The sequence below is a fragment of the Oleiagrimonas sp. MCCC 1A03011 genome (assembly GCF_003267965.1).
In the GTDB taxonomy this organism is placed as follows: Bacteria; Pseudomonadota; Gammaproteobacteria; order Xanthomonadales; family Rhodanobacteraceae; genus Oleiagrimonas; species Oleiagrimonas citrea.
On sequence record NZ_MSPY01000007.1, the window covers coordinates 1 to 56,215 of the forward strand.

At 64.8% G+C, this 56,215-nt stretch carries 51 protein-coding genes, 2 tRNA genes and 1 riboswitch (1 of these 54 cut by a window edge); of the genes, 35 read left to right on the forward strand and 18 right to left on the reverse strand.

The features are described 5' to 3' along the window. Positions 1–446: 446 nt before the first annotated feature. From BTJ49_RS12815 to BTJ49_RS12850, 8 genes are all read left to right on the forward strand, one after another. The gene (locus tag BTJ49_RS12815) at positions 447–1,100 is read left to right on the forward strand and encodes a GspH/FimT family pseudopilin (RefSeq protein ID WP_240601832.1); all 654 of its coding nucleotides are present in this window, start codon (positions 447–449) and stop codon (positions 1,098–1,100) included. Next, complete coding sequence (gene pilV, locus BTJ49_RS12820; protein WP_113065823.1) at positions 1,100–1,591, forward strand: type IV pilus modification protein PilV; 492 nt, start codon at positions 1,100–1,102, stop codon at positions 1,589–1,591. The genes BTJ49_RS12815 and pilV overlap by 1 nt, the downstream gene beginning before the upstream one ends. Positions 1,592–1,593: 2 nt before the next feature. Then, a complete protein-coding gene (locus BTJ49_RS12825; RefSeq protein ID WP_113065959.1) occupies positions 1,594–2,655 on the forward strand; it encodes a prepilin-type N-terminal cleavage/methylation domain-containing protein in 1,062 nt (353 codons plus the stop codon). A 1-nt stretch (position 2,656) separates the two neighbouring features. Beyond that, positions 2,657–3,310, forward strand: a complete 654-nt coding sequence (locus tag BTJ49_RS12830) for a PilX N-terminal domain-containing pilus assembly protein (protein WP_240601833.1) — start codon at positions 2,657–2,659, stop codon at positions 3,308–3,310. Between the two features lie 54 nt (positions 3,311–3,364). Further along, positions 3,365–7,129 carry a PilC/PilY family type IV pilus protein gene (locus tag BTJ49_RS12835; protein WP_113065960.1) on the forward strand — a complete coding sequence of 1,255 codons (3,765 nt, stop codon included), beginning with the start codon at positions 3,365–3,367 and terminating at the stop codon, positions 7,127–7,129. Between the two features lie 10 nt (positions 7,130–7,139). Continuing rightward, a complete protein-coding gene (locus BTJ49_RS12840; RefSeq protein WP_304598395.1) occupies positions 7,140–7,631 on the forward strand; it encodes a type IV pilin protein in 492 nt (163 codons plus the stop codon). Positions 7,632–7,806: 175 nt separating this feature from the next. Beyond that, positions 7,807–10,017 (forward strand): sulfatase-like hydrolase/transferase, encoded by a 2,211-nt coding sequence (locus BTJ49_RS12845; protein ID WP_113065825.1) that lies wholly within the window; start codon positions 7,807–7,809, stop codon positions 10,015–10,017. 303 nt (positions 10,018–10,320) lie between these two features. Then, a complete protein-coding gene (locus BTJ49_RS12850) occupies positions 10,321–11,670 on the forward strand; it encodes a hypothetical protein (RefSeq protein ID WP_206098417.1) in 1,350 nt (449 codons plus the stop codon). Between the two features lie 62 nt (positions 11,671–11,732). On the opposite strand, the gene BTJ49_RS12855 is transcribed toward BTJ49_RS12850, so the two are convergent. Next, positions 11,733–11,807: transfer RNA gene (locus BTJ49_RS12855), tRNA-Val, on the reverse strand. 166 nt (positions 11,808–11,973) lie between these two features. Between BTJ49_RS12855 and BTJ49_RS12860 the strand changes: the two genes are divergently transcribed. Then, complete coding sequence (locus BTJ49_RS12860) at positions 11,974–12,333, forward strand: lipid-A-disaccharide synthase N-terminal domain-containing protein (protein ID WP_113065826.1); 360 nt, start codon at positions 11,974–11,976, stop codon at positions 12,331–12,333. Here the strand turns inward: BTJ49_RS12860 and metH are convergent. From metH to BTJ49_RS12875, 3 genes are all read right to left on the reverse strand, one after another. Further along, entirely contained in the window at positions 12,318–15,002 is a 2,685-nt protein-coding gene (gene metH / locus BTJ49_RS12865; RefSeq protein WP_113065827.1) for a methionine synthase, read from the reverse strand. The two genes, BTJ49_RS12860 and metH, sit on opposite strands and share 16 nt — an antisense overlap. Beyond that, entirely contained in the window at positions 14,999–16,081 is a 1,083-nt protein-coding gene (locus BTJ49_RS12870) for a homocysteine S-methyltransferase family protein (protein ID WP_113065828.1), read from the reverse strand. Before BTJ49_RS12870 ends, metH begins: the two co-directional genes overlap by 4 nt. 79 nt (positions 16,082–16,160) lie before the next feature. Continuing rightward, positions 16,161–17,087 (reverse strand): metalloregulator ArsR/SmtB family transcription factor, encoded by a 927-nt coding sequence (locus BTJ49_RS12875; protein ID WP_113065829.1) that lies wholly within the window; start codon positions 17,085–17,087, stop codon positions 16,161–16,163. Between the two features lie 203 nt (positions 17,088–17,290). Here BTJ49_RS12875 and BTJ49_RS12880 point away from each other — a divergent pair, with 203 nt between their 5' ends. From BTJ49_RS12880 to BTJ49_RS12925, 10 genes are all read left to right on the forward strand, one after another. Beyond that, a complete protein-coding gene (locus BTJ49_RS12880) occupies positions 17,291–18,454 on the forward strand; it encodes an acyl-CoA dehydrogenase family protein (RefSeq protein WP_113065830.1) in 1,164 nt (387 codons plus the stop codon). A 180-nt stretch (positions 18,455–18,634) separates the two neighbouring features. After that, a complete protein-coding gene (gene acpP, locus BTJ49_RS12885; RefSeq protein WP_113065831.1) occupies positions 18,635–18,874 on the forward strand; it encodes an acyl carrier protein in 240 nt (79 codons plus the stop codon). Between the two features lie 159 nt (positions 18,875–19,033). Then, positions 19,034–20,272, forward strand: a complete 1,239-nt coding sequence (fabF, locus tag BTJ49_RS12890; protein WP_113065832.1) for a beta-ketoacyl-ACP synthase II — start codon at positions 19,034–19,036, stop codon at positions 20,270–20,272. A 212-nt stretch (positions 20,273–20,484) separates the two neighbouring features. Further along, on the forward strand, positions 20,485–21,825 hold the full coding sequence (locus BTJ49_RS12895; protein ID WP_113065833.1) for an aminodeoxychorismate synthase component I: 1,341 nt from the start codon (positions 20,485–20,487) through the stop codon (positions 21,823–21,825). Beyond that, positions 21,822–22,640: an aminodeoxychorismate lyase gene (gene pabC, locus BTJ49_RS12900; protein WP_113065834.1), complete on the forward strand. Its 819-nt coding sequence runs from the start codon at positions 21,822–21,824 to the stop codon at positions 22,638–22,640. Before BTJ49_RS12895 ends, pabC begins: the two co-directional genes overlap by 4 nt. Continuing rightward, the gene (mltG, locus tag BTJ49_RS12905; RefSeq protein WP_113065835.1) at positions 22,637–23,683 is read left to right on the forward strand and encodes an endolytic transglycosylase MltG; all 1,047 of its coding nucleotides are present in this window, start codon (positions 22,637–22,639) and stop codon (positions 23,681–23,683) included. Before pabC ends, mltG begins: the two co-directional genes overlap by 4 nt. Then, the gene (gene tmk, locus BTJ49_RS12910; RefSeq protein ID WP_113065836.1) at positions 23,680–24,315 is read left to right on the forward strand and encodes a dTMP kinase; all 636 of its coding nucleotides are present in this window, start codon (positions 23,680–23,682) and stop codon (positions 24,313–24,315) included. The genes mltG and tmk overlap by 4 nt, the downstream gene beginning before the upstream one ends. Continuing rightward, positions 24,312–25,250: a DNA polymerase III subunit delta' gene (gene holB, locus BTJ49_RS12915; protein WP_113065837.1), complete on the forward strand. Its 939-nt coding sequence runs from the start codon at positions 24,312–24,314 to the stop codon at positions 25,248–25,250. The genes tmk and holB overlap by 4 nt, the downstream gene beginning before the upstream one ends. Positions 25,251–25,268: 18 nt before the next feature. Then, positions 25,269–26,216, forward strand: coding sequence for a PIG-L family deacetylase (locus BTJ49_RS12920; protein ID WP_113065838.1), 948 nt, complete (start codon positions 25,269–25,271; stop codon positions 26,214–26,216). Between the two features lie 126 nt (positions 26,217–26,342). Beyond that, positions 26,343–26,699, forward strand: a complete 357-nt coding sequence (locus tag BTJ49_RS12925) for a PilZ domain-containing protein (protein WP_043100338.1) — start codon at positions 26,343–26,345, stop codon at positions 26,697–26,699. A 66-nt stretch (positions 26,700–26,765) separates the two neighbouring features. Here the strand turns inward: BTJ49_RS12925 and BTJ49_RS12930 are convergent. Together BTJ49_RS12930 and BTJ49_RS12935 are read right to left on the reverse strand one after the other, a co-directional pair. Beyond that, positions 26,766–26,842, reverse strand: a tRNA-Pro gene (locus tag BTJ49_RS12930). Between the two features lie 90 nt (positions 26,843–26,932). After that, complete coding sequence (locus BTJ49_RS12935; protein WP_113065839.1) at positions 26,933–27,898, reverse strand: LysR family transcriptional regulator; 966 nt, start codon at positions 27,896–27,898, stop codon at positions 26,933–26,935. 131 nt (positions 27,899–28,029) lie between these two features. On the opposite strand from BTJ49_RS12935, the gene BTJ49_RS12940 reads away from it, so the two are divergent. The 3 genes from BTJ49_RS12940 (at position 28,030) to BTJ49_RS12950 (ending at position 32,209) form a co-directional block, all read left to right on the forward strand. Then, positions 28,030–28,740 (forward strand): SDR family NAD(P)-dependent oxidoreductase, encoded by a 711-nt coding sequence (locus BTJ49_RS12940; protein WP_206098418.1) that lies wholly within the window; start codon positions 28,030–28,032, stop codon positions 28,738–28,740. 168 nt (positions 28,741–28,908) lie between these two features. Further along, positions 28,909–30,294: a histidine--tRNA ligase gene (gene hisS, locus BTJ49_RS12945; protein WP_113065841.1), complete on the forward strand. Its 1,386-nt coding sequence runs from the start codon at positions 28,909–28,911 to the stop codon at positions 30,292–30,294. Between the two features lie 22 nt (positions 30,295–30,316). Beyond that, on the forward strand, positions 30,317–32,209 hold the full coding sequence (locus tag BTJ49_RS12950; protein WP_113065842.1) for an aromatic amino acid ammonia-lyase: 1,893 nt from the start codon (positions 30,317–30,319) through the stop codon (positions 32,207–32,209). Positions 32,210–32,322: 113 nt separating this feature from the next. Here the strand turns inward: BTJ49_RS12950 and BTJ49_RS12955 are convergent, their stop codons facing one another. Further along, positions 32,323–33,513 (reverse strand): FUSC family protein, encoded by a 1,191-nt coding sequence (locus BTJ49_RS12955; RefSeq protein WP_168184746.1) that lies wholly within the window; start codon positions 33,511–33,513, stop codon positions 32,323–32,325. Between the two features lie 531 nt (positions 33,514–34,044). Here BTJ49_RS12955 and BTJ49_RS12960 point away from each other — a divergent pair. From BTJ49_RS12960 to BTJ49_RS13010, 11 genes are all read left to right on the forward strand, one after another. Beyond that, complete coding sequence (locus BTJ49_RS12960) at positions 34,045–34,383, forward strand: YerC/YecD family TrpR-related protein (protein ID WP_113065844.1); 339 nt, start codon at positions 34,045–34,047, stop codon at positions 34,381–34,383. Beyond that, positions 34,380–35,270: an ATP phosphoribosyltransferase gene (gene hisG, locus BTJ49_RS12965; protein WP_113065845.1), complete on the forward strand. Its 891-nt coding sequence runs from the start codon at positions 34,380–34,382 to the stop codon at positions 35,268–35,270. Before BTJ49_RS12960 ends, hisG begins: the two co-directional genes overlap by 4 nt. Next, positions 35,267–36,574, forward strand: coding sequence for a histidinol dehydrogenase (gene hisD, locus BTJ49_RS12970; RefSeq protein WP_113065846.1), 1,308 nt, complete (start codon positions 35,267–35,269; stop codon positions 36,572–36,574). Before hisG ends, hisD begins: the two co-directional genes overlap by 4 nt. Then, positions 36,571–37,638, forward strand: coding sequence for a histidinol-phosphate transaminase (gene hisC / locus BTJ49_RS12975; RefSeq protein WP_113065847.1), 1,068 nt, complete (start codon positions 36,571–36,573; stop codon positions 37,636–37,638). Before hisD ends, hisC begins: the two co-directional genes overlap by 4 nt. Further along, positions 37,635–38,699, forward strand: a complete 1,065-nt coding sequence (gene hisB, locus BTJ49_RS12980; RefSeq protein ID WP_113065848.1) for a bifunctional histidinol-phosphatase/imidazoleglycerol-phosphate dehydratase HisB — start codon at positions 37,635–37,637, stop codon at positions 38,697–38,699. Before hisC ends, hisB begins: the two co-directional genes overlap by 4 nt. Then, positions 38,699–39,292: an imidazole glycerol phosphate synthase subunit HisH gene (gene hisH, locus BTJ49_RS12985; protein ID WP_113065849.1), complete on the forward strand. Its 594-nt coding sequence runs from the start codon at positions 38,699–38,701 to the stop codon at positions 39,290–39,292. The genes hisB and hisH overlap by 1 nt, the downstream gene beginning before the upstream one ends. Continuing rightward, complete coding sequence (locus tag BTJ49_RS12990) at positions 39,289–40,017, forward strand: 1-(5-phosphoribosyl)-5-[(5-phosphoribosylamino)methylideneamino] imidazole-4-carboxamide isomerase (RefSeq protein WP_113065850.1); 729 nt, start codon at positions 39,289–39,291, stop codon at positions 40,015–40,017. The genes hisH and BTJ49_RS12990 overlap by 4 nt, the downstream gene beginning before the upstream one ends. After that, positions 40,011–40,796, forward strand: coding sequence for an imidazole glycerol phosphate synthase subunit HisF (hisF, locus tag BTJ49_RS12995; RefSeq protein ID WP_113065851.1), 786 nt, complete (start codon positions 40,011–40,013; stop codon positions 40,794–40,796). The genes BTJ49_RS12990 and hisF overlap by 7 nt, the downstream gene beginning before the upstream one ends. A 127-nt stretch (positions 40,797–40,923) precedes the next feature. After that, the gene (gene hisIE / locus BTJ49_RS13000) at positions 40,924–41,553 is read left to right on the forward strand and encodes a bifunctional phosphoribosyl-AMP cyclohydrolase/phosphoribosyl-ATP diphosphatase HisIE (RefSeq protein ID WP_113065852.1); all 630 of its coding nucleotides are present in this window, start codon (positions 40,924–40,926) and stop codon (positions 41,551–41,553) included. An 89-nt stretch (positions 41,554–41,642) separates the two neighbouring features. Next, on the forward strand, positions 41,643–42,200 hold the full coding sequence (locus BTJ49_RS13005; RefSeq protein ID WP_113065853.1) for an isoprenylcysteine carboxylmethyltransferase family protein: 558 nt from the start codon (positions 41,643–41,645) through the stop codon (positions 42,198–42,200). A 126-nt stretch (positions 42,201–42,326) separates the two neighbouring features. After that, positions 42,327–43,391, forward strand: a complete 1,065-nt coding sequence (locus tag BTJ49_RS13010) for a nitronate monooxygenase (protein WP_113065962.1) — start codon at positions 42,327–42,329, stop codon at positions 43,389–43,391. A 20-nt stretch (positions 43,392–43,411) separates the two neighbouring features. Here BTJ49_RS13010 and BTJ49_RS13015 read toward each other — a convergent pair whose 3' ends face one another. From BTJ49_RS13015 to BTJ49_RS13040, 6 genes are all read right to left on the reverse strand, one after another. Further along, the gene (locus BTJ49_RS13015; protein WP_113065854.1) at positions 43,412–44,017 is read right to left on the reverse strand and encodes a glutathione S-transferase N-terminal domain-containing protein; all 606 of its coding nucleotides are present in this window, start codon (positions 44,015–44,017) and stop codon (positions 43,412–43,414) included. 7 nt (positions 44,018–44,024) lie between these two features. Next, a complete protein-coding gene (locus tag BTJ49_RS13020; RefSeq protein ID WP_113065855.1) occupies positions 44,025–44,429 on the reverse strand; it encodes a DUF202 domain-containing protein in 405 nt (134 codons plus the stop codon). Between the two features lie 28 nt (positions 44,430–44,457). Beyond that, a complete protein-coding gene (locus tag BTJ49_RS13025; RefSeq protein ID WP_113065856.1) occupies positions 44,458–45,483 on the reverse strand; it encodes a C13 family peptidase in 1,026 nt (341 codons plus the stop codon). A gap of 1 nt (position 45,484) precedes the next feature. After that, positions 45,485–46,171 carry an acireductone synthase gene (gene mtnC / locus BTJ49_RS13030; RefSeq protein WP_113065857.1) on the reverse strand — a complete coding sequence of 229 codons (687 nt, stop codon included), beginning with the start codon at positions 46,169–46,171 and terminating at the stop codon, positions 45,485–45,487. A gap of 69 nt (positions 46,172–46,240) precedes the next feature. Continuing rightward, positions 46,241–46,804, reverse strand: a complete 564-nt coding sequence (locus tag BTJ49_RS13035) for an acireductone dioxygenase (RefSeq protein ID WP_113065858.1) — start codon at positions 46,802–46,804, stop codon at positions 46,241–46,243. Continuing rightward, a complete protein-coding gene (locus BTJ49_RS13040; RefSeq protein WP_113065963.1) occupies positions 46,801–47,445 on the reverse strand; it encodes a methylthioribulose 1-phosphate dehydratase in 645 nt (214 codons plus the stop codon). The genes BTJ49_RS13035 and BTJ49_RS13040 overlap by 4 nt, the downstream gene beginning before the upstream one ends. 174 nt (positions 47,446–47,619) lie before the next feature. Here BTJ49_RS13040 and BTJ49_RS13045 point away from each other — a divergent pair, with 174 nt between their 5' ends. Then, on the forward strand, positions 47,620–47,955 hold the full coding sequence (locus BTJ49_RS13045) for a high-potential iron-sulfur protein (protein ID WP_205300780.1): 336 nt from the start codon (positions 47,620–47,622) through the stop codon (positions 47,953–47,955). A gap of 422 nt (positions 47,956–48,377) precedes the next feature. On the opposite strand, the gene BTJ49_RS13050 is transcribed toward BTJ49_RS13045, so the two are convergent. After that, positions 48,378–49,844, reverse strand: coding sequence for an amino acid permease (locus BTJ49_RS13050; RefSeq protein WP_113065860.1), 1,467 nt, complete (start codon positions 49,842–49,844; stop codon positions 48,378–48,380). Between the two features lie 76 nt (positions 49,845–49,920). Further along, complete coding sequence (locus tag BTJ49_RS13055) at positions 49,921–51,369, reverse strand: amino acid permease (protein ID WP_113065861.1); 1,449 nt, start codon at positions 51,367–51,369, stop codon at positions 49,921–49,923. A 208-nt stretch (positions 51,370–51,577) separates the two neighbouring features. Between BTJ49_RS13055 and BTJ49_RS13060 the strand changes: the two genes are divergently transcribed. Beyond that, on the forward strand, positions 51,578–52,147 hold the full coding sequence (locus BTJ49_RS13060; RefSeq protein WP_113065862.1) for an NUDIX hydrolase: 570 nt from the start codon (positions 51,578–51,580) through the stop codon (positions 52,145–52,147). A gap of 9 nt (positions 52,148–52,156) precedes the next feature. Here BTJ49_RS13060 and pnuC read toward each other — a convergent pair whose 3' ends face one another. The 3 genes from pnuC to BTJ49_RS13075 form a co-directional block, all read right to left on the reverse strand. Continuing rightward, entirely contained in the window at positions 52,157–52,750 is a 594-nt protein-coding gene (pnuC, locus tag BTJ49_RS13065) for a nicotinamide riboside transporter PnuC (RefSeq protein WP_113065964.1), read from the reverse strand. A gap of 207 nt (positions 52,751–52,957) precedes the next feature. Then, positions 52,958–55,123, reverse strand: a complete 2,166-nt coding sequence (locus BTJ49_RS13070; protein ID WP_113065863.1) for a TonB-dependent siderophore receptor — start codon at positions 55,121–55,123, stop codon at positions 52,958–52,960. Between the two features lie 56 nt (positions 55,124–55,179). Further along, positions 55,180–55,277, reverse strand: a riboswitch (TPP riboswitch). 45 nt (positions 55,278–55,322) lie between these two features. Continuing rightward, positions 55,323–56,215, reverse strand: the 3' portion of a protein-coding gene (locus tag BTJ49_RS13075) for a phosphotransferase (protein ID WP_113065864.1). It continues 223 nt past the right edge of the window; the window shows 893 of its 1,116 coding nt (coding positions 224–1,116); the start codon falls outside the window, past its right edge; its stop codon occupies positions 55,323–55,325.

A 56,215-nucleotide genomic window follows, 5' to 3' on the forward strand; every position in this document is an offset into this window, starting at 1 on the left:
TTCATGGAACCTCCTGGTGGGTGAACCATGCCAGAAAGTTCTACTTTTGCGGTGTCTCGCTAGAGGGGAAGCTTACGCAACTGTACTCAACTAAGATAAGCTTCTGAATATAAAGAGTATCCGTGGTAACTCAGATTGTCTCAGTTGTGCTTAAATATCAATAACATACTGTTTTACAAGGTATTTCGTAATCAGTAGGTCGGAGGTTCGACTCCTCTCAACGGCACCATCTTTGCAGCAGACGGACGCTCCTTGGGGCGTCCGTTTTTGTTTCTGCCCCGGACTCCTTTGGCTCAGGGGCTTTCCTGATGTGATGCGTGCCACAGCTTTGGCCGTTGCATGCACCGCTGGTCGGGAAAAAACAGCCATTCGTCCGATATCCGCTGGCAATCCATGCGTCCTCGCCTATGCTGTACGCGGGGTATACACACCAGGGGTTCGGATCCATGATCCTTTCGAAGAAGCCGCGTTGCGCCCGCCGCCTCGCCATGACTGCGATGATTGCAGGCATGCCGCGCGAGCGTGCCGCCGCGTGCAAACGGAGCGCCCTGCGGGGATTCACGCTCGTTGAACTGATGATCACTGTTGCCGTAGCGGCCGTACTGCTTTCGATCGCCATACCCAGTTTCAGAAGAATCACGCTGAAGAATCGCTTGAACGCTGCGGCTAGCGAAGTAGTCGACTCGCTCAATACCGCGCGCATGGAGGCGGTCAAGCGCAATGATTATGCGCAGTTCTGCAGCGATGTGGCGGCCGACAATGGGACCGGTGATCTGGCCACTGCGTGTGGCACGAGCGGTGGCGGCGCGGTGGTGTTGCTGCAAAACCCCAATGCCAGCAGCACGGCAGACAAGACTTTCGAGGCGCACACCTCGCTTGCCAAGATCACGACGCCCATCAAGCTCAATGGCGACATCAAAGCCGTACGTTATAACGGTCAGGGGATCGGCAGTCTGGTCGATGGATCATCGCCCACCAGTACCGTGACCATCGCGGACATCTGCACGGATCAGTTGAGTTCGGATAACCACCGCCTCGTCCAGATGATTCCAACCGGCACCGTCATCACCGTTACAACCAGTCCGGGAGCCTGCCCCTGATGATTTGCTCACGTCTTTCTTCCGTGCGGCGCGCACAGCGTATCCCGCAGCATCGGTTTCAGGGCGGTGTCGGCTTGATCGAGGTCATGATTGCCGTGCTGGTTCTTTCCATCGGTTTTCTCGGTGTCGGTGCGCTGCTGGCGATGTCTCTTTCTACGAACAACAGCGCGATGTCGCGGAGCCTGGCAACCGTAGACAGCTACACGATCCTCGATGCCATGCGTGCGGATATCGCCAATGCTCAGGCTGGAAGCTACAACGGAACCGTAGTTGCCAATAACTGCCCGAGCGCCGGTACTACGCTGGCTTCCTGGCAGCTCAACACCTGGTGTACGCAGCTGGGGCATGATCTCGGAGCAGATGCCAACACTTCTGGAACAGTGACTTGCAGCAAGCTCGGCGACTGCAAGATCACTATCCAGTTTGACGACAGTCGTGCCGGCGTTGGCGGTACGGACAAACAACAAGTCATCACCAGGGCGATCTTATGAGCATGCCAATCGCAACGGGTCGGATCAGCAGCGGGTGTCGTTATGTCGCTACCTCCCGCGTCAAGGGTTTCAGTCTTGTCGAATTGATGATTGCAATGGTGCTCGGTCTCGTGGTCATTGCCGGTGCTGGCAGTGTGTTCTTGGCGAGTTCTCGTACCTACCAGACCAATCAGGCATTGAGTGATGTGCAGACCAATTCGCGCGTGGCCTTCGAACTGATGGCGCGCGATATCCGGCAGGCCGGTCTGAATGGCTGCAGTAACAACGGTCGTGTTTCCAACGTGCTTAACAATGGCCCGAATGGACCGAGTTACAACCCGACTAAGGATTGGTTCGCGGCGTTCAGCAACGCGGTGCAAGGGTACGATGGCGCCGCTCCCGACCCGGCGGTTGCTATTGGTACAGGCCAGAATGAGCGCGTTGCGGGCACGGACTCCATACAGCTGAAGGGTGTCGAGGGTTCTGGTCTCAGCGTGAGCAACACGCCCAGCGGCTTCTCCGCGAACTTCAAGCTCAGTGAAGTGACGACCGACCTTCAGACCGGCGACATCATCATCGTTTGTGATTTCGATCATGCCACGATCGTGCAAGTTTCGGTTGCCCACGGCACCAATGTGACGTTGAACCACACAACGGGAAACAAGACCTCGCCGGGGAATTGCTCGAATGGACTCGGCTATCCCACGGTGTGCACGACTACCGGCAATGGCTACAAGTTCGACAGGAATTCGCAGGTAGCGAAGCTGACTGCCGTGGACTGGTACATCGGCAACAATCCCGTGAATGGACGTTCTCTGTATCGTGTGAGTTTGGTGAACAAGTCAGGCGTACCTACCCCAACTTCACAGGAGATGGTGCGCAACGTCACCGGCATGCAGATTTCCTACCACGAGTCGGGAAGCGCCAGCTTCAAGGATGCCAAATACGTCAGTAACTGGGGAGCAGTCGATGCCGTGCGCGTCCACCTCACTCTCGAGAGCACGGACAAGCGTGCCGGCACCGATACCAAAGCGCTGTCGCGTAACTTCTGGTCGACCACCACGATCCGCAATCGGGTGCAATGAGATGAAATCCAATTCCGTTCTCCTTTCTCGTTCGATGCATCTCGCAAGAACTGTCCCAGTCTTCGGGAAATCTGGAGGCAGGCGGGTATCGGCACGACAGAATCAGCGAGGTGTCGCACTGGTCGTCGCACTATTGTTGCTGGTCGTGATCACTATCGTCGGGTTTGCGGCTGTCCGTGGAACGATCGTGCAGCAGAAGCTGGCGTCGAACATGTTTGATCGTCAGGTCGCATTCCAAAGCGCGGAGGCCGCCTTGCGCGCTGCGTCCGACCTGCTTGAGACCAATCCGAACTTCATCGCGCGCGATTGCCAGAGCAGCGGCGTGATATGTCCGGGCAATCCGTTCTCGGATCCAAATTTGCCCAGTGGCTCGATCCACGACGTTTCGCCCGGTTCTGCGGCAGGGCAGTACACGCCAGGTGCAGCGGCCAGCGGGAAGCCGCAGTTCGTGATCGAAAGCATGGGTCAGTGGGCCGATCCGAATTCGAGTACGGGTTTTGGCCAGACCGCGAATTCGCACAACGCAGGCGTCCAGGGTACTTCCACGACAGCCACTTACTACCGCATAACCGCAAGGAGCGGTGATCCGGAAGATGCAAGCAGCACAGAGAATCGTGCCATTGTCACTTTGCAGGCTGTCGTCAAGCGAGGCTGAGCGAGTCAGTGTGGTGAGGCCGGTTTGGCCGCAATCATCAAGAGCGAGACCGTCATGAACACATTTCCTTCCGCTACGTATAAGGTCACACGCTTCCTGCGCAGGTTGTTCGCTGCAGGTTTTGTGGTGTGGATGCTCGGAGTTCCATTTGTTACCGCACAAGCTGCCGTGCCGGTCGAGCAGGAGCCACTGACCATTCAAAAGCCGCTGGCTCCTAATGTCGTGCTGATGCTCGATGATTCCGGGTCAATGGCTTGGGACTACATGCCGGACTGGAATTACCTTGCTGACACGTCGGCGGATGGTGTCAGGTATTCGGGCGTCAACGGTACCTATTACAATCCCAATGTCGTGTATTCGCCGCCGCCGACGGCAGATGGCAGTTTTTATCCAGATTCGCCAGGTCTGGGCAATGCCTACTACGATGGTTTCCGGGACCGGTCGGCAAGCGATGAGATCGACGTCACGCAGTACTACGGGTCTTTTCGATACTACGAGCATCTGACGGCTACGGTTCCGACGAGTTACGATCCGACGCTCGGCTGTCATTCAGGCGACAATTTCGCCACGGATTCCGCTCATCAGGGGCAATGCGCACACGTCAGCGGTACCAGTTACAGCTATTACGATCCCTACTATTACTATGGGACTCCCTACTGCCCCAGCGGCGGCCAGTTGGTTAGGACTGGACACGGCAGGCATCGTCGTTACCAGTGCCGTATCGCCATAAACACGTACACGTATTACGCGCCTGATACCAAGACCTGTCCTCAGGGTGGCACTTACGACAGCACTCAAGACAAATGCACTTCTACACAGTACGCCTCGGCATACCTGTTCACATACACTACGCCTGACGGTTCGGGCGGGTATGTCCGACATTTCGTGGGCAAGTCTCAGCAGGATTGTCTGGTAGCCAAGGCCAAGGGATATGACTGTGATTACAGTGCCGCCGCACAGCAGAACGTGGCCAACTGGTTTTCCTACTATCACACACGCATACTTATGGCCAAGAGCGGCCTGATGAACGCATTCGACGGAATCGATCCGGCTTTCCGTATCGGTTTTGGATCAATCAACGGTCGCAACAACTACAATCTTCCAGCCGATACTTCGACGTACAACAACAAGAAGATTGCCCAGGTGAAGCCCTTCGGCGATGGTTCGGTGGGAACCCAGAGATATGCGTTCTGGCACTGGTTGGCCGGTATCAATCCGAGTAATTCCACGCCGTTGCGTCTGTCGCTGGATGCCGTGGGCAAATACTACGAGTCGGCGGGTCCCTGGCAGACGTCGAGTACCGACACCACTGAACTGACCTGCCGTCAGTCTTATACCATCCTGACCACAGATGGCTTCTGGAATGGCGGCAGCCCCGGTCTGGCCAACGTTGATGGTACCGATGGCACGTCCTACCCGATCCCGAACAGCGCTACTTCGTACGGGTACAAGGCACAGCCTCCGTTCTCCGATGATCAGAGCAATACACTGGCCGATGTGGCCATGAAATACTGGAAGACGGATCTGCGCACTTCGGTCAAGAACGAGGTTCCGCAGAGCGATCAGGACAAGGCCTTCTGGCAGCACATGGTGACCTTTACCCTTGGTCTCGGATTCAGGCCGACGGGAATTTCGCCGGCGGGCACCACATACGACCAGATCAAGTCCTGGGCGGACAGGCCGGATGACGCCAGCCTTGCTATTTCGGGGTTTAGCTGGCCTAAGGCATCTTCGAATTCGATCAATAACATCGCGGACCTCGAACACGCCGGTATCAATGGCCATGGCGGTTTCTATTCCGCGCAGACTCCCGAGGCATTCGCCAGCGCTGTGGAGGGAGCGCTGGCCAGCGCCGGTGCTCGCAGTGGTTCCGCAGCAAGTCTGGCCGCGAACTCCACGGAGCTGAAAGCAGGTACCGTGACATATCAGGCCGTCTATGAGACCGAGAAATGGGACGGCGATCTGAAGGCCTTCGATCTTGATCCCATTACAGGTGCGGTATCTACGTCGCCGGGCTGGAAGGCTTCCGACAAGTTGCCGTCCTGGTCGACTCGAAGCATCTATACCTATAACGCAAGTGCGCAGAAATTCGTTGCGTTCAGCGATCCCTCCACGCTGTCTTCTGCCGAGCGGACGGCATTGGGCAGTTCGACGACCGAGCAGCAGCAGATCATCAATTATCTGCGTGGCGATGCTTCGATGGAGGAAAGCACCCAATCGGGAATCTATCGCACCCGCAGCACCCCGTTGGGAGATATCGTGGATTCGCAGCCGGTCTTCGTCGGTAGCCCGAATGCGAATGAGTTCTACAATTCCACGTTCACGGGTTCCTCGACTTTCGGGACCTACGCCAGCGATAAGGTTAGTCGTACACCCATAGTCTATGTGGCTGCCAATGACGGCATGTTGCATGCGTTCAATGCTACGTCCGGAGAAACCAATAGCGGAAAGGAAGTCTATGCTTATCTTCCCAGTGCGGTCATCAAGGCGGGAATCAAGCAGTTGTCGAATCCCGACTACGGTAAGCCGGCATTGCCGCATCAGTATTTCAATGATGGAGAGCTCACTGCAGCAGATGTCTATTTCGACAGTACGTGGCACACGGTTGTGGTCGGCACGACGGGGCGCGGAACGGCAAGGGCGGTATATGCGCTCGATGTCACGGATCCCTCTGCCATCAAACCGCTTTGGGAGCGTTCGGCGAACGACGGTAACGCGGATGGTAACAGCGACTACATCGGCCAGATGACGGGCAAGCCGGTCATCGCGCAAACAGGCAACGGTTCATGGTCGGTGATCATGGGCAACGGGTACAACAGTTCCAAAGGTACGGCTGCACTGTTGCAGTTCGACATCAAGACGGGTGCGCTGACGGTATACCCCGTCGCCGATGCGAGTACCGACAACGGATTGGCTGCGCCACTGGTCTGGCTCGACGATCCGTCAAACGGAATCAGCACCACAGCCTACGCGGGTGATCTCCGCGGGCAGGTGTGGTCCTTCAATCTGGCCTACAACGGCAACAAGGTACCGCCCGGCACATTGCTGTTCACCGCCAAAGACAGCAGCGGAAACCGGCAACCGATCACGGCCGGCATGCTTGCAGGCAAGGATCCAGCAACCAACAACGTCTGGCTGTTCTTCGGTACCGGCAAGTATCTGACTACTTCCGATCTCACGGATCTGTCGACGCAAACGTGGTACGGCATCATCGTGCAGTCGGCGGATGCCTCGCTGGTCAGCAATCTGTCCAATGGCCGATCCTCACTCGTACAGCGGAAGATCACCATCCAGACTAGTGAAGACGACACAACCAATCCGCCAACACCGGCCACGCGAGCGGTCACGCTCACGCCTGCCACCTCCGACATGGGCGGGAAGTCCGGTTGGTATATGGATCTGCTCACGCCGGTAACGGGTTCGTCGACGGGATTGCAGGAAGGCGAACGCATGGTGACGACCAATCAGTTCGAGGGCAACCTCCTGATCGGCACCTCACGTATTCCGAACGGTACGGATCCCTGTAATCCCTCGGGTACCGGTTGGATCAATACGGTGAATCCGTTCACCGGAACCAATCCGGAGTCGAGTTTCTTCGATGTCAACGGTGATGGCAAGATCGATGACAATGACAAGATCAATGGGAAAACTCCGGTCAGCAGCATCGGTTATTCTTCGGTCACGAATAATCCGAACTTTGTCGGCAGCCACATGTACAACAGCATCGACAAGCCTGGTACGCCGATCGATGAGCGCCTGCATGCAGGACCGACGGGGAAACCCGCGCGAGTGTCCTGGCGTGAGATGACCACTCAGTAAAGGAATCGACATGATCCGATCGACATACATGTTTGGCCGCTCAGCGGGTCGTTGCGACAGCACTGTTCAACGACGTCGTTGGCATCGAGGTTTCACTCTGATCGAGTTGATGATCGTGGTGGCCGTGATCGCCATTCTGGCTTCGATCGCTTTCCCTTCCTATATCAAGCACATCACCAAGACGAAGCGAGTGGCTGCGGAAGGGTGTCTGTCGGAGTATTCCAATTACATGGAACGCGCCTACACTACAAAGCTGGCGTATCCGACGCCGAGCAGTTCGGCAGCGCCACCAGCGTTAGTTCTGGATTGTGCAGCACCTTCGCAGACAGGCAACGATTACAACTACGGCCTGACGACTGCGTCGACAGCGACCCATTACACCGTGCAGGCGACGCCAAAAGGAACGCAGCTTTCGCGCGACACGAAGTGCGGAACGCTGTCTTTGGACCAGAAGGGCAAACGCGGCAGTAATGGTACGGGCACCGTAGACGAGTGTTGGTAGCCCGAGACGCTGGGTTTCTGCAATCAGAGCAGTCCTGAAGCATCGCCCCCGGAACGGGGCGATGCTCTTTCTGTACGAATGAATCCACTTGCCCAGCGCCATGGGGGGGCATCAAGCCAATACACAGCCGCGCGGCGTATGATGGTCGGATATGTTTTCCCGAAGCAGGACCCTCATGAGCCGATCTTTTACGTCCCCGAATCCGTTGCGCCAGCGTTTCCGTCCCCTGGTCTGGCTGGGCGTCTGTTTTCTTGTCATCTCGTTCCTGACCCGGCTTGTGTTGCTCATCAAGACCGGCTCCGGCGTACCGGCCAATCCGCTGTATTGGCTGTACATCTTCGGCGTCGGGCTCGGTTACGATCTGATCGCGTTCGTTTATTTTGCCTGGCCCATGGTGTTGTTCTTGTGGCTGGTGCCGACGAAGCCGGGACGCTTGCCCGGCTGGTTGCGATGGTTGGCTGTCGCCGTGGTGCTGTGTGCGATCTGCGGCGCGGTGCTGCTGGCGCTGCATGTGGCCTATCACGCCACGCTGAAGGTGACGTGGCCGGTGCTGATCCCGCTGCTGTTCATGCTTCCGTTGACGGCGTTCACGTACACGTCGCGCACGGGACGTGTGGTGCTGTACGGATTCTGCACGCTGCTGATGTTCGGGCTGCTGTTCATCGCGGCCTCGGAGTGGACGTTCTGGAACGAGTTCAGCGCGCGCTTCAATTTCATCGCGGTGGACTACCTGGTCTACACGCGAGAGGTGGTCGGCAACATCGAGGAGTCGTATCCGGTCGGTCTGTGGCTGACGATCATCGGCCTGATCGCGCTGACGGTGATGTTTCTCAGCCGCCGCAGCGTTCGCGCGCAGGATGACGGCAGCACGTTCGCCGGACGCACCGGGATCGTGCTGGGCTGGCTGGTCGCGACGGTCGCCACGGCGTACTTCGTCAATGCGAACATGCGCAACCAGACCGCCAATCGCTACGTCAACGACCTGGGCGGCAACGGCATCTATCAATTCTTCGCGGCGTTCCGCGCCGATCAGCTCAATTTCGATCAGTTCTACAAGACACTGCCGGACGATCAGGCTTACGCCACTGTGCGCAAGATGCTGAAGACGCCGGATGCGACCTACGTCAGCAATGATCCGCACAATCTGACCCGAGCCATCCGCAATCCCGGCCCCGAAAAGCATCTGAACGTGGTGCTGATCAGTGTCGAGAGTCTGTCCGGCCAGTACCTGGCGCATTTCGGCAGCACCAAGCATCTGACGCCGCATCTGGACAAGCTGGCGGACCAGAGCATCTTCTTCACCCGCATGTATGCCAACGGCACACGTACCGTACGCGGCCTGGAGGCATTGTCGCTGTCGGTGCCGCCGACGCCCGGCGATTCACTGATCAAGCAGAAGCACAACCAGGGCCTGTTCTCGCTGGCCGACATATTCAATCAACACGGGTATGAGTCGGAATTCGTCTACGGCGGTTACGGCGAGTTCGACAACATGAATCCGTTCTTCGCCGCAAACGGCTACCGGGCCGTGGATCGCCGCGACATTCCTTCGAGCATGAAGATCCACAGCGAGAATGTGTGGGGCGTGTCCGACGAGGATCTGTTCTCGCTGGCGATGCTGCAGATGGACAAGATCCATGCGAAGGGCAAGCCGTTCTTCCTGCACATCATGACCACCTCGAACCACCGGCCGTACACGTTCCCGACCGGACGCGTGAAGGGCAAGCAGAAGACCCGCTTCGGCGCCATCCGCTATACCGACTGGGCGATCAACGACTTCATCCAGCGCATGCGCAAGAAGCCGTACTTCGACAATACGGTGTTCGTGATCACGGCCGACCACTGCGCGCACAGCGCCGGCAGCGCCGAGATTCCGGTCAATCACTACCACATCCCGCTGATCATCTACGCGCCCGCGCAGTTCAAGCCGCAGGTAGTGAATCGGATGATGGCGCAGATGGACATCCCGCCGACGCTGCTCGGTCTGCTGCATTTCAGCTACCGAAGCCGTTTCTTCGGCTACGACGTGTTCAAGCTGGCGCCAGGCGAGCGCGAGCGTGCGTTCCCGTCGACGTACCAGCGGCTGGGGTATCTGAAGGGAGACATGCTGACAATCCTCTCGCCGCGCCGGGAAGTCGAGCAGGTGACGCCGAACTTCGCCAATGGCGATGTCACGCCGGTCAAGTCGGTCGATACGCAGGAAGTCGACGAGGCGATCGCGTCCTATCAGGTGGCCTATGACACGTTCCACAATGGCCAGATGAAGTGGCGCGCCAGCGACGCCACGCCGGTCGCGCCGCTGCCCGCACCGGCTTCCTCGGCCGCGATACCTGCCGCGAGTTCATCCGCCTCGCCAGCAACCGCGGCGTCTGTCTCGGTTCCCTGAGGCGGAGCAGGTACTTTCTGCGCGCGAGGCAACTTGCGCGTAGAAGGTGTCCGTGCGACAAAGACGCGCGCGTTCCGCCTTCGCAAGGAAGGCGGAACGCCGCCGGGCCATGCCCAGGGAGGGGAAGTCGGGAACGGAATCGCATCACGTCGTGGTCCGCGGCTTCGGAGTCGCGTATCCGTTCGCTTCGCATCGGACATCGCTGGAGTCGTGCATGACTTCCGTCCGCTGTGCTGCGTCAGGCATGTGCGTTTCCCGACCTGGGGCGGTCGTTTCTGGAATTTCTTACATGGGAGGTAAGACATGCACACTGCACAACGCAGAAAAATAGCCCGTATCGGACTGGTCGCATTGCTGGTCGCCGGCGTGGCCAGCGCGGGCACGTTTCCGGACTTCGGGTATCAGCCGCCGTCCAGCGAGTACAGCGGGCCGCTGTTTCAACTGAGTCAGAACTATCCGCAGACACTGCCGAGCGGCACGCCGGCGTTCTTCAAGCTGTTGCCGTCCAAACTGACCAACAACTACGACAGCTGGAAGCCGTATCTGGCAGCGGTGAAGAAGTACTGCCTGGCTGGTAACGCCGAGACCAACTGGGATGTGCAGAAGAATCCCGTGCGCCACTGGTACCACATGCCCTGGCAGCACTACGGCGCGCTGGGACGCGAAGGCATTCACGGCCTGACCAAGGAAGCGCCGATCCAGCCCAAACAGCTGGCTTCGACGCAGACCGATTCCGGCCAGACCTATGCCGTCGGCATCTACAACGACATCGGCGCGTACACCATTGGCGAGGTCTGGAAGAATCCGCAGAAGCCGGATGCCTCGTACACGTCCGAACCGAACAGCTTCCATGACGGCACCGTGGTCTGCAAGGCGCTGTTCGCCGACATCAACTACCAGAACGTCCCGTTCCTGAAGAACCCGTTGCTGTGGCAGGCCTATGTCACCAACACCTTCGATTCCGCCGATCGTTCGGTGAAGAAGCTGGCGCTGATCCAGATGGATTTCGCGGTGCGTGATTCGCGTGTGCCTGGCACCGGCTGGCTATTCGGCACCTTCCAGTACAACGGCGCAGTCGGTGACAAGCCGAGTTGGGAGAACCTGGTGCCGCTGGGCGTGATGTGGGGCAACGATCCCGAACTGACCGGCAGCGAGTACGACAATCCGACGCCGACCGAAACCCGCATCAATCCGAACCTCAAGGAAGCGGCGATCAATCCGGGTAAGGAGCTGCCGCCGACCCATCTGGGCTGGAACGGCCGCGTGGACGGTCCCGTCGACAACCCGCTGAGCTCGTGCATGAGCTGCCACATGACGGCCGAGTATCCGCAGCTGTCGCCGATGAATCCGACCTTCCAGGAAAAGAGCAAGATTCCGCCGGTCGGCTCCAAGGCGTGGATGCGCTGGTTCCAGAACGAGGAAGCGGGTGTGCCGTTCGACAAGGGCGCGCAGAGCACCGACTACAGCCTGCAGCTGGCCGGCGCGATGGCCAACTTCTACGACTGGAAATGCAACCAGGGCGGCGTGTTCGTCGATGGCGGAAATGCCTGCCAGAAGGCGGCCAAGCTGAAGAACACGATGCTGCGCGGTCCCGCGCCGCATCAGCGCGTGTTCAAGGTCGAGCGCGCGCCGGGTGCCGGGGAGCTGCAGTAACCCCGGGTTTGTCCGCAAACGAAAAGGCCACCCGCGACGGGTGGCCTTTTCGTTGCTGAAGATGGTGGGCGGTACAAGGATCGAACTTGTGACACCTGCCGTGTGAAGGCAGTGCTCTACCGCTGAGCTAACCGCCCGATAGAGAGCGCGCAAGTCTACGCAGACGGACGCCGAAGGTCAATGGGTTGTTCGCAATCGGGCCGGATCGGTCGCGGCACGACCGAAACCCTACCGAAACCTTGTGTCCCGCGCATTGGTACACTTGCGCGATTCGTTTTCCCGTACAGCCGAGCGCCGACAGCCATGGACCAACTCCATCATCACCTTCAGCACATTCTCGAGGCGTTGCAGGGCTTCGAGCTCACGCCTTGGAAGGCCGTCGGCTTTCTGGGGACGGCCATGTTCACCAGTCGCTGGTTTGTACAGCTTTACTACACACGCAAGTACAAGCGTGTGGTGATGCCGTTGGCGTTCTGGTGGCTGTCGGTGTGCGGCAGCGCATTGCTTCTGTCGTATTTTGTCTTCGGAAAGAACGATTCGGTCGGCATTCTTTCCAATAGCTTCCCGGTCGTGGTGTCGGTCTACAATCTGGTCGTGCACTCGCGCGATCTGCGTTCGCGCAAGGCGGCCCGGGAAGCCGGCGAGGCTCAGTCCGGCTCGTAGGCGAGATTCGCGACCAGCCAGCGCTCGGCCTCGGTCTGGCTCCAGCCCTTGCGTCGCGCGTAGTCGGCAACCTGTTCGCGGGTGAGATTACCGACTACGAAGTACTGGCTGTCCGGGTGTGCGAAGTACCAGCCGGAGACGGCGGCGGCCGGATACATGGCAAAGCCCTCGGTCAGTTCGATGCCGGTACGGGCGGTGACGTCCAGCAGCTCGAACAACGTGGTCTTCTCGGTGTGATCCGGGCAGGCAGGATAGCCGGGGGCGGGACGAATGCCGTGGTAGTTCTCGGCGATCAGTGCTTCGTTGTCGAGTTGCTCGTTCGCAGCGTGACCCCAGAACTCGGTGCGCACGCGTTGATGCATGCGTTCGGCGAAGGCCTCGGCCAGACGGTCAGCGAGGGCCTTGAGCAGGATCGATGAATAGTCGTCGTGGGCGGCCTCGAAGCGGGCGACGTGTTCCTCGATGCCGAGGCCGGCCGTGACCGCGAAGGCGCCGATCCAGTCCTGCTTGCCGGCGTCGGCGGGCGCGACGAAGTCGGCGAGGCACAGATTCGGGCGCTCGACCGGTTTATCAGCCTGCTGGCGCAGGAAGTGCAGGGTGGTCGGGATGTCTGCGCCGGTGTCGACCTCGACATCGTCGCCGATGCGCTGTGCGGGCCAGAAGCCGATCACCGCACGAGCGCGCAGCCATTTCTCGGCGATCAGGCGGTCCAGCATGGCCTGGGCGTCGTCGTAGAGCTCACGCGCCTGCGCGCCGACGATCTCGTCGTCGAGGATGGCGGGGAAGCGTCCGGCCAATTCCCAGGCCTGGAAGAACGGCGTCCAGTCGATGTACGGACGCAGCTCGGTCAGGTCGTAGTCGTCGAACACGTGCACGCCGGGCTGTTTCGGCGCGGGCGGATCGTATGCGGTCCAGTCGCGCGTCCAGGCGTTGTCGCGCGCCTGCTGCAGCGTGACCAGTTTTTTGCCCGCGCCACGGCTGCGGTGGCGTTCGCGAACGTCAGCGTACTCGCTGCGGATCTTGTCCAGGAAATCCGCGACGGCCTCCTGGCTGACCAGCGACTGCGCCACGCCGACCGCGCGTGAAGCGTCCTTCACCCACACAGTGCCGGCTTCGTAGTGCGGTTCGATGCGCAGCGCGGTGTGCGCGCGCGAGGTCGTCGCGCCGCCGATCAGCAGCGGGGTGCGGAAGTCCTGACGCTGCATCTCGCGGGCGACTTGGCTCATCTCTTCCAGCGACGGCGTGATGAGACCGGAGAGGCCGATGAGATCGGCGTTCTCGGCGCGTGCGGTCTCCAGGATCTTCTGCGCCGGCACCATCACACCGAGGTCGATCACCTCGAAGTTGTTGCAGCGCAGGACCACGCCGACGATGTTCTTGCCGATGTCGTGCACGTCGCCCTTGACCGTGGCCAGCACGATCTTGCCGTTGGACTTGCCGGCGTCGCCGGTGCGCGCCTTTTCTTCCTCGATGTAGGGAATCAGGTGTGCCACGGCCTTTTTCATCACGCGCGCGGACTTCACGACCTGCGGCAGGAACATCTTGCCGGCGCCGAACAGGTCGCCGACCACGTTCATGCCGCTCATCAGCGGGCCTTCGATCACGTCCAGCGGGCGGGCGGACTGCTGGCGTGCTTCCTCGGTGTCTTCGACGACGTACTGGTCGATGCCATGCACGAGTGCATGCGACAGGCGTTCGGCGACGGGCTTCTCGCGCCAGGCCTTGTTTTCGACCTTGGTCTCGCCCTTGTTGTCCTTGAAGCGTTCGGCGAGAGCCAGCAATCGCTCGGTGGCGTCCTTGCGGCGGTTCAGCACCACGTCCTCGACGGCTTCGCGCAGCTCGGAATCAAGGTCGTCGTAGATCGCCAGCGAACCGGCATTGACGATGCCCATGTCCATGCCGGCGGCGATGGCGTGGTACAGGAACACCGAGTGGATCGCCTCGCGCACGGTGTTGTTGCCGCGGAACGAGAACGACACGTTGGACAGGCCGCCGGAGACATGGCTTTCCGGGAAGCGCTTCTTCAGCTCGCGCGCGGCCTCGATGAAGTCGACGGCGTAATTGTCGTGCTCCTCGATGCCGGTGGCGATGGCGAAGATATTGGGATCGAAGATGATGTCCTCGGGCGGGAAGCCGACCTGTTGCGTCAGCAGTGCATGGGCGCGCGAGCAGATCGCCACTTTGCGCTCCAGCGTGTCGGCCTGACCGTCCTCGTCGAAGGCCATGACCACCGCGGCTGCGCCATAGCGCTGGATCGTGCGTGCATGTTCGAGGAAGGCTTCCTCGCCTTCCTTCAGCGAGATCGAGTTGACCACGCCCTTGCCCTGCAGGCAGCGCAGGCCGGCCTCGATCACGCTCCACTTGGAGGAGTCGATCATCACGGGCACGCGGGCGATGTCCGGTTCGGAGGCGATCAGATTGAGGAAGCGCACCATCGCGGCTTCCGAGTCGATCAGGCCCTCGTCCATGTTGACGTCGATGATCTGCGCGCCGTTCTCGACCTGCTGGCGCGCGACCTCGACGGCTTCCTCGAAGCGCTCTTCCTTGATGAGGTTGCGGAAGCGCGCCGAGCCGGTGACGTTGGTGCGCTCGCCGACGTTGACGAAGTTCAGGTCGGGCGTGAGGACCAGTGGCTCCAGGCCCGACAGTCGGGTGAGGCGGCGGCTCATGCTGCCTCCCGCGCGCGGCTGCGCGGCGCGTGTCCGCGCACGGCAGCGGCGATGGCCGCGATGTGTTCCGGCGATGTGCCGCAGCAGCCGCCGACAATGTCCAGCAGTCCGTCCGCGGCGAAGCCGCCCAGTGTGCGCGCCATCTGCTCCGGTGTTTCGTCGTACTCGCCGAAAGCGTTGGGCAGGCCCGCGTTGGGGTGTGCGCTGATGCGGCAGTCGGCCAGCGAGGCGAGCGACTGCACATGCGGGCGCAGTTCGTCCGCGCCAAGTGCGCAGTTGAAGCCGATCGACAGCGGTCGCGCGTGGGCCAGGGCGATGTAGAAGGCCTCCGGTGTCTGACCCGACAGCGTGCGGCCGGACTTGTCGGTGATGGTGCCGGAGATCATCAGCGGCAGGCGACCGCCGCGGCGGCGGAATTCCGCATCGATGGCGAACAGCGCGGCCTTGGCGTTGAGCGTGTCGAATACGGTCTCGACCATGATGAGGTCGGCACCGCCCTCGATCAGGCCGTCTACGGCCTCGGTGTAGTTGTCCACCAGCTCCTCGAAGCTGACATTGCGGAAACCCGGGTCGTTGACGTCGGGCGAGATCGACGCCGTGCGGCTGGTCGGCCCGAGCACGCCGACGGCGAAGCGCGGCCGCGACGGATCTTTGCGCTCGGCGGCCGCGCAGGCGGCGCGCGCCAGTCGGGCACCCTCGGCGTTCAATTCGTGCACCAGCGCTTCCATGCGGTAGTCGGACTGGCTGATGCGCGTGGCGTTGAAGGTGTTGGTCTCGACCAGGTCCGCGCCGGCGTCCAGGTAGGCGGCATGGATGTCACGGATGATGTCCGGTTGCGACAGGCTGAGCAGGTCGTTGTTGCCCTTCAGTTCGCGTGTGCAGCTCTCGTCGTGCGCATGGTCGTGGTGACCGTCGCAGCCGTGCGCGAAACGTGCTCCGCGATAGCCGGATTCATCCAGCGTGTGACCCTGCAGCATCGTGCCCATGGCGCCATCGAGCAGCAGGATGCGTGTGTCGAGTGCCGTTTCGAGCTTTTCGGCGCGGTCAGGGTGGAGCCAGGGGAGTGCGTGGTCGGTCATGATCGGTAGGGCGTCGGGGAGGCGTGGAGCCAGCTCTGTATGGGGGTAATCAACGGTTCGGCGAGTGTCGTGTGCTTGGTTATCCCGGCTTTCGCGCCAGCAGGCACAGGACCTCGAAATAGGGCGGTTTGCGTTCGCGCGAAATGCGCTCGCACTGTGCGACGTCGAGGCCGGCACGGGCGGCCAGCTTTGACAGCTCCTCGCGCTTGAAGCCCGAGTTGCGGTGTCCGAACGGATCGACCGTGGCCTGGTGGCCGTGGCGGGCCAGTGTGACCGCGAGCAGGCGACCGCCGGGACGCAGCGCCTTGGCGGCCTCAGCCACGGCGACAGCCGGTCGCTCGGCGTAGGTCAGTGCGTGCAGCATCAGGACCAGGTCGAACTGTTCGGTCATGCCCAGGTTGTGCATGTCGCCGTGGCGCACCTCGACGTTGGCGAAGGGCTTCAGACGCTTGCGCGCGGCCGCCGTGACGCGTTCGCTGGCGTCGATGCAGGTGATCGAGCGTGCGTGCGGCGCCAGCAGTTCGGCGGTCACCCCATCACCGGAGGCGATATCGAGCACGTCGCCGGTTTCCAGCAGTTGCAGCAGGGCACGAGCCAGGGTTTCCCAGGTGCGACCGGGCGAGTAGTGGCGTTCCATGTCGCCTGCCACCGTGTCGGCCCAGCCTTGTTCGCGGGCGCGCTGCGCCAGCACCACGGGCAGGTTGCGGGCGTCGGTATCGAGCAACGCGTCGTCGACGCCTTCTCGCAGCGCGCCCAGCAGTCCCTGTTCGCCCGCATCGAACTCGGTACTTGCGCGATAATAGGCCGACACCCCAGCGCGACGATCGCGCACCAGGCCGGCTTCTTTCAGCTTGGCCAGGTGCGTGGAGACGCGTGGCTGCGCCAGTTGCAGCACGGCAGCCAGTTCGGCGACGGTCAGCTCCTCGCGCTCGAGCAGGGCCAGCAGGCGTACGCGCGTCGGATCGGCCAGCAGGCGCAGAAGGCTCGAGGCCGAGGACAGATCCATGGTGTTACATCCTTTTATCGCGATGCAAAGATAATGCAAGCGTATGCGGCCCTCGCCGGGGCGTCAACCCGGAAGACAGCTGCGCGGGCAAGCAAGGCGGCGGACACGGTATAATGTCCTGCTACGGCGCAGTCCTTCGCCGGACTTGCGCGTCACCGTTTTCTTGCCACACCACGCCGCTTTCGGGCGACGCAGGAGGATTCATGGATTTCAGCTTCAACGACGATCAGCTCTCGATTCAGTCCATCGCACGCGAATTCGCGCAGAAGCGCATCGCGCCGGTCGCGGCCGAGTTCGACGCCTCGGGCGAGTTCCCGCTCGACAACATTCGCGAGATGGGCCAGATGGGCCTGATGGGCATCGAGGTGCCCAGCGAGTACGGCGGCGCGGGCATGGACCCGATCTCCTACGTGCTGGCGATGATCGAGATCGCCGCGGCCGATGCCGCGCATTCGACCATCATGTCGGTGAACAATTCGCTGTTCTGCAACGGCATCCTCACGCACGGCACCGAGGAGCAGAAGCAGAAGTACGTCAAGGCCATCGCCACCGGCGAGGCCATCGGCGCCTATGCGCTGACCGAGCCGCAGTCCGGTTCGGACGCTTCGAACATGCACACTCGCGCGGTAAAGAGCGAGGACGGCAAGCACTTCGTCATCAACGGCAAGAAGAGCTGGATCACCTCCGGCCCGGTGGCCAAGTACATCGTGCTGTTCGCCATCACCAAGCCGGGCATTGGCGCCAAGGGCGTCAGCGCCTTCATCATCGACACCGAAGTCGAGGGCTTCCATCGCGGCAAGACCGAGCCGAAGCTGGGTATCCGCGCGTCGGCCACCTGCGAGATCGAGTTCGTCGACTACAAGTGCCCAGTCGAGAACCTGCTCGGCGAGGAAGGGCAGGGCTTCAAGATCGCCATGGGCGTGCTCGACGCCGGCCGTATCGGCATCGCTTCGCAGGCGCTGGGCGTCGCCCGCGCTGCCTACGAGGCGACGCTGGAATGGTCGCGCGAGCGCAAGGCGTTCGGCCAGCCCATCGGCAGCTTCCAGATGACGCAGTCGAAGATTGCCGACATGAAGTGCAAACTGGACGCGGCCACGCTGATGACGTTGCGTGCGGCGTGGACCAAGCAGCAGGTCTCCAAGACCGGCGGTCGCTTCGGCAACGAGGCCTCGATGGCCAAGCTGATGGCCTCGGAAGCGGCGATGTGGATCACCCACCAGGCGATCCAGATCCACGGCGGCATGGGCTACTCCAAGGAGATGCCGCTGGAGCGCTACTTCCGCGACGCCAAGATCACCGAGATCTACGAAGGCACCAGCGAGATCCAGCGCATGGTCATCGCCCGCAACGAGACCGGATTGCGCTGATACCGCATCGTACGCCGCCGCATGGCAAGGCAGTCGCCAGCGGCGTCGTTTTGCGCGACAATACCCTCTTTCGTCCATCACCGCCGTATGGCGGGTTTCGTTAAAGTCCGGTCACGCTGGCGAGCAGTGATCTTTGCCACTACAATGCGCCGGATTCATTCCCTCGGGAGGCAAGTACACATGAGCACCATTGAAGAGCGCGTCAAGAAGATCGTTGTTGAACAGCTTGGCGTGAAGGAAGACGAGGTCACCACGAACGCATCGTTCGTCGACGACCTGGGTGCCGATTCCCTGGACACCGTCGAGCTGGTCATGGCGCTCGAGGAAGAGTTCGAGACGGAAATTCCCGACGAGGAAGCCGAAAAGATCACCACGGTGCAGCAGGCAGTCGACTACATCCAGGCGCACGTCAAGTCCTGATGCAGCCGAGTTCGGGCTGGCTGCGCAACACTGCGCACGGCCCGACATCGAGCCGAAACACAGACACAAACTGCGCCACACGGCGCAGTTTGTGTTTGCGCATCCGGTAACGTTCTTCGGCGTATGGTTTAGCCGATCTGCTATCGACGGAAAACAAGCATGAGCAAGCGACGCGTGGTAGTCACCGGTCTGGGCATGGTCAGTCCCGTCGGCAACGACGTGGCCACCTCCTGGGCCAACATCACCGCCGGCAACAGTGGCATTGGCGAGATCACCCATTTCGACGCCAGCACGTTTCCCACCCGCATCTCGGGCGAGGTCCGCGACTTCGATCCGGCGCAGTACATCGCGCCCAAGGACATCAAGAAGATGGACCCGTTCATCCACTACGGCGTGGCGGCGGGCATCCAGGCGTTGAAGGACGCCGGCTACGAGGTCACGGACGCCAACTCCGACCGCGTCGGTGCGGCCGTGGGTGCCGGCATCGGTGGCCTGCACACGATCGAGAAAACCGCCATCGATTATCACGAGCGCGGCGTGCGCAAGATCTCGCCGTTCTTCGTGCCCAGCTCGATCATCAACATGGTTTCGGGCCAGCTGTCGATCATGCTCGGCTTGAAGGGGCCGAATATCGCCTGCGTCACCGCCTGCACCACGGCCACGCACAACATCGGTCTGGCCATGCGCATGATCCAGTACGGCGAAGCCGACGCCATGCTCGCCGGTGGCGCGGAATTCGCCACCACCGGTACCGCAGTCGGCGGCTTCTGCTCGGCGCGCGCGATGTCCACGCGCAACGACGCGCCGCAGAAGGCGAGCCGTCCGTGGGATGCCGAGCGTGACGGCTTCGTCCTGGCTGACGGCGCCGGTGTGCTGATGCTGGAAGAGTACGAATCGGCCAAGGCCCGCGGCGCGAACATCTACTGCGAGCTGGTCGGTTTCGGCATGAGCGGCGACGCCTACCACATGACCGCACCGAGCGAGGGCGGCGAAGGCGCGGCGCGCTGCATGAAGCACGCCATCGACGATGCCGGTCTGAATCCGGAGCAGGTCGAGTACATCAATGCCCATGGCACCTCCACGCCGCAGGGCGACGTGGCCGAGGTCATGGCGGCCAAGACCGTGTTCGGCGATCACGCCCACAAGCTGATGATGAGTTCGACCAAGTCGATGACCGGTCATCTGCTGGGTGCGGCCGGTGGCGTCGAGGCGATCTTCTCGGTGCTGGCGTTGCGCGACAAGATCATTCCGCCGACCATCAACCTGGACAATCCGGGAGAGGGCTGCGACCTGGACTTCGTGCCGCACACCGCGCGCGAGGCCAAGGTCGACGTGGTGGTATCGAATTCCTTCGGATTCGGCGGTACCAACGGTTCGCTGGTGTTCAAGCGCGCCTGAGTACGCGATGGCAGCCGTCTTCGGAGGGCTCCATGCGCATCATGACCGCTCGCCCGTGCCTACACGGACGAGCGGTTTTTTTTAACCCGGGCGAGCGATTTCCGCGCGATTTTCGCCGCTCCGAAGCCGTGGCGGGTTACGCTTGCCACCTGTGTTCTTCGTCGAATCCCATGCCCGCAACGCTTCACGCCGATCAAGTTCGTTCGTCCGCCATGCATGTGCGCGAATTGCCCGGTGCCTGTGACCTGTTGTCCCTGGCTGCGGCGTTCCCCGCACGGTATCCGTGCCTGCTGGAAAGCGTTGCGTCAGGGCCCGCGCAGGCGCGCTGGGATCTGCTGCTGGCATTTCCGCAGTCGCGTATCCAGCTGGATGCTGATGGGTGCACGCAGATCGACGACGAGCGCTTCGAGGGGCGATTTCTGGATGCGCTGGACGCCGCGTGGTCGGCCGAGCGCACGCCGCGCGACGAGGACGGGCTTCCGTTCCATGGCGGCTGGGCGCTGTTGCTGGCCTATGAGCTGATCGCGGAGGTCGAGTCGCGTTTGACGCTTCCGTCCGCGCCGGGATCGCAGCCGGTGGCGCTTGCCCTGCGTACGCCGGCCGCCGTGCTGGTCGATCATGCCGCCGACCGGACCTTGCTGGTGGCCGAGGCCGGGCACGCGGAGCTGATCGAGGCCATGCAGTCGGACATGCGGGCATCGTCGCCGCTTCCACCGCTGGCGCTGCGGGCAAAGGTCGATGAGGATGCGCCGTCCGTGTTCCTCGACGGCGTGGCGCGCGTGCACGAGTATCTGCGCAGCGGCGATGTCTTCCAGGTCAATCTCTCCCGCTGCTGGCGGGCGTGTCCGGAGGTTCCCGCCGCACCGGCACAGGTCTACGCCGCCCTGCGGGAGGCCAATCCCGCGCCGTTCGCCGGTTTGTGGCAGGACCCCGGCTGGGCGGTTGTCAGTTCCTCGCCGGAACGTCTGGTCGAGGTGCGTGGCGAAGCGGTCCAGACGCGCCCCATCGCCGGCACGCGGCCGCGCTTTGCCGGCGACGACGAGCGCGCGCGCATCGACGAACTGGTCGGGCATCCCAAGGAGCGTGCCGAGCACATCATGCTGATCGACCTGGAGCGCAACGACCTCGGTCGCGTCTGCGCACCGGGTAGCGTCGAGGTCGACGAATTGATGACAGTGGAAAGCTATGCGCACGTGCATCACATCGTGTCCAACGTGCGCGGCCGGCTGCGTGCGGAGGTGACGCCGGGGCATGTGATCGCAGCCACGTTTCCGGGCGGCACCATCACCGGCTGTCCGAAGGTGCGCTGCATGGAGATCATCGCCGAGCTGGAAGGCGTCGGTCGTGGCGCCTACACCGGCGCGATGGGATACCTGGATCGCAATGGCGACATGGATCTGAACATTCTGATCCGCACGCTCAGCCTGTTCGAGGGGCATATCGAACTGCGCGCCGGCGCCGGTATCGTTGTCGACTCGCAGGCCGAGGCCGAACTGGAAGAAACGCGGCACAAGGCGCGCGGGCTGTTGCGTGCATTGGGCGTCGAGGCATGAGTACGCGCTGCCTGGTCAATGGTCGTGCATCGCCGCAGGTCGCCGCCGACGATCGCGGTCTGCTATACGGCGACGGTCTCTTCGAGACCTTGCGCGTGATCGACGGTCGCGCGCCGCTCTGGGCCGGTCACATGCACCGCTTGAGCCGAGGTTGCGAGCGTTTGGGCATGCCTGCGCCGGATACGGATACGCTGCGCGAAGAAGTTTCTGCGCTGACCCGTGACGAGGGTCCCAGCGTGGTGCGCATCACCTGGACGCGGGGACGCGGTGCGCGTGGCTACGGACCGCCCGCATCGCCGCAGTGCATGCGCGTGGTCACGGCTTCGCCCGCGCCGGTGCTGGATCCGGATTGGAGCGCCGCCGGAATCCGGGTACGCTTCTGCGATACGCGTCTGGCGGTGCAGCCTGCGCTGGCCGGACTGAAACACCTGAACCGGCTGGAGCAGGTGCTGGCGCGCGCGGAATGGCGCGACCCGGACATCGTCGAGGGACTGATGCGCAGCATGGATGGAGCGGTGGTCTGCGCGACCGCGGCAAACCTGTTCGCGCGCATCGACGGCGTCTGGGTCACCCCGTCCGTCGAGAACTGCGGCGTGGCCGGCGTGGCGCGCGCGGAAGTGCTGGCGCAATGGCCGCAGTGCCGGGTGGGAACGATCGAGATGGGAGCGTTGATGCAAGCCGAAGAAGTTTTCCTCAGTTCCAGCGTGCGCGGCATTCTGGCCGTTGGTGATCTGGCCGGGCGACGCCTGCAGGTGGGCGCCGACACGCGCGCGATGCAGGCGCATTTCGCGCAGTTGCTGGAGCTGGGCGCATGAGGCGGCATATGCGCGGCGGTGCGAAATTGTGGGTCTTTTTGATTGTGCTGGCGGTGGCCACGATCGCCGCGGCGGGCGTGCTCTGGCAGGAGCTGAACCGCTTCGCCGACGCGCCGATGGCGATCCACCCGGATGCGCCCAGCGTCGTCATTCCGCATGGCGCGGGCTTCAATCGCATCGTCGACGAACTGCAGGCGCGCAAGCTCAGCGCGGCGCCGCACTGGTTCTGGCGGCTGCAGGCCGAGCGCATGCATGTCACGCGCGATCTGCATGCCGGCGAGTACGCACTGCGCCCCGGCATGACGCCGCGCCAGCTGCTGGACGACATGGCGCATGCGCGCGTGGTGCAGCATCGTTTCACCATCGTCGACGGCTGGAGCTTCAAGGAGTTGCGCGAGGCGCTGGACAAAGCGCCGGTGCTCAAGCACGAAACGGCCGCGATGACCGACGCGCAGATCATGCAGCGCGTGGGCGCGGGCGACGAGAAAGCGGAAGGCCGCTTCCTGCCGGAGACCTACGCTTTCGTGCGCGGCGACAGCGATCTGGACATTCTCAAGCGCTCCTACCGGGCGATGAATGTGCTGTTGAAGAAGGCGTGGGCGAATCGTGCCGACGATCTGCCGCTGAAGACGCCGTATCAGGCACTGATCCTGGCCTCCATCGTGGAGAAGGAGACCGGTCGCGCCGACGAACGTCCGCGCATCGCCGGCGTGTTCGTGCGCCGTCTGCGTCGCGGCATGCTGCTGCAGACCGACCCGACCGTGATCTACGGCATGGGCGCCGCCTACCACGGCAACATTCGCAAGCGGGATCTGGAAACCGACACGCCGTACAACACCTATGTGCATCCGGGCTTGCCGCCAACGCCGATCGCGCTGCCGGGCAAGCCGGCCATCGAGGCCGCGCTGCATCCGGCTGCAGGCAAGTCCCTGTATTTCGTGGCCAAGGGCGACGGTTCGCACGTGTTTTCCGACACGCTGGCGCAGCACGACCGCGCCGTGCGCTGCTACCAGTTGAAGCGGTGCTCGGGAGGCAAGCGATGAGCGGACGCTTCATCACCCTGGAAGGCGGCGAGGGTGCCGGCAAGAGCACGCTGTTGCAGGGGCTGCGCGCCTATCTCGCCGAGCGCGGCATCGAGCCGCTATTCACGCGCGAGCCCGGCGGCACTGCGCTAGGCGAGGGCGTGCGCGCGTTGGTGCTGGATCCGGCGCTGCGCGGCATGTGCGCGGAATCCGAATTGCTGTTGATGTTCGCGGCGCGCGCGCAATTGGTGCGCGAATCCATCCGGCCTGCGCTGGAGGCCGGGCAATGGGTGGTCTGCGACCGCTTCACCGACGCCAGCTTCGCCTATCAGGGCGGCGGACGCGGGCAGCCGCGCGAACGCATCGCCGATCTGGAGCGCTGGGCCGCCGCCGATCTGCGGCCCGACCTGACGCTGTTGCTGGATCTGCCGGTCGACACGGGGCGCGCGCGCGCTGCCGGTCGCGGCGAGGAAAGCGACCGCATCGAGCGCGAGGGCGACGGTTTCTTCGAACGCATCCGCGCGGCCTATCTGCAGCGCGCCGCCGAGCAGCCGGAGCGGTTCCGCATTCTCGATGCGACCCGGTCGGCGCAGGAGGTCCTCGCTGCCGCCACCGAGGCACTCGAACCGTTGCTGACCGGAGGCGCGGAATGACCGAAGCGCCGCCATGGCACGACGAACCCTGGCAGCGGCTGCTGCAGCGGCGGCAGCGAGACGCGTTGCCACATGCCCTGCTGCTGAGCGGCCCGTCCGGGCTGGGCAAGCGTGCCTTCAGCGAGCGTCTGCAGCGCGGACTGCTGTGCACGCAGCCCGTCGACGGCGATGCCTGCGGGACATGCCGCGCCTGCCTGCTGCTGGACGCCGGCACGCATCCGGACCGCATCGCGGTGAGGCTCGAAGAGCGCCCGGACGGCACACCGCGCAAGGACATCGTGGTGCGCCAGATCCGTGCGCTTTCCGAACGCCTGAGCAAGTCCAGCCAGTTCGGCGGTTGGCAGGTCGCCTGCATCGACCCGGCTGACGCCATGAATGCGGCCGCCGCCAATGCCTTGCTGAAGACGCTGGAAGAACCCAGTGCGTCGAGCATTTTGATTCTGGTGGCCGATGAACCCTGGCGACTGCCGGCCACGATCCGCAGTCGCTGCCAGCAGACGGAATTCCGCTTGCCGGAAGCCGACGCGGCGCAGGCCTGGTTGCAGCGGGAAGGCGTGGCCGATCCGCAGGTGGCGCTGGAGGCGGCTGGCGGCAATCCGGGACTCGCTCGCCGCTGGGCCGAGCAAGACGCCTTGTCGCAGCGTCAGCAGGTGCGGGCCGATCTGCGCGCGCTGGCCGAAGGGCGCGGCGAGCCTGGCGCGCTGGCCTCGCGCTGGCTGGACGATGCCCTCGAACAACGCCTGTGGTTCGCGGCGCAGGCAGCCGTCGACGAGTTGCGGGAGCGTGCGACGGGGCGGCGTGCGCCGCTGGGCTCGCAATTGTCCACGCTGGAGCTGGCCGAGTGGTATGCGCAGGCCAATCGCGCTCGCGATGCACTACGCGGCCCGTTGCGCAAGGACCTGATTCTGCTGGAGCTGCTCGGCGCCTGGCGCTGATTCAGCCGGGCCGCGTCGATGTCCGCCCCATGCCCGGCTCTTGAGGCCTGTCTGCGACCCGGTACGCAGTGGCTGCTGGTCGCGCCGCATCCCGATGACGAAGTGCTGGCGGCTGGCGGCCTGTTACAGCGCGCGGCGCGGCACGGCGGGCGCATCCGTATCTGGCAACTCAGCGATGGCGAGAACAATCCCTGGCCGCAACGCTGGCTGGAGCGTCGCGTGCGCATCGATGCGGCATGCCGTTCCCGTTGGGGCGCACGGCGCTGCGAGGAGTCGCGCGCGGGGCTGGCCCGACTCGGTCTGCCGGCTTCCGTGGTGGAGCGCTGGCATTGGCCGGATCTTGGCTTCAGCGAAGGGTTGGCGACGGCGCCAGAGCGGTGGATCGAACCGTTGACTGAGGCGTTGCACGCACTGCGGCCCGATGTGCTGGTGCTGCCCTCGATCGCCGACCGCCATCCCGATCACGGCACGGCGCACGTGCTCCTGCGGCTGGCATTGTATCGAGCGGGCCTGCAGCCACTGGCCCTCGAATATGTGTTCCACGGATCCGTGCCTGGCAAGCCCGACGTGCGGCTCGATCTGGATGCGGAGGAACGCGCCGTCAAACGGGCGGCGATTCTCGAGCATCGCAGCCAGACGGCCTTGAGTCGTGGACGCATGCTGGCCTGCGTCAATGCGCCGGAAACCTTCGTCTGCAGCAAGCCGCCGGGTGATGCGCCCGATGTCGCGCTGCTTCCGTGGCGCGTGCCGCGGGGTGGTCTGTCCGATTGCCGGCTGACGCTGGCATGGTGCGACGGTGTGCAGCGCTGGAGTCTGCGCGATGCACCCCTGATGCGCACATCACGCGGAACGATGCTGACACTGCCGCCCGCGGCGCGATCGGGAGGGCCGGTTTTCGCGCGTCTGGATACGGCGCGACGCGGTCTGTGGATTTTCGATCGTTGGGGCTGGGCTTCGCTGGCCTGATCGTCGCGTCATCCGGCATGTGCGGATGTCGTGCGATGCGACGTGATCGGCTTCAACTGCCGGCATGCCCGCAGTTGACCCCGGCGCGGCGATGACAGAAGCTTGTCGCGCAACAGGAGAGAACCGATGAGTGTGGCAGGCGCAGCGCGGCAGGGCATCCTGTCGCTGAAGATCAAGGACCGCGGGGCGTTGTACAACGCTTACATGCCCTTTCTGAAGGGCGGCGGCCTGTTCGTGCCCACGGCGCAGCGCTACGACCTCGGCGACGAGGTGGTGCTGCTGCTGAGTCTGGCCGAGATCAACGAGCGTCTGTCGGTGGCCGGAAAGGTGGTGTGGATCACCCCGGTCGGTGCACAGGGCAACCGTACCGCCGGCATCGGTATTCAGTTCAACGACAGCGCCGACGGCGAGACCGCGCGCACCAAGATCGAATCCATTCTCGGCGGCATGCTCAGCGCCGACCGCGCCACGCAGACGATGTAAGCGCGGCGTGCGGAATCCGGATACGAAAAAGCCCGGCGCGAAGCCGGGCTTTTTCGTGAATTTCTTTGGTCGGGGAGACAGGATTTGAACCTGCGACTTCTACGTCCCGAACGTAGCGCTCTACCAGGCTGAGCTACACCCCGACGGGAGCCGCGCATGATAACGACCTGCAACGCGGCTGGCAACACCCGTCGTGATTTGTCGTTCTCTTCAGCCAGGAGCGCGGCCGGAGGCTAGCGCTCGGGTGGTGGAGCCGAAACGGGGCGGTGACGGGCCGTCGGGTAGGCTTCGGCACACAGCGACGCGACGCAGTCGCGTAGCCAGCGGTGCGCGGGGTCGTTGTGCATGCGTGGGTGCCAGATGGCGCTGATCGTCAGCTGGGGAATCTGCACCGGCAGCTCGAATTCCTCGAGCCCCGCGGCGGCGGACCCTTCGCCCGCGCATGCATTGCCCAGGCAGGAGCGCGGCACCAGCGCAATCAGGTCCGAATGACGCGCGATACGCACGGCATCCGGAAACCCGGGCACGATCACGCGAATCTTTCGTCTCAGTCCGAGTGCGTCCAGGGCATCGTCGACGGGGCTGGTGACATCGCCCTTGGGAGTGGCCACGACGTGCTCGCACGCGGCATAGCGTTGCGGCGTGATGTCGACCTCGGTCAGAAGCGGATGACCCATGCGGGCCACGCCGACCATCCGGTCGCGGAAGAGGGGGCGGGCGTGCATGTCCGAGGCCGATGTCTCGACCACGCCGATTTCCAGGTCCACCGGTCCAAGCCGCAGAGGGGCGGGATCCTTGTTCGGTTTGGGCGCGAAATGCAGCCGCACGCCGGGGGCAGTCGCGGTCACGATAGTCAGCAACGGGACAGAGAAGAACGCGATGAAGGCTTCATTCGCGCGGATGGTGAACGTTCTTTCCAGGCGCGTGATGTCGAAGGCGTCGCTTCGCGGACGGAGCACCGCTTGCGCGTTCTGCGCCAGGTCATGGACCCGAGCGCGAAGCGATGCTGCGTACGGCGTGGGCGTCAGGCCGCGGCCGGCGCGCACCAGCAACGGATCGCCGGTGGTCGAACGGAGTCGCTTCAGCGTCCGGCTCATTGCCGACGGACTCAGCCCCAGCCGACGGGCGGCGGCGGTGACGCTGTTCTCGGTCAGCAGCGCATCGAGCGCGATGATCAGATTCAGGTCCACATTGTCCATGCGCTGAGCATACGCGTTTCATGATGATGTATGGCGTTTGATGCAATCATTGTTTGTATTCTGTGCGTCTGGTGCATTGCATTCCGGGATGCCACGCTTCGTGCCGTTCTGTTCACGCAATGGAAGACGTCATGTCGCAAGCATCTTCGGATCGCACGATCCTCATCATCGGCGCATCGCGTGGACTCGGCCATGCGATGGCTGCCGAATTTCTGCACAAGGGCTGGCGTGTGGTCGGCACGGTTCGTGGCGGCCACACTCGCACACCGCTGCACGATCTGGCCGATGCGCACGCGGGTCGGGTCGAGATCGAGGTTCTCGACATCTGCGAGCCGGACCAGCTCGCATCCCTGAACCGGCGTCTGCGCAGGCGAGTCTTCGACATCCTGTTCGTCAACGCGGGCACCACCAACCGGGACCCGACGCAGACCATCGGCGAGGTGTCGGCCGAGGAGTTCATGCACATCATGCTGACGAATGCGCTCAGTCCGATGCGTGTGGTCGAAACCCTGGAGTCCCTGGTTTCGCCCGACGGGATCATCGGCATCATGTCGTCGGGACAGGGCAGCATCGCCAACAACGAGAACGGTCAGCGCGAGCTGTACCGCGGCAGCAAAGCGGCGCTGAACATGTTCATGCGGAGTTTTGCCGCTCGCCATGCCGGCTCGTCCCGAGCGATGGCGCTGATGGCGCCCGGATGGGTCCGCACCGCCCTGGGTGGACCCGAGGCGCGGCTGGAGATCGAGGAAAGCATTCCGAGCCTGGTGAACGTGCTGCTTTCCATGCGGGGCACCCCGGGATTGCAGTATCTGGACTATCGGGGCCGAACCGTCCCCTGGTAGGTGATGGACCTCCCCGGGCGGGGCGGGCGAGGACCGTCCCCGGCGCGCCTCGCATGCCGAATCGGCCATGGGAATCTGCTAGGCTAGACGGCTGGCAAACCGGGTGTGTCCGCACGCCTGCGCGCTGGTTTGCCCAACCGTCTCCGTTGCTCGAGAAAAGAGGATTCCATGGCGCAGACCCAGGCCCGAACCATGCCCGGCGTGCTCGAATTGCTGCCGCGCGAACAGATCGCCTTCCAGCGCATGCTGGACGTCATCGCCCGCAACTATCGACTCTTCGGCTTCCTGCCCATCGAGACGCCGGTGATGGAGTTCAGCAAGGTGCTGCTGACCAAGTCCGGTGGCGAGACCGAGCGGCAGGTCTACTTCGTGCAGTCGACCGGCGCGCTGGAGAAAGACGGTCAGCCCGAACTGGCGCTGCGCTTCGATCTCACTGTGCCGCTGGCGCGCTACGTCGCCGAACACGAGCGCGAGTTGAGCTTCCCGTTCCGCCGCTACCAGATCCAGCGCGTGTATCGCGGCGAACGCGCCCAGCGCGGCCGCTTCCGCGAGTTCTACCAGTGCGACATCGACGTGATCGGCAAGGATCACCTGTCGATCCGCTACGACGCCGAGATTCCGGCGGTCATCCACAGTGTGTTCCGCGAACTGGCTATCGGCCCGTTCACCATCCAGCTCAATCACCGCAAGCTGATGCGCGGTTTCTTCGAGGGGCTGGGCATCGCCGACGGCGAGCAGCAGATGCTGGTGCTGCGCGAGGTCGACAAGCTGGACAAGCGCGGCGCCGAGGCCGTGCGCGCGACCCTGACCGGCGAAGGCTTCGGTCTGGCCGAGGACGTGGTCGCGAAGATTCTTGAATTCGTGCAGGTGCGCTCGACCTCGCTGGCCGATGCGGTGACCAAGCTGGACGCGTTGGGTTCGGGCAGCGAGACCTTCGAGCAGGGCCGCGACGAGCTGACGCAGGTGCTGACCATGGTGCGCGATCTCGGTGTGCCGGAGAACCGCTTTGCGCTGAACCTGTCGATCGCGCGCGGTCTCGACTATTACACCGGCATGGTCTACGAGACCACGCTGGACGAGCACCCTGAGATCGGTTCGATCTGCTCGGGCGGGCGTTACGACAATCTGGCCGGTCAGTACACCAAGTCGCATCTGCCGGGCGTGGGCATCTCCATTGGCGCCACGCGTCTGTTCTGGCAGTTGCGCGAAGCCGGCCTGATCGCCACCGCCGACAGTACGGTGCAGGCGCTGGTCACGCAGATGGACGAGGCGCATCTGCCCGAGTATCTGGCGCTGGCCGGCGAACTGCGCGCCGGCGGTATCGCTACCGAGACGGTGATGGAGGGCGGCAAGCTCGGCAAGCAGTTCAAGTACGCCGATCGCGCCGGCATCCGCTTCGTGCTGGTGCTGGGCGACGACGAGCTGGCCAAGGGCACCGTCACGGTCAAGGACATGCGCCGCAACGACCAGTTCGAGGTCAAGCGCGAGGAGCTCATCAAGGCGTTGCGCGTGGAGCTGGAACAGGCCGCGGTCATGCCGGTCGCGCGCGACTGAGCGCGGGCCACGGAGTGCATTCATGAGTAGCGCGAACACGATTCATCTCGACGGCGTCAGCTTGACTCGCGCGCAGGTCGCGCAGGTCGCGGCAGGCGCGGGCGTCACCCTCGACGAGACCCAGCTGCAGCGCGTGCAGCGCACCGCCGACTTCCTCGCCGAGAAGGTCGATTGCGGCGAGCCGATCTACGGCGTCACCACCGGCTTCGGTAGCAACGCCGACCGTCTGCTGGGCGCGCACCGCGCCCGCGACGAGCTGCCCGGCGGCCATCCCGACGCGCCCGAGGGCACGTTGATGGAGGAGTTGCAGCACAACCTCATCGTCACCCACGCCGTGTGCGTGGGCGCGCCGTTCGCGGTCGAGGTGGTACGGGCGATGCTGGTGATCCGCATCAACACATTGATGCGCGGTCACTCGGGCATCCGCGTACAGACGCTGCAGGCGCTGGCGGCGCTGCTCAATCGCGGCGTGATTCCGGTGATCCCGCAGAAAGGCTCCGTCGGCGCGTCCGGCGACCTGGCGCCGCTGTCGCATCTGGCCATCGTGCTGCTGGGCGGCGGCGAGGCCTTCGTCGACGGCGAGCGCATGCCCGGCGCCGAGGCGCTGGCGAAGGTTGGGCTGGAACCGATTCGCCTGTCCTTCAAGGAAGGCCTGGCGCTGAACAACGGCACCACGCAGATGCTGGCCACCGCCGTGCTGGCGCTGGAGAAGATGCAGCAGTTGCTGGAAACCGCCGACGTGGCTGCAGCGATGTCGCTGGATGCCTTCGCCGGCCGTAGCGGTGCGCTGCGCGAGGAAGTCCACGCGCTGCGTCCGCATCCGGGGCAGGTAGAGACCGCGCAGCGCATGCGCGCGCTGCTGGCCGAGTCGACGCTGGTCGACATTCCCTATCACCTGGTGCCGAAGTTCCGGGCCTGGACGGTGGACGCTTGGAACACGCACGAGGCGCAGGCGCATCGTTTCGACCTGTACTGGGATTGGGTGCCGGCCAACCAGCGTCACGGACGCGAGGCCTTCTACAACCGCTTCCTGCCGTTCAAGGGCGGCAAGAAGCATCAGCCGCAGGACGCCTACTGCCTGCGCTGCATTCCGCAGGTGCATGGCGCGGTGCGTGATGCCGTGGATCAGGCCTGCCGCGTGATCGACATCGAACTCAACGCCGTCACCGACAATCCGCTGGTGTTCCCGGATGCCGAGAACCCGCGCTACATCGAGGATCAGGTGATCTCCGCCGGCCACTTCCACGGCATGCCGCTGGCGCTGGCCATGAGCTACGTGAAGGCGGCGATTCCGGTGCTGGCGTCGATCTCCGAGCGGCGTCTGAACAAGCTGGTCGACCCAGCCAACAACGACGGTCTACCGGCGTTCCTGACTGGCAACGAAGACGCCACCGATTCCGGCTTCATGATCGTGCAGTACACCGCCGCCGCGCTGGTCAACGACCTCGCCACGCGCGCGCATCCGGCGTCGGTGTATTCGGTGCCGACCAGCGCCAACGCCGAGGACCATGTGTCGATGGGTGCCAACGAGGCGCGGCACGTGCTGGAGATGACCGAGGACCTTGGTCATGCCCTGGCGCTGGAGCTGTACACCGCCGCACAGGCGCTGGAGTACCGCCAGGACATGCTCAACGCCGCGCGTGAGTTGGCTGGGCAGGGCGACTGGGAACTGCTTGCGGCCAAGATCGCCGGCGCGCCGCGCGAGGATCATCCGCAGCACGCGCAGTTCGTCGAGGAAGTGCGTGGTCTGATGAAGGCGCTGGCCGAAGCCGGCGAATTCCATGCCGGTGTGGCGGTGCGTCGCGTGCTGGAACGCCTGCGCCGCAAGATCGATTTCCTGCGCAGCGACCGTCCCATGGACGGCGACGTGCAACGCGTGTGCGCCCTGGTCGCGTCGGGTGAACTGCTGGACTGACGCCGTCTGGTCAAACTTTGCACAGGGTGCTGCGGCGCCCTGATCGCAAAGGGAAAATGCGGGTTGTCCACAGGCTTTTCCCAGGGCTGCGCACAAGCACTGTGGAAAACGTATCAGCGATGCGTCAGCCACAGTCTGCGCAGCCGTGCCAGCGCGAGCCGCAGCGCGGCGAGCATCAGCACGCCGCCGAGAATGCCGGCCAGACGCATGAGCGCGGGGCGCAATTCGCCGGTCCAGGCGTGGTCCTGCACGAATACCATCAGAAAGGCGATGCCGAATTGCAGGCCGACGTAGCGGGTGTCTTCGTGCCCGCTGTGAATGTGCGAAGCCAGCCAGACACCGACCGCCAGTGCGGGCAGGAACAGCGCCGGATGACCGCCCGCCCAGGGCAGCAGTGCGAAGGCGAGCACGGCGGCGAGCAGGCAGCCCAGCAGTCGGTTGGCCATGCGCAGACCGACGGCGGCCTCGCCGAAGTCACGCTGCAGCAGCGTGCGTAGCGGGATCATCGGCAGCACCACGATGGTCACCAGCATCTGCGGGAAGGCCGGCATCGGATACAGCGCATGCACCGCGGTCAGCATACCGATGCTGAGCGCCGCCGGAAGCGCCTGCCATATGCGCCGCTGCCGCGCTTTTCGCGTGCGTGGGTCGAGAGGCGGAGACTCCTCCTGCGCTGCATCCAGTCGGGGCAGGTTCCAGTACGGACGAAGCAGGTGCACCAGTCCGGCGATCAGGATGCAGGCCGTCGTGCCGACGGCGACATCGGCCACGCGCAGCAGGGCCACGTCCCATAACGTCTGTGTCGAAGTCGCCTCGGCCAGGATCAGGCACGCCGTAATCGTGGCCAGCAGCCAGCCGTAGCTGCGCGTGCTTCCCAGCGCCATGTAGACACCGGCGCCGGTGATCAGGGTGAGCAGGAGCGCCGTGCCGGACACCGATCCGCGGGAGGCATGGACAAGCAGCAGGCAGGCGGCCGCACCGCCGACGGTGCCGACCATGCGCTGCACGCCGCGCCGCCAGGAGGTCGTCCAGTCGGCGCGCATCACCACGTAGGCGCTGATCGCGACCCACCAGCGATCGGTCAGGCGGAGTCCGTCCGCCAGCGTGACGGCGAGCAGGACCGAGGCGACCGTCTGCGCCGCGAGCAGGGCGCGCGGACCGCGCCAATGCAGCGCGCGAAACTCGGTGGCGAGCAGGCCAAAGCTGCGTGCAAGGAAGGCGGTCAGGCGATGACGGTGCATGCGTGGGCAGTCAGTCGGAATGCTCCGAGTGTAGCCGAGCACCGCGATGGCATGACTGGTCATGGATTGATCAGCGAGGTGCATGTGCTTGTTCGCAAAGCGCATCGGACCACTTGTCCACAGCCCTGTACATCGCTGTCCACACCGGCTGTGGATGAACGCGTCATGCGCCATCGTCCGGGCGCATTTCGAGGGTCATGGTAGGGAGCGGATGTCATGCCTGTTGCTGGTCACGGATTGATCAGCGAGGTGTATGTGCCTGTTCGAAAAGCGCATCGGTGCAGTTGTCCACAGCCTTATACAGCCCTGTCCACATCGACTGTGGATGAATGGCGCGGGCAGTGCCTTTTTGACCCGCGAAGTGTTCACCATGAAACGCGCGTGGCACGGATGCCGTTGGTCACGAATTGAGCAACGAGGTGCATGTGCTTGTTCGCAAAGCGCATCGGGGCACTTGTCCACAGCCCTGTACACCGCTGTCCACATCCGCTGTGGATGAACGGACCTTGCGATACCGTTCAGACGAGTGCTTGCGTTGCTTATCGGTCGTCTCTAGAATGCGCATCACACAATGTGATAACGCGTTAATACATTATGAAACGTCGCAACCTGGAACCGAAGCTGTCGCGCAAGAAGGTCGAGACCGGCCTGTGCAAGGCGCTGCTGTCGCTGGAGACGGTGGAAGAGATGCGCGCCTTCCTGCGCGATCTGTGCACGCCGGCCGAGCTGGAGGCGCTGACCGATCGCTGGAGTGTGGTGCCGCTGGTGCTGGAAGGGCGCACCTACCGCGACATCCACGAACGCACGGCGGTGAGCATCACCACCATTGGCCGCGTTGCGCGTTTCATCAATCAGGGCAATGGCGGCTACCTCGCCGCCGCCTCGGCGCGCAGCACCAAGCGCGCCTCGTCTTCCCAAGGAGTTCGCGCATGATGCCGCGAGATCGACTGCGCATCGCCGTGCAGAAATCCGGTCGCCTCGGCGATCCGTCCCGTGACCTGCTGAGCCGCTGCGGGCTGAAGTTCCGCAGCAGTCGCGACAAGCTGTTCTGCTTCGGCGAGAACATGGCCGTGGACCTACTTCTGGTCCGTGACGACGACATTCCCGGCCTGATCGCCGACGGTGTGTGCGATCTCGGCGTGGTCGGCCGCAATGTGCTCGACGAAGCCGCACTGGCGACGCCGGGGGAGCGGTCGTACCGCGAACTGCGTGCACTGGGCTTCGGTGGTTGCCGCCTGTCCATCGCGCTGCCGCAGGACGAGGCGTGGACGGGTCCGCAGCAGCTGGCCGGAAAGCGCATCGCCACCACCTATCCGAACCAGCTCGCCGACTGGCTACGCCGCAACGAAGTCGATGCGCAGATCGTCACGCTGTCCGGTTCGGTCGAGATCGCGCCGCGGCTGGGCACCGCTGACCTGATCTGCGATCTGGTTTCCAGCGGCGCGACACTGGCGGCCAATCAGCTGCGCGAGACCGCGGTCATCATGCAGAGCGAGGCCGTGCTGGCCGGTGCCGCGGAGATGCCGCGCGACGAGCGCGGCGATCTGATCGAACTGCTGCTGCGCCGTCTGGATGGTGTGCTCAACGTGCGCGAGTCGCGCCTGCTGATGCTGAAGGCGCCGCGCGCCGCATTGTCCGCCATCGTGGATTTGCTGCCGGGCCGGCCGTTGCCGACGGTGACCCCGATCGAGGGCCGCCCGGACGACATCGCCCTGCAGTGTGTGTGCAGCGGCAACGTCAGCTGGCAGGATCTGGAAGCCATGAAGCGCGCCGGCGCGCAGGGCATGCTGGTGCTGCCGGTGGAGATGATGCTGGCATGAACATCGTCGACTGGAATGCACTCGACGCAGCGACCCGCAACGCGCTGCTGGAACGCCCGGCGCAGACGCAGAACGTCGAGCGCGCGCAGGCCGTGGCGCGGATCATCGCGCAGGTCGGACAGGAGGGCGATGCAGCGCTGAAACGGCTGACCGCGCAGCTGGACGGCTGCGAGTTGGATGCCTTGGCCGTGCCGGGCGAAGCATTCGATGCCGCGGAAGCGTTGCTCGATGCGACGCTGAAACAGGCCATCGCCGACGCGCGTACGCGCATCGAGACCTTTCACCGCGCCGCCGCACCGCAGCCGGTGCGTGTCGAGACGGCGCCCGGTGTGCTCTGCGAGCGGGTGCTGCGACCGGTGACGCGGGTCGGCCTGTACGTGCCGGCCGGCACGGCACCGCTGCCTTCGACAGCGTTGATGCTGGGCGTGCCGGCGCAGCTGGCCGGTTGCCGCGAGGTCGTGCTGTGCACGCCGCCGCGTGCCGACGGCAGCGTCGACCCGACCGTGCTGTACGCGGCGCGGCTGTGCGGCATCGAACGCGTGTTCCGTCTCGGCGGCGCGCAGGCGGTCGCGGCGATGGCGCTGGGCACCGAGAGCGTGCCGCGCTGCGACAAGCTGTTCGGCCCCGGCAACGGCTGGGTGACCGAAGCCAAGCAGCAGGTCAGCGCCGCGCCCGGCGGGCCGGCTATCGACATGCCGGCGGGGCCGTCCGAAGTGCTGGTGATTGCTGACGCCAAGGCCGATCCGCGCTTCGTCGCGGCGGACCTGCTGTCGCAGGCCGAACACGGGCCGGATTCGCAGGTCCTGTTGCTGACCGACGCTCGCGAACAGGCCGACGCCGTGGTGGCCGAGGTCGAACGCCAGGTGGCGCAGTTGCCGCGTGCGGACACCGCGCGCAAGGCGCTGTCCGCCAGTCGTGTCATTCGCGTCGAGTCTCTGGCGCAGGCAGCCGAGGTCAGTAACGCCTACGCGCCGGAACATCTCATTCTCAATGTGTCCGACCCGCGTGCGCTGCTCACACAGATCGACAGCGCCGGTTCGATCTTCCTCGGCGCGTGGTCGCCGGAGTCGGTCGGCGACTACTGCAGCGGCACCAATCACGTGCTGCCGACCTACGGACATGCGCGCGCCTGGAGCGGCGTGTCGGTAGCCAGTTTCCAGAAGCAGATCACGGTGCAGGAGTTGTCCGGCGACGGCTTGCGCGGCATCGGCGCGTGCGCGGTGACGCTGGCCGAGGCCGAAGGCCTGGAGGCCCACGCGCAGGCCGTGCGCTTGCGGCTGGCCGAACTGGAGGCGATGGCATGAGCGTGCTCGATTTGGCACGACCGGAAGTGCGCGCGCTGACCCCGTATTCCTCGGCGCGGATGGAGGCGCAGGGCGCGTCCATCATGCTCAACGCCAACGAATCGCCGTGGCCACCGGCGGGCGACGACGGGCAGGGCCTGAACCGTTATCCCGATCCGCAGCCCGCAGCGCTGCGCGAGCGCCTGGCGGAGCTGTACGGTGTGCGTCCGGATCAGCTGCTGGTCGGCCGCGGCAGCGACGAGGCCATCGACCTGCTGGTGCGCGCGTTCTGCCGGCCCGGCGTGGACGCCATCGCGGTCAGTCCGCCGACGTTCGGCATGTACGCGGTGTGCGCCGGCGTGCAGGGCGCGGCGGTGGAAACCCTGCCGCTCGATGCGAACTTCGGACTCGACGTCGATGCCGTGCTCGCCGGACTCTCGCCGGCGGTGAAGTTGCTGTTCGTGTGTTCGCCGAACAATCCGACCGGCGGCCTGGTACCGCAGGTGGATATCGCGCGGCTGGCGTCGGCGCTGGACGGTCGCGCGCTGGTCATCGTCGACGAGGCCTACATCGAATTCGCCGAGGCCGAGAGCACTTCGGCGCTGCTCGCACAGCATGCCAATCTGGGTGTGCTGCGCACGCTGTCGAAAGCCTGGGCGCTGGCTGGCGCGCGCATCGGCGCGCTGCTGGCCGACGCAGAGGTGATCGCGTTGCTGCGCCGGATCATGCCGCCGTATCCGTTGCCCACGCCGTGTGTGCAGGCGGCGATGGCGGCACTGGACGAGGCCGGGCGGATACAGATGCGCGAACGCATCGCGACCACCATTGCCGAGCGCGAGCGCATGGCGACGATCCTGCTGAAGGTACCCGGCGTGCGCGCGGTACATCCTTCGCGCGCCAATTTCCTCACCGTGTCCCTGGACGACGCGCAGGGCGTGTACCGCGCACTGTTGGCGCAGGGGATCGTGGTCCGCGACGTTGGTCGCTATCCGGGTCTGGCCGGCTGTCTGCGTTTCTCCATCGGCACGCCGGAGGAGAACGCCCGCCTGCTGGATGCCCTCAACCGCTGCGCGGAGGCCGCATGAGCCGCAAGATCCTCTTCGTCGATCGCGATGGCTGTCTGATCGAGGAGCCGGCCGACGAACAGATCGACCGCTTCGAGAAGCTGGCGCTGCTGCCCGACGTGATTCCGGCGTTGCGCCGTTGCGTGTCGGCGGGCTACGAGCTGGTCATGGTCACCAATCAGGACGGACTCGGCACAGCGAGCTTTCCCCAGGCCGATTTCGACGGGCCGCACGATCTGCTAATGCGGTTGCTCGCTTCGCAGGGCATCCGCTTCCGCGAAGTGCTGGTCGATCGCAGCTTCCCGCAGGACGGTCTGGACACGCGCAAGCCGGGTACCGGCATGGTGCGCCACTACCTGGCTGACGACAGCTGGGGCCGGCGTGCTTCGGCGATGGTCGGCGACCGCGAGACCGACCTGCAGTTCGCCACCAATCTGGGCGTGCAGGGGTTGCGCGTCGGTCCCGAGGGCATGGACTGGATGGCGGTCGCGCATGCGTTGTGCGATGCGCCGCGCATGGCGGAGGTGGCGCGCAACACGCGCGAGACTCGTATTCGCGTGCGCGTCGATCTGGATGAGACCGCCGAGCCGAAGATTGCCACCGGCATCGGCTATTTCGACCACATGCTCGAGCAGATCGGCAAGCATGGCGGTTTCGCGCTGACACTGACCTGTGAAGGTGACCTGCACGTCGACGAGCACCACACCGTCGAAGACAGCGCACTGGCGCTGGGGCAGGCACTACGCGAAGCGCTGGGCGACAAGCGGGGCATCGGCCGCTACGGCTTCACGCTGCCGATGGACGAGACGCTGGCCAGCGCCGCGCTGGACCTGTCCGGTCGGCCATGGTTCGAATTCGATGGCTGCTTCCCGCGCGAGAAGGTCGGTGAATTGTCGACCGAGATGGTCCCGCACTTCTTCCGCTCATTTTGCGAGACCCTCGGCGCGAACCTGCATTTGAACGTGCGCGGCGAGAACGCGCACCACATGGTCGAAGGCTGCTTCAAGGCCGTGGCGCGCACCCTGCGTCAGGCGGTGCGTCGCGAGGGCGATGCATTGCCCAGCACCAAGGGAGCGCTGTGATGGCCGACGTGGTCCTGATCGATGCTGGCGGCACCAATATCGGTTCGGTGCAGTATGCCCTGCAGCGCCTTGGGGTGGATGCGGCAATGAGCGGCGATCCCATGCGCATCCGAGCTGCCAGTCATGTGATCTTGCCGGGTGTCGGCGCGGCGCCGCCGGGCATGGCACGGCTGCGCATGAACGGCCTGGATCGGGTCGTCCGCGAACTCGAGCAGCCCGTGCTCGGTGTCTGTCTGGGTATGCAGCTGCTGTTCGAGCATTCCGAGGAAGGTGACGCGGCCTGTCTGGGGGTGGTGCCGGGCGAGGTGCGGCACTTTCCGCGCGATGCCGATCTGCGCGTCCCGCACATGGGCTGGAATCGACTGCATCTCGAACGCGATGATGTGTTGCTGCGCGGCGTCGAGGAAGGCGATTTCGCCTACTTCGTGCATAGCTATGCAGCGGCCATGGGGCCGCACGTACTGGCGTCGAGCGATCATGGTGCGCCGTTCGCGGCGGTGGTCCGCAAGAACAATTTCTGTGGCATGCAATTCCACCCCGAGCGCTCGGCGGACGTCGGCGCACGCCTGCTGGAGAATTTTCTTTCGCTATGAACTTCACAGTCTATCCCGCCATCGATCTTCGTGAGGACCGTGTGGTGCGCCTGTACCAGGGCGATTACGCGCGGCAGACGGAGTACGCCATCGAGCCGCTGCAACTGGCGCATGAATACGCCGGGGAGGGTGCCGAGTGGCTGCACGTAGTCGACCTGGACGGCGCGCGCAACGGACAGCCCACGAACCTTTCGACGCTGACCGCACTGGCGCATGCGGGCCTGAAGGTGCAGGCCGGTGGCGGCGTGCGCGGCGAGGACGACGTGCGGCGCCTGTTCGACGCCGGCGTCACGCGCGTGGTGGTCGGAAGTGTGGCAGTGCGCGATCCGCAACGCGTGATCGGCTGGCTGGAGCGCTTCGGCAGCGAGCGCTTGACGCTGGCCCTGGATACGCGCTGGCGCGACGGCTCCTGGCGTCTGCCCAGCGCCGGCTGGGAGAAGGACGAGGACGCGACACTGGACGAGCTGGCTCCGCATTTTGCAGCGGCCGGGGCGCGGCATCTGCTGTGCACGGACATCGATCGCGATGGCACGATGTCCGGTCCCAACCTTTCGCTGTTCAAGCATCTTCGCCACATCGCGCCGACCCTGCAGACACAGGTGTCCGGCGGTGCGCGCGCCATCGACGACGTGCGCGCGGCGCGCGAAGCGGGCGCGGCCGGCATCGTGCTCGGTCGCGCGCTGCTCGAAGGCCGTTTCACGTTGGGCGAGGCGCTGTTGTGCTGACCCGTCGCATCATTCCCTGTCTCGACGTGCGTGATGGCCAGGTGGTCAAGGGCGTGCGTTTTCGCGATCACGTGGTGATGGGCGGCATCGTCGAACTCGCGCTGCGCTATCGCGATGCGGGCGCCGACGAACTGGTGTTCTACGACATCACCGCCAGTCCCGAGGGGCGCCGTGTGGACCGTGACTGGGTCGAGCGCGTGGCGCGCGTACTGGACATTCCGTTCTGCGTCGCCGGAGGCATTCGCAGTGTGGGCGATGCACGCGAGGTGCTCTACGCCGGCGCCGACAAAGTGTCGGTGAATTCCCCTGCGCTGGAACGGCCGGAGCTGATCGACGAGCTGTCCGTGGCCTTCGGCGTGCAGTGCGTGGTGGTCGGCATCGACAGTCTGCGCGACGAGGACGGTCGCTGGCGCGTGCGCCAGTACAGCGGCGATCCCGATCGCACGCGCGCATTATCGCGCGACACGCTGGACTGGGTACGTGAGGCGCAGCAGCGCGGCGCCGGCGAGATTGTCCTGAACTGCATGGGCAGCGATGGCGTGCGTGACGGCTACGACATCGAGCAGCTGGCGCGTGTGCGCGAGATCTGCTCGGTGCCGCTGGTGGCGTCGGGCGGCGCGGGGGCAGTGCGGCACTTCGTCGAGGTCTTCCGCGAGGCAGGCGTCGATGCGGCCCTGGCGGCCAGCGTCTTCCACGCCGGCGACATCGCCATTCCCGACCTCAAGCGTCAGCTGGCCGAGCAGGGCGTGCCGGTGCGCGAATCCGGGAGACGAGGATGACTCGGTCTGCAGAGGCCGGGTCACGCCGCCCGATCCTTCCATTTCCTGGCGCATTGAGCGATGGCAGGATGGCGACAGTGCGCAACCCGATTACACTCCAAGCAACGCGACAGCCCGGTACATGCCGATGAATGCAGCCGCCCCCATTCCGTTCGACCCCGATCAGCTGGACTGGAACAAAGGCGATGGCCTGCTTCCGGCCATCGTGCAGCATTGGCGTGACGGCCGTGTGCTGATGCTCGGCTACATGAATCGCGAGGCGCTCGAGGCCACGCTGAAGACCGGTCGCGTGACGTTCTACAGCCGCAGCAAGCAGCGTTTGTGGACCAAGGGCGAGAGTTCGGGGAATGTGCTCGAACTGAAGGCCGTCGACGCCGATTGCGACCACGACACGTTGCTGGTGCGCGCGACTCCGCATGGACCGACCTGCCATCAGGGAACCGAGAGCTGCTTCGGCGACGCCAGTGATCCCGAATTGGCTTTTCTGGGTCGGCTCGACCATCTGGTGCGTCGTCGTCATGCGGAGCTGCCCGCGGACAGCTACACCACGCGACTGTTCGACGCCGGGACGCGTCGCATTGCGCAGAAGGTCGGCGAGGAAGGCGTCGAGACCGCACTGGCCGCCGTGGCCGAAGATGATGATGCCCTGGTCGGCGAGGCCGCGGATCTGGTGTATCACCTGCTGGTGCTGTTGCGGGCACGCAATCTGGGGCTGGCCGATGTCATCGATCGATTGCGCGAACGACACGCGGACTAGCCTCGCGCATGCGCGATGGATGACAGGCGTCACTGGGGGCGTGCGGCGGCGGGTGTGACACTTCCTGCATTCATTGCAGGAGGCTCGTCATGAATCCCTTCATTTTGTCCTGGATTGCCTGGTTGTTGATCTGGCTGCTGCTGTGGGCCTGGTCCAAGCGCACCCGCCGCCACGAGAGCTCGGGTTCCTGGTCGCTGCACATGTTGCCGTTGATGATTGCTGCGGTGCTGTTGAGCGCGCATCACCTCGTCGGCCATGTGCTCGAAGGTGCAGTCGTGCCGTATCGGCACCTGTTCTATACGGTGGGACTGGCGCTGACCTGGGCCGGTCTGGCTTTCGCGGTCTGGGCGCGCCTGTACATCGGGCGCAACTGGAGCGCGTCGGTGCAGGTCAAGGTTGGTCACGAACTGGTGCGCAGCGGTCCGTACCGTTTCGTGCGGCATCCGATCTACACGGGTCTTCTGTTCGCATTTCTGGGATCGGCGCTGGCGATGGATCAGTGGCGCGGCGTCGTAGCGGTCGTCATCGTGCTCGCGGGCTTCGTGTACAAACTGCGTCTGGAAGAGCGCTGGATGATCGAGACGTTTGGCGACGACTATCGCGATTATCGTCGGCGCACCTATGCGTTGGTGCCGTTCGTGTTCTGAGAGCCGTTCGACGTGCGCGCTGGAATGATGCGCCGTGGATGTGGGGACGAAGGCATCCGGCACGTTCGTGACGCGACGCCCGGGCCGACGCGCACGACGCAATCGTTTGTCGAAGAAGGAATGACGATGCATGCCTACGAGCGCGTGACGCGCCTGCTGGGGATCGAATACCCCATCATCCAGGCGCCGATGGCGGGCGTGACGACGCCGCAACTGGCCGCAGCCGTGAGCGATGCCGGGGCACTGGGTTCATTGGGCATCGGCGCCAGTTCGTGTGTGAAGGCGCAGGCGCAGATCGAGGCAGTGCGCGCGCTCACGAGTCGACCGTTCAACATCAATGTGTTCTGCCATGCTCCGGCGCGGCGCGATCCCGAGATTGAACGGGCATGGCTGGCGTATCTCGCGCCGCTGTTCGCCGAGGCCGATGCCGAACCGCCGGCCGCGCTGGAGGAAATCTACACGACGTTCCTGCAGGCACAGGATGTGCAGGCCCTGCTGCTGGAACAGCGACCCGCCGTGGTCAGCTTCCATTTCGGATTGCCCGATGACGCCTTCCTGGCGTCTCTGCGCCGGGCTGGCGTCCGCACACTGGCGACGGCGACCTGTCTCGACGAAGCGCATCGGGTCGAACAGGCCGGCATCGACGCCGTGGTGGCGCAGGGCTTCGAGGCAGGTGGTCACCGCGGCGTATTCGATCCGCAGGCACAGGACATGGAACAGTCCACGGCCGAACTGGTGGACGTTCTGGTCCGTGAACTGAAGATTCCGGTGATCGCCGCCGGTGGTCTCATGGACGGTCACGATATCCGGGCGATGCTGGAGGGAGGCGCTTCGGGCGTGCAGTTGGGCACGGCATTCGTCGCGTGTCCGGAGTCGGCCGCCGACGCGGCGTATCGCTCTGCGCTGCTGGATGCACAAGGGCGCGAGACGCGCATGACTTCGGTCCTGTCCGGCCGGCCCGCGCGTGGTTTCGTCAATCGGCTGGTGCGGCACGGCGAGGCGCCGGGCCATGCGACGGTCCCCGATTATCCGGTCACGTACGATGGCATCAAGCGACTCAACGCGGCCGCGCGTGCCCGGGGCATCGATGATTTTGTCGTGCGCTGGGCCGGTCAGGGTGCCGCTCGTGCGCGGGCGATGCCCGCCGCGGATCTGGTGCAGCGCCTGGTCATGGAGTGGCGACGCGGCTGATCGTGCGCGTCGCTGTCGTGTCACGCTGGAGGTGGCGCCGTGCCGCGGACCGACGGTCGCTGTGCAGCCCATTCCATCCACGTAGCGAGTTTCGGCGCGTGCCTGCGCCAGTCCAGCTCGGGCTGGCGAAAATCCAGATAGCCGAGCGCACAGGCCACACCGATGCTGTCCAAGTGGAAGTGGACGGTGCTGGCATGGAATCGGTGATCCAGCGCTTCGATGCCTCGGATCAGGGATTGCGTGCGGCGCTCGATCATGGGCGCGCTGCGCGTCGCCGGCGGACGGCGGCCTTCAAGGACCAGGAACACGGTGTATTCGAGCAGGGTCTGCGCCAAGGCGGCGATGGCTTCGGCGTGGGTGCGCGCCTGTGGGGCGTGCGGCCACAGTGGCGGCTGCGGGAAGGCGCGGTCGAGCCAGCCGAGGATGGTGTCGCTGTCGGTCAGCGCCAGGCCGTCGTCCAGTTGCAGCGCAGGTACCTGTGACAGCGGGTTGGTGGCGGTGAGCGTGCCGTCATCGTTCCACGGGTCGACCACGATCTGTTCGATCCGCTGGGCAAGTCCTTTCTCGGCCAGGCCGATGCGGACCTTGCGTGCGAAGGGAGAGGTCAGACTGACATAGAGTTTCATGGTGGTCTCAGGGCAGAACGGCAGTCAGCAGCACGATCAGCGCAGTGCCGAACGCGGCCAGCAACAGCGCGAACAGCGCGCCCATGTGCAGGCTGGGACCCAGCGTGGTGCTGCGCTGGTTTCGATAACCGCGAGCGAAATGCAGGTAACGGATGCCTGCCGCCAGCGTCATCAGCACGCCCATGCCGACCAGGATCGAGCCACCCCAGGTCGACAGCATGCGTGGATACAGCGGCGAATGCGCGCCCGAGGTCGGGAGGCGATGCAGGATCAGGCCGAAGCGGTCGATGACGAAACCCAGCGCCATCAGGGATAGCGCCGTGCGGATCCATGCGGACAGCGTGCGTTCGGCGGCCAGGACCACCAGCTTGCGCGACAGTTCGAGGGACGTCTCTTGGTGTTCGTCGGACATGGCGTGCTCCGCGCCTGGGCAGGACTGTCTACCGTAGGCCGGGTTCCGCATTGCGGCAAGCGTCGTGATGGTCGCACGTGGCGCGGGCGCTTCCCGCCGGAGCGAATGCGAGCGGTTTTCCAACGCGAATCTGCGAGCGCCACGCCGCGAGTCGTGCGCGGATGCCGGCGTCGGCCTCGATCTGCGGGTCCGATGGCGTCAGTCCGTCGCGCTTTTCCCAGCTGGCGATGCGCTTGCGCGCCATGCCGAAGGCGGCGATCAGGTTGTCGGTGCGGTTCAGTGCGTGCGCCAGGAAGGCGTCGCCGAAATAGGTGATGTCCGATTCGCTGCCGCAGCCGAACGAGCTGCGGTCTTTGCGCGCGGCGGTCATGACCAGCGTGCCCGGTCCCTTCAGCGGCGGCACGAAGCCGCCGGAGTAGCAGGCGTTGACGACCACCACCTTCCAGCGGAAGGGGTGCTCGGCGAGGATGCCGGCCAGGTCCTTCGCGCCGATCTGATCCAGCGGCATCGGGTCCATGTCGACCAGCAGATAGTGATCGGCGCTGCCGTGGCTGGTCAGGTACAGAACCAGAATGTCCTGTTTCGGATCCATGACCCGGTGCACGGCGGCCAGGGCCTGTTCCAGGTTGCTCCAGGTCGCCAGCGGCGCGTGTTGCAGCGTGGCCGGGTTGTTCTCCAGCACCAGCGTGTGGCCGTCCGCGTCGAAGCGCCGGGCGAACAGCCGGGCCGCGTATTCGGCTTCGTTGCGGAACACGTTCTCGCTGCCGTCGCCGGCGAAGGCGATCAGGTACAGGTCGATTTTGTGCGGATCCTGCGGTTTCAGTCGTGCGATGGCCTGGCGCATCAGGCGTGGCTGCGCGTACATCACCTGTTCCGGCGTGGGGCCATTCTCGGGCCAGTGTGCCCACGGATCGGGCGCGCTGGCCGGTGCCGTCTGCGCGGGTTTCGGTGGTGCTGGCGTCTGCGCCAGAGCACGGGTGATGAGATGCGATGCGCCGACGGCGAGCAGCGCGCCGACGGCGCCGATCAGCAGTCCGCGCAGACGCATGCGCATGTCACACCTCGACGGCGTCGAAGTCGGCCACGCACGGATGCGTCGCCGACGCGGAACAGGTCTCGGGTGGGCGGCACAGCTGCGTGGTGCGCATGCCGGCGGCGCGCGCGGCGTCGAGTTCGGCCGTCACGTCGGACAGGAACAGGACGTGTTCCCCCGTTTCTCCGACCGCTTCGAGAATGCGGACATAGGATTCCGTTTCGCGCTTGGGGCCGGTGCGGGTATCGAAGTAGCCGCTGAACAGCGGCGTCAGATCGCCGGCTTCACTGTGGCCGAACAGCAGCTTCTGTGCGTCGACCGAGCCGGACGAGTACACGTACAGGCGGATGCCGGCCTTGTGCCAGGCGCGCAGGCGATCGGCGACTTCGGGATAGACGTGGCCAAGGTAGTCGCCGCTGGCGTAGCCCTCGGCCCAGATCAGTCCCTGCAGTGCCTTCAGCGACGTGGCCTTGCGGTCGCTGTCGATCCAGCCGATCAGCAGATCGATGACTTCGTTGCGCGAGGCCTCGATGAAGCCGGCTTCGCGCGCGGCCTGGCTGAGCCAGTGCTGGACTTCGGGCTTGTCGGTATGCGTTTCGACGAAGGCCGGAAGACGCTTGCGCGCATAGGGAAACAGCACCTCGTGCACGAAGCGGATCGAACTGGTGGTGCCTTCGATGTCGGTGACGATGACGCGTGTGTCGGACATGGTGTGCGCGTAGAGGAATGTGCGGCGAGCATAGCGCTTCGCCGCCCTCGGCGTCTCGCTCGAGGGCGGTCAGCCGGTCGCCGATGCGTGCGGGGTCATGCGCGGGAAGCGCTCGGCGATGTCCTCGCCGGTGAAGTTCGCGACCCAGCCTTCCGGGTTGGTGAATAGGCGGATGGCGACGAAGTACGGCGCCTCGCTCATGTCGAACCAGTGCCGGGTGCCGTCGGGCACGCCGATCAGGTCGCCGGCTTCGCACAGCACCTCGTACACCTTGCCCTCGATGTGCAGGGTGAACTGGCCCGCGCCGGCGACGAAGAAGCGCACCTCGTCCTCGCTGTGCGTGTGCTCGTCCAGGAACTTCTTGCGCAGCGTGGCGCGGTCGGGATGGTCCGGATGCAGGCTGATGACGTCGACGGCGCGATAGCCCTCGCTGGTCATCAGGCGGTCGATGTCGTCGCGGTAGGCGGCGATGACGTCGTCGGGCGCTGCGCCCGGCGCGATTGGGTGCGCGGCTTCCCATTGCTCGAAACGGACGCCGACGTTGCCCAGTTCGCGGGCGATCCCGGCATGGTCGAGATACTCGGAGAGCGCGGTCTCGCCACGGTTCTCGTCGTAGATGCGCAGACGGCTCATGAAGACAGTCTCCTCAGGTCCAGCTCGCAGCCGAGCAGGAATTCCAGTGCTTCCAGATGACGGCGCGCTTCGTCCATGCTGCGCCCCCAGGTGTACAGACCGTGGCCGTCGATCAGGTAGGCGTGCAGCGGCCGGCCGGTGTCCAGCCAGGCATCGATGCGCGCCGTCAGTTCGGGCATGTGCTGGGTGTTCGGGAACACCGGGATATCCAGTGTGCTTTCGTGTGTGGTGTGGCCGCTGATGGCTTTCTGCAGTTCCCAGCCCTGCAGGCGCACGCGGCCCTCGCGGCCGAACAGGCGCGAGGCCACGCTCTGCGTGCGCGAATGCGTGTGCAACACGGCGCGTGTATCCGGGAATCGGCGGTAGATCTGCGTGTGCAGCGCGGTTTCGGCGGACGGACGCCGTTCGGTGGCGACCGGATGGTCGTGCAGGTCCACGACCATGATGTCGTCGCTGCCCAGGCGTCCCTTGTCGCGGCCCGACACCGTGATGGCGACGTAGTCGCCGTCGTCCATGCGCATCGAGAAGTTACTGCTGGTGGCCGGTGTCCAGCCCATGGCGGCGAACTCGCGCGCAGCATCGGCAATGGCCGCGGCGCAGGCGGAAAATTGCTCGGGATCGTAGGCGGGGAGAGCGTTCATGTGGGCAATTTGGCCGTCCAAACAGGCGGCGATCATAGCATGCGCATTCGGTGCGGAAAGGCGGAATGCAAGCCATTCTCACCGTTCAGGACACGCGTGAAAACTCGGTGTACTATCGGTTTGTTCACGGTGTGACGACTGCCGTTCACGTCTTTATCCCAGCGAGGTGTAACGATGACTAGCAAGGACTCCATGATCGAATCCCGGCGCCGTTTCCTGAAGGCCGCGGCGGGAACCGCAGCCGTGGCCGCCGTGGCCGGCATCATGCCGCGTCTTGCGCGCGCTGCCGATCTTCCGCATCTGTCGCCGTCCGACCCCACCGCGCAGGCACTGGGGTACGTCGAGGACAACACCAAGACCACGAACCCGAAGCACAAGGCCGGCGACGACTGCACCAACTGCCAGTTCTACCAGGGCAAGGCGGGCGCCGCTTGGGGGCCGTGCCAACTGTTCCCGGGCAAGGACGTCAACGCCAAGGGCTGGTGCGTGTCGCATCAACCGAAGGCCTGACGGCCGACGCGCTCCTCGCGCGTCACTCATGGTTACTCGCGAAGGCCGGCTTGTCCGGCCTTCGTCGTGTCTGCGATCGGGGTGTAGGTCGCCGTCGTGGAGTTCCTCGCACGCAGGCGTGTCCGCATCGAAGTGCGATGCAGGAACAGACAAGAAGGGGGTGGCGAATCCGAAAGGTAAGTTGCTGCCCGAGCGCGCCTGGCTGAGGAGCTGACCCGCCAGACGCGCCCGAGCGGCATTCCGGGGCCCACTGCCAAGTGAATAACCCGCGGACTGGGGATGATACTCCCCAGTAGTGGCCGCAGCCAGTTATCGTTGCGTTAAATCGAGATTCTATTTAGGGAAAATCTTTTTAATCAATCACTTGCCTCTTTTTCATCACTGCTTTTCGAGGCGAGGGATATCCATACGGTTGCGTATGCTCAAGGCTGCTCCGACGTGGCTGCGGGCCGGCGGAGCAGGCTGTGGCGGTAGCCGAAGCCGAAGTAGATGCCCAGTCCGATCACTGTCCAGATGCCCATGAGCGCCCAGTTGAACCAGTTCATCTGCGCCAGCAGGAACAGGCAGCTCAATACGCCCGCGATGCAGATCACGAAGGCCCACGGCACGCGAAAAGTGCGAGGAAGGTCGGGCTGGGTGTAGCGCAGGATCAGCACGCCCGCGCAGACGGCAGTGAACGCGATCAGCGTGCCCATCGAGGTCAGATCGGCCAGCAGGTCCAGCGGGAAGATCGCCGCCAGCGCGGCGATGCCGAAGCCGGTGATCAGGGTGTTGATGTGTGGCGTGCGGTAGCGCGGGTGCACCTTGGCGAACACCTTCGGCAGCATGCCGTCGCGCGCCATGATCATGAAAATGCGCGGTTGCGCGATGATCATCACCAGGATCACCGAGGACAGGCCGATCAGCGCGCCGACTTCGACCAGCGGACGCAGCCAGTTCAGTTCGGAGTGGCCGCGAATCGCGGTGATGACCGGATCGGCCGTATCGAGCACCGAGTACGGCACCAGGCCCGTCATGACGGCGGCCATACCCAGATAGAGCAGCGTGCACAGCACCAGCGAGACGATGATGCCGAAAGGCAGGTCGCGCTGTGGATTCTTGCATTCCTGCGCCGCCGTCGAGGTGGCCTCGAAGCCGATATAGGCGAAGAACACCATCGCCGCGCCGCGGAAGATGCCGGACCAGCCGTATTTGTCGTGGCCTTGCGATTCCGGAATGAACGGGTGCCAGTGGGATGTGTCGACGTAGCGCGCGCCGGCGACAATGATGGCCAGGATCAGGCCGACCTTGAGCACCACCATGAACGCGTTGAGCCCCGAGGATTCGCGGATGCCGATGTAGCACAGCCAGGTCAGCGCCAGCACGATGGCCACGGCGGGCAGGTTGAACAGTGCGCCGGTGCTCACCAGATGGCCGTCGGTGAAGGCCAGTGGCGCGTTGGTCAGCGCCGCGGGCAGCTGGATGCCGAAGAAGTCGTGCAGCATGCTGCTGAAGTAGCCGGTCCAGCTGGTGGCGACCGCGGAGGCCGAGATGCCGTATTCCAGCACCATGTTCCAGCCGATGAACCAGGCCACGATCTCGCCCAGCGTGGCGTAGGCGTAGGAGTAGGAGCTGCCCGAGATCGGGATCAGGGTGGCGAACTCGGCGTAGCAAAGCGCCGAGAAGCCGCTGCAGATCGCGGCCAGGATGAACGAGATCAGCACGGCCGGTCCGGCGTGTTCGGCCGCCGCGGTGCCGGTGACCACGAAGATGCCTGTGCCGATCACGGCGCCGATACCCAGGGCGGTGATGCCCCACGGTCCCAGCGTGCGCCGGAGTCCCGGACCGTGCGTGTCGTCGTCGTCGCGGAACGAGGTCTTTCGGGCGAACAGCTGATGCAGTACGGACATGGCGATACCGGGTCGGGCAAATGTGCGGAAGCGTCAAATCACGACGCCGGCGCAAAGGCCGGCGTCGTGACGGACATCAGGACGATTGCGCGTTGCGCAACTTGCTGTGCTTGTAACCGTAGCTGAAGTAGACCACGAAGCCGATCACGGTCCAGCCCAGCAGCATCAGCCAGTTGCGGACCGGCATGATCCAGATCAGCGACAGGCAGGCGAGCACGCCCAGCGGGCAGACGATGATCGCCATCGGCACGCGGAACGAACGCTTCAGTTCCGGCTGGGTGTAGCGCAGGATCAGCACGCCGGCCGAGACCGTGGCGAAGGCCACCAGAGTACCCATCGAGACGACATCGCCGAGTAGGCTGATGGGTAGGAACGCGGCCATCACGGCGGCGATCATGGCGACGATGACCGTGGCCCGGTGCGGGGTGCGAAACTTCGGATGCACCTTGCCCAGCATCGGCGGCATCAGGCCGTCGTTAGCCATGGCGTAGAAGATGCGCGGTTGGCCCATCATCATCACCAGGATCACGGTGCTGAGGCCGGCGATGGCGGCCAGTTCGGCCAGCGTCTTCAGCCAGGTCAGCGAGGGATGCGCGGCCAGCGCGGTGGCAACCGGCTCGGCGGTGTCCAGCAGCTTGTACGGCAGCATGCCGGTCAGCACCGCAGCCATGGCGATGTACAGCAGCGTGCAGACGAACAGCGAACCGAGAATGCCGATGGGCATGTCGCGCTGCGGATTCTTCACTTCCTGCGCGGCGGTGGAGACCGCATCGAAGCCGATGTAGGCGAAGAACACGATGGAGGCACCGCGGAACACGCCGGACCAGCCATAGATGCCGGGACCCTCGTTGGGCGGAATGAACGGATGCCAGTTGGCCGGCGCCACGTAGTGTGCGCCGAAGATCACCACCAGCAGCACCACCAGCACTTTCAGCGTCACGATGACGGCGTTGACGGTGGCCGATTCCCGGATGCCGCGATAGCACAGTGTGGCGATGGCGCCGATGATCAACACCGCTGGCAGATTGAACCAGGCGCCGGTCCACACGAACTGATCGTGCTTGAAGGTGAAGGGCGACTCGCGCAGCACGGCCGGCAGGTGCATGCCGAACTGGTCGAAGAAGCTCAGCGTGTAGCCAGCCCAGCCGACCGCCACCGTGGAGGCGGCGAACAGGTATTCCAGCACCAGGCTCCAGCCGACGAACCACGCGACGGCTTCGCCCAGCGTGGAATAGGTGTAGCTGTAAGCGCTGCCGGAGACCGGAATCATGGCCGAGAACTCGGCGTAGGACAGCGCGGCGAAGGCGCAGGCGACGCCGGCAAACACGAAGCTGAGGATGATCGCCGGGCCGGCATGCTCGGCGGCGGCCGTGCCGGTGATGACGAAGATACCTGCGCCGATCACGGCGCCGATGCCCAGCATGATGAGGTGTCGCCAGTTGAGCGTGCGGGCCAGCTCGACTTCTTCGCCGGCGACGACGTGCGGCTCGGCATGCACCGGCTTGGTGATGAACAGGTTCTTCATTGGATGGTGGTCTCCCCGGGTAAGCACGACGACGCAAGCCAGGCTGCGCCTGCTTCATTCTTGTCTGCGCATACTGACACGTTGCGCAGCAAAGCCGACGTACCATGCCAAACTCCCGATACCCGTACAAGGACAGAAGTCATGCCTGTCCCGCGCTTGCCGGCGGCGAATGGAACGGGCAGGCTGCCCGATTTGCCAGGCGGACCTCATGCCTTACGACCTCGACGATCTGCGCGCGGCCCTGCGCGCCCATGCCGATGAACAGGCCGATCACGACACGGCTGCGCTGTTCCTGACCCTGGTCGAAGACGGCGTGCATGCTTTCGAGCGGACGCGCCTGCAAGGGCATTTCACGGCGTCGTGCTGGCTGGTCAGCCGAGACGGTCGTCGTGCGTTATTGATGCACCACCGCAAGCTCGATCGCTGGTTGCAGCCGGGTGGCCACGCCGACGGCGACGTTGATCTGGCGCGCGTGGCGCTGCGCGAGGCGGACGAGGAAACCGGCGTGCCGGGTCTCGCCGTGGAGGGCGGCATCTACGATCTCGATCGCCATCGCATTCCTGCGCGCGGCACCGAGCCCGAGCACTGGCACTACGACGTGCGCTATGTGGTTCGGGCCGGCGACGACGAGCGATTCACGCTCAATGAGGAGTCGCACGCGCTGGCCTGGCGCGACGTCATCGAGATCGCCGCCGACGTTTCGCTGGACGACTCCCTGCGTCGGATGGCGAAGCGCTGGCTGCAGCGCCCGGACGCGAGCGCGTCCGGAGAACATTGAGCGGCTGAACTACGGAACGTCGGGCGCGCAGACCGATTGCGGCGACGAAGCCTGTTCGACTTGCTGCCAGGCGCGCAGGCCCATCACGGCCAGGCCGACGAAAACCGCATACAGCGCCGAGGTGATGTACAGATCCTTGTAGATGTATTCGCCGATGTAGATGGTGTCGACGACGATCCACAACCACCAGGCCGCCGTGTGGCGGCGGTCCTGCCAGTACTGCGCGACCAGGCTGAAAGCGGTCAGGGCGGCGTCCAGCCAGGGCAGGGAGGCATCGGTGTAGCGATGCATGGTCCAGCCCAGAAGCACGGCGCCGACCGTGCCGACCGACGCGCTGATCCATGCGCGCCGCGATGGCAGCGGCGCGATACGCACGCGGCCATCGTCGTCCAGATTGCGGATCCAGCGCACCCAGCCGTACAGGATGAAGCCGGCGAAGAGGATCTGCAGCAGCGTGTCCGAATACAGCTGCGCCCGCACGAAGATCCAGGCATAGACGATCACCGACAGCATGCCGATCGGGAAGCTCAGCATGCGTCGTCGTGCGGTCAGCCAGACAGCCCAGATGCTGAGGGCCGAGCCGAGCAGTTCCATCCAGGTCATGGTCATCGGCAGCGCTTCCGTTTCGCCTGCGCACGCGCGGCATCAGGCAGAGGGCGCAGTCCGCGCGCTCTGCTGGAGCGCCGCGCGGACTGTCGGGACGGGCGCGTTGCGGACAACGCGCCACGGGTTTCGTGCATGACGTTCCAACACTCGGCCCCGGCATGTCGCGAAGCCGCTGGTGTCCGTGGCTGTGTCGAGCGGATCACCTCAGAAATCCCAGGTGACCGACAACCGTGCCCGGCGCGGCGCGCTCGGGAACAGGTAGTAGTCGCCGAAGGCGCTGCCGGTGTCGCGCCAGTAGAAGCGGTCGAACACGTTGTTCACGATCAGTCGCCAGGTCAGCGCGTGGTCCATGAAGCGGCCACGGTAGCGCAGGCCGGCATCGAACACGTTGTAGGCGCTGACGCGAGTGCGGTCGTCGGCGGTGGCGGCCTTGGCTCCGCTGTATCGCCAGCCGCCGAGCAGAGTCAGCTTCGGCAGTGCCGGCAGCGTGTATTCCGCGAACACCGAGGTGCGCAGCGCCGGCACGTTGACGACCTGGTGGCCTTCGTACGATGGCGTGCCGGTGTTCTGCGCGCGGGCGCGCAGCCAGGCGGCGCTGGCATCGATGCGCAGGTGGTCGGTCACCTGGCCGTGCGCGCCCAGTTCGAGACCGCTGTGCACGGCCTGGCCGCGCTGCACGAAGGTATAGCCGGCGGCGGAGGTGTCCGGCTGCGCGAACTGGTAGGGGCGGCGGATACGGAACAGCGCGGCGCTGAGCGACACGCCTTCGTCGGTGTCGATCTTCACGCCCGTTTCAATCTGGCGCGACAACAGGGGTGGCAGGATCTCGCCGTCATTGCTGGTCCAGTAGGGGGCTTCCTGGCCCAGCGAGAGGCTCTCGCTGTAGCTGACGTAGCTGGTCAGGGCATCGGTCGGCTGCCACAGCACGGCGGCTTGCGGCAGGGTCTGGTTGAGGCGCGTGTGGCGCTCGGGCGCGCCGGCACTGTCGTAGGCGCGCTCGTCCAGGCGCAGGAAGCGCGCGTCGGCCAGCACCTGCCAGTGGTCACCGAACTGCACGCGGTCTTGCGCCAGCGCGGAACGCTGCCAGCTCGTCAGGCGGCGCGCGGACGGGCCGGGCTGATTCGGCGACGGTGCATACACCGGCGGATTGCGCTGATCGATGTTGGCGCTGCCGACGTAGTCGTACACGTCCGGCCGCTGATCGACGGTGCGGCGGAAGGCGTCCACGCCCAGGCTCAGGGTGTGGCGCAGGGCACCGGTCTCGACGTGGCCGATCAGGGTCGCCTTGGCCTCGTCGTTGTTGCGGGTGTCGTCCGGGCTGCGATAGTCGTAGATGTCGTAGTCGCCGTTTGGCGCGAAGTAGTTGCCGGGCGTGGCGCCGCTGGCGCAGGCGGCGGTGTAGAAGCAGCCGTAGGCGAAGGCGACGTTGTCCTGGATCACGCTGCGGCTGTGGCCGGCGGCCAGACGCAGCGTCCATTGGTCGCTGAAGTGGTAGTCCAGTCGTGCGCTGGTGTTGCTGGACTGGATGCCGACCGGCTGCTGCCATGGTTCGTAGCCCAGCATCTGGGTGCGGCTGGGGTGGGGCGGAAGCGTGGTGCCGCCGAGCAACTGGTAACCGGAGACCGAGCGCTGCGCGACGGTCTGGTAGTCGCTGTCCAGGCGCAGCACGGCGTGGTCGCTGATCTTCCAGTCTGCGGCCAGCGCGTAGAAGTTGCGGCGGCCGTCGGCATGGTCGACGTAGCTGTGGATGCCTTCCCAGGCGCCGTTGAAGCGCAGTCCGAAGGTCGGCGTCAGCCAGCCTCCCAGGTCGACGGCGGTGTAGCGGGAGCCGTGCGAGTCGGTGCCCAGCGTCACGCTGCGAACGTTCGCCGGGCGCTTGGTGACGAAGTTGACCACGCCGCCCGGCGCGACCACGCCGGCGTCGAGGCCGGCCAGGCCTTTCAGTACCTGCACACTCTGCTTGTTCTCCAAGCCGAAGCGCTGCGCGCCGGCGACGGTCAGGTCGTTGATGCGGAAGCCGGTGGCCAGGTCGAGCGCGTAGCCGCGGATGGTGGTGTCCTGGTAGTAGCCGACCGACGCATAGCTGTCGCCCATCGAGGCGTCGAGCTTGGCCAGGTCGCTGATGCTGCGTGGCTGGCGGTCGTCGAGCTGACGGCGGTCGATGGTGGCGACGCTGACCGGGGTGTCGTGCAGCGACGCGCCGTCGAGGCTTCCCACGCTGGCACCGTGCTGCTCCGGCGCGGCGCTCACGCTGACCGGAGCCAGCGGTGTGGCCGAAGATTGCGCGGAGGCCGGATCCTGCGCGTGGGCGGTGACGCCGGCAGCGAGCAGGGCGAGGAAGAGGGCGGTGCGGGAAGCGTTTCGGGACATGGTCGGCTCGTCGGTTCTGTGGACACGAAGCGACGGCGACCGCGCAGTCCGGACGGACTGCGCCTGTCGAAGCTCCCTACGCCGGTACCAACCGGATCAGGTTCCAAGGGACTCTCTCAGCCCGGCCGAACGCCAGGCACCCCCGCTTCACGAAGACGCGTATTGGAACATGGATCGATCGACAGGCAAAGCGCGCGGCCTATCCGGCATGGCGGATGGCGTCCAGAAGCGCCTGCGCCGGAGGGCTGTCGAACCAGCGCGCGTGCCCCAGCAAAAAGGTCTCGTAGGCCACATCGGCATCGGACGTCGAGCCGGTGATGGTGTGGAAGTATTCGACTTCCGACAGGGCGAAGTCGAGGTGCACCAGTGGCAGCATCTCGGCCAGGATGTGCAGGTCACGGTGGTCCAGTCGAGCGACTTGCGCGTAGCCTTCGATGAGCGCGCGGGCGGTGTCGATGAAGACGGCATCGTGGCCGTGCTCCAGTTCCAGCCAGGCAATGGCGTTGCGCTCGATGGCCGTGGCGAGATCGAACAAGGCGCTGGTCGGCGAGCACAGGCCGAAATCGAGTACCGAGGCGACGGAGTCGTCCTCGCGCCAGCACAGATTGGACACGTGCCAGTCGTTGTGTGTCCACAGGCGCGGCACATCGCGGAGCAGTGGCTGCAGGCGCGCGTGGCGCGGCATGATCCAGCGCGCGAAATCGTCGCGCCAGGGGCGTGGGCGCAGATACCCGGCCAGACCCGGGCGGTCATCGAACTGACGTGCCAGCGCAGCCACCGGATCGTCGGTGCGTAGCAGGTCGTCGCGCGCCACCAGGATGTGTGTGCTGCGTTGCTGCGCGTGATAGTCCATGGCGGCGCGATGCACTTGCGCGAGCATGGCACCGGCCGCACGGGCATGATCGAGCCGATGCAGCGGCGACCATGAAATCGCCTCGCGGTATCGATCCTTGCCCTCCGCGCGGGCGTGCACTTCGTACACCCAATCGCCGTGAACATGAACGCTGCGCCCGGCGCTGTCTTCGAAAATGCGGGGAATCGGCACTTCGCGTGCGCGCAGGTGCGCAATGAAATGATGCTCTTCGCCCAGCG

Excerpts from the sequence above, each read along its gene's own strand:
- acpP (WP_113065831.1), top strand. The coding sequence starts at position 18,635 with ATGAGCACCATTGAAGAGCGCGTCAAGAAGATCGTTGTTGAACAGCTT.
- BTJ49_RS13040 (WP_113065963.1), bottom strand. The coding sequence starts at position 47,445 with ATGAACGCTCTCCCCGCCTACGATCCCGAGCAATTTTCCGCCTGCGCC.
- BTJ49_RS12875 (WP_113065829.1), bottom strand. The coding sequence starts at position 17,087 with ATGGATCTGTCCTCGGCCTCGAGCCTTCTGCGCCTGCTGGCCGATCCG.
- BTJ49_RS13035 (WP_113065858.1), bottom strand. The coding sequence starts at position 46,804 with ATGAGCCGTCTGCGCATCTACGACGAGAACCGTGGCGAGACCGCGCTC.
- hisS (WP_113065841.1), top strand. The coding sequence starts at position 28,909 with ATGGCGCAGACCCAGGCCCGAACCATGCCCGGCGTGCTCGAATTGCTG.
- pilV (WP_113065823.1), top strand. The coding sequence starts at position 1,100 with ATGATTTGCTCACGTCTTTCTTCCGTGCGGCGCGCACAGCGTATCCCG.
- BTJ49_RS12830 (WP_240601833.1), top strand. The coding sequence starts at position 2,657 with ATGAAATCCAATTCCGTTCTCCTTTCTCGTTCGATGCATCTCGCAAGA.
- hisIE (WP_113065852.1), top strand. The coding sequence starts at position 40,924 with ATGAATGCAGCCGCCCCCATTCCGTTCGACCCCGATCAGCTGGACTGG.
- BTJ49_RS13060 (WP_113065862.1), top strand. The coding sequence starts at position 51,578 with ATGCCTTACGACCTCGACGATCTGCGCGCGGCCCTGCGCGCCCATGCC.
- mtnC (WP_113065857.1), bottom strand. The coding sequence starts at position 46,171 with ATGTCCGACACACGCGTCATCGTCACCGACATCGAAGGCACCACCAGT.
- hisH (WP_113065849.1), top strand. The coding sequence starts at position 38,699 with ATGGCCGACGTGGTCCTGATCGATGCTGGCGGCACCAATATCGGTTCG.
- holB (WP_113065837.1), top strand. The coding sequence starts at position 24,312 with ATGACCGAAGCGCCGCCATGGCACGACGAACCCTGGCAGCGGCTGCTG.
- hisC (WP_113065847.1), top strand. The coding sequence starts at position 36,571 with ATGAGCGTGCTCGATTTGGCACGACCGGAAGTGCGCGCGCTGACCCCG.
- BTJ49_RS12845 (WP_113065825.1), top strand. The coding sequence starts at position 7,807 with ATGAGCCGATCTTTTACGTCCCCGAATCCGTTGCGCCAGCGTTTCCGT.
- BTJ49_RS13025 (WP_113065856.1), bottom strand. The coding sequence starts at position 45,483 with ATGCGCATGCGTCTGCGCGGACTGCTGATCGGCGCCGTCGGCGCGCTG.
- BTJ49_RS12960 (WP_113065844.1), top strand. The coding sequence starts at position 34,045 with ATGAAACGTCGCAACCTGGAACCGAAGCTGTCGCGCAAGAAGGTCGAG.
- BTJ49_RS12815 (WP_240601832.1), top strand. The coding sequence starts at position 447 with ATGATCCTTTCGAAGAAGCCGCGTTGCGCCCGCCGCCTCGCCATGACT.
- hisD (WP_113065846.1), top strand. The coding sequence starts at position 35,267 with ATGAACATCGTCGACTGGAATGCACTCGACGCAGCGACCCGCAACGCG.
- metH (WP_113065827.1), bottom strand. The coding sequence starts at position 15,002 with ATGAGCCGCCGCCTCACCCGACTGTCGGGCCTGGAGCCACTGGTCCTC.
- BTJ49_RS12920 (WP_113065838.1), top strand. The coding sequence starts at position 25,269 with ATGTCCGCCCCATGCCCGGCTCTTGAGGCCTGTCTGCGACCCGGTACG.
- BTJ49_RS13010 (WP_113065962.1), top strand. The coding sequence starts at position 42,327 with ATGCATGCCTACGAGCGCGTGACGCGCCTGCTGGGGATCGAATACCCC.
- hisB (WP_113065848.1), top strand. The coding sequence starts at position 37,635 with ATGAGCCGCAAGATCCTCTTCGTCGATCGCGATGGCTGTCTGATCGAG.
- BTJ49_RS12825 (WP_113065959.1), top strand. The coding sequence starts at position 1,594 with ATGCCAATCGCAACGGGTCGGATCAGCAGCGGGTGTCGTTATGTCGCT.
- BTJ49_RS12835 (WP_113065960.1), top strand. The coding sequence starts at position 3,365 with ATGAACACATTTCCTTCCGCTACGTATAAGGTCACACGCTTCCTGCGC.
- BTJ49_RS13020 (WP_113065855.1), bottom strand. The coding sequence starts at position 44,429 with ATGTCCGACGAACACCAAGAGACGTCCCTCGAACTGTCGCGCAAGCTG.
- BTJ49_RS12940 (WP_206098418.1), top strand. The coding sequence starts at position 28,030 with ATGTCGCAAGCATCTTCGGATCGCACGATCCTCATCATCGGCGCATCG.
- BTJ49_RS12950 (WP_113065842.1), top strand. The coding sequence starts at position 30,317 with ATGAGTAGCGCGAACACGATTCATCTCGACGGCGTCAGCTTGACTCGC.
- BTJ49_RS12990 (WP_113065850.1), top strand. The coding sequence starts at position 39,289 with ATGAACTTCACAGTCTATCCCGCCATCGATCTTCGTGAGGACCGTGTG.
- BTJ49_RS12870 (WP_113065828.1), bottom strand. The coding sequence starts at position 16,081 with ATGACCGACCACGCACTCCCCTGGCTCCACCCTGACCGCGCCGAAAAG.
- mltG (WP_113065835.1), top strand. The coding sequence starts at position 22,637 with ATGAGGCGGCATATGCGCGGCGGTGCGAAATTGTGGGTCTTTTTGATT.
- pabC (WP_113065834.1), top strand. The coding sequence starts at position 21,822 with ATGAGTACGCGCTGCCTGGTCAATGGTCGTGCATCGCCGCAGGTCGCC.
- BTJ49_RS13055 (WP_113065861.1), bottom strand. The coding sequence starts at position 51,369 with ATGAAGAACCTGTTCATCACCAAGCCGGTGCATGCCGAGCCGCACGTC.
- BTJ49_RS13015 (WP_113065854.1), bottom strand. The coding sequence starts at position 44,017 with ATGAAACTCTATGTCAGTCTGACCTCTCCCTTCGCACGCAAGGTCCGC.
- BTJ49_RS13045 (WP_205300780.1), top strand. The coding sequence starts at position 47,620 with ATGACTAGCAAGGACTCCATGATCGAATCCCGGCGCCGTTTCCTGAAG.
- BTJ49_RS13050 (WP_113065860.1), bottom strand. The coding sequence starts at position 49,844 with ATGTCCGTACTGCATCAGCTGTTCGCCCGAAAGACCTCGTTCCGCGAC.
- BTJ49_RS12840 (WP_304598395.1), top strand. The coding sequence starts at position 7,140 with ATGATCCGATCGACATACATGTTTGGCCGCTCAGCGGGTCGTTGCGAC.
- BTJ49_RS12850 (WP_206098417.1), top strand. The coding sequence starts at position 10,321 with ATGCACACTGCACAACGCAGAAAAATAGCCCGTATCGGACTGGTCGCA.
- BTJ49_RS13070 (WP_113065863.1), bottom strand. The coding sequence starts at position 55,123 with ATGTCCCGAAACGCTTCCCGCACCGCCCTCTTCCTCGCCCTGCTCGCT.
- fabF (WP_113065832.1), top strand. The coding sequence starts at position 19,034 with ATGAGCAAGCGACGCGTGGTAGTCACCGGTCTGGGCATGGTCAGTCCC.
- BTJ49_RS12925 (WP_043100338.1), top strand. The coding sequence starts at position 26,343 with ATGAGTGTGGCAGGCGCAGCGCGGCAGGGCATCCTGTCGCTGAAGATC.
- BTJ49_RS12955 (WP_168184746.1), bottom strand. The coding sequence starts at position 33,513 with ATGACCAGTCATGCCATCGCGGTGCTCGGCTACACTCGGAGCATTCCG.
- BTJ49_RS13005 (WP_113065853.1), top strand. The coding sequence starts at position 41,643 with ATGAATCCCTTCATTTTGTCCTGGATTGCCTGGTTGTTGATCTGGCTG.
- BTJ49_RS12935 (WP_113065839.1), bottom strand. The coding sequence starts at position 27,898 with ATGGACAATGTGGACCTGAATCTGATCATCGCGCTCGATGCGCTGCTG.
- tmk (WP_113065836.1), top strand. The coding sequence starts at position 23,680 with ATGAGCGGACGCTTCATCACCCTGGAAGGCGGCGAGGGTGCCGGCAAG.
- BTJ49_RS12895 (WP_113065833.1), top strand. The coding sequence starts at position 20,485 with ATGCATGTGCGCGAATTGCCCGGTGCCTGTGACCTGTTGTCCCTGGCT.
- hisG (WP_113065845.1), top strand. The coding sequence starts at position 34,380 with ATGATGCCGCGAGATCGACTGCGCATCGCCGTGCAGAAATCCGGTCGC.
- BTJ49_RS12880 (WP_113065830.1), top strand. The coding sequence starts at position 17,291 with ATGGATTTCAGCTTCAACGACGATCAGCTCTCGATTCAGTCCATCGCA.
- BTJ49_RS12860 (WP_113065826.1), top strand. The coding sequence starts at position 11,974 with ATGGACCAACTCCATCATCACCTTCAGCACATTCTCGAGGCGTTGCAG.
- pnuC (WP_113065964.1), bottom strand. The coding sequence starts at position 52,750 with ATGACCTGGATGGAACTGCTCGGCTCGGCCCTCAGCATCTGGGCTGTC.